The organism is Parasphingorhabdus sp., assembly GCF_039968395.1.
Classification (GTDB): Bacteria; Pseudomonadota; Alphaproteobacteria; order Sphingomonadales; family Sphingomonadaceae; genus Parasphingorhabdus.
In genome coordinates, this window is the sequence record NZ_JBDVPV010000001.1 from 285,194 (window position 1) to 342,864 (window position 57,671).

A 57,671-nucleotide genomic window follows, 5' to 3' on the forward strand; every position below is an offset into this window, starting at 1 on the left:
TTCATCAGATTGGCCATGATGACAATGGCTTTGGATTTGATTGCGAGGGGCCAAGGCATGAAGTTCTGCTGACCCCGTTCGAACTGGCTGACCGGCCAGCGACTAATGGCGAGTGGCTCGAATTTATCGAGGACGGAGGATATCGTGACCCGATGCACTGGCTTGCCGATGGCTGGGCCTGGGTGCAGGCAGAGAATATTGATGCGCCTCTTTACTGGAGCCAGTCAACGGACGCGATATGGTCTGAATTTGGACTTGCGGGCAATCAGCCTCTGGATATGTCGGCACCGGTGCAACATATCAGCCTGTATGAGGCCGATGCCTATGCCAGTTGGGCCGGCGCGCGCCTGCCAACCGAGATGGAATGGGAAGTAACCGCAAATCATGATTTGCCCTGCACCGGTCAGGTTTGGGAATGGACGGGCAGTGCTTATCGACCATATCCAGGTTTCAAGCCGGTGACAGGGGCGGTTGGTGAATATAATGGCAAATTCATGTCAGGGCAGTTTGTTTTGCGTGGCGGCAGCGTCGCTACGCCGCCCGGACATATGCGCAGCAGTTACCGAAATTTTTTCTATCCCCATCAACGCTGGCAGTTTACGGGCCTTCGTCTGGCACGGGATATCTAGCCCTTCACCCCCTAACCGCCAAGGACGGTCTTCTCCATGGATATGATGAAAAGCCCGGTTGATCCGGCATTCCGGAATGACGTCTTGAGCTGTTTTGCGGATCAGCAGCATGCAATTCCGGCACGGTGGTTATATGATCGTCGCGGTTCCGAGCTCTTCGAAGAGATTACCGAACTTCCCGAATATTACCCAACCCGGACAGAAACCCGTTTGCTTGAGCAACATTGTCCGGACATCGCAAAAATTGCCGGACCAGAACGGGCGGTGATCGAATTTGGGTCGGGCAGTTCGACCAAGACGCCGCATCTATTGCGCGCGCTTGATCCGGCAGGCTATGTCCCGATCGATATTTCCGGCGAATTTCTTGCGGCAAGCTCTCGTGAACTGCAGACTGTATTCCCGGATTTGCCGATCTATCCGCTGGAAGCCGATTTCATGCGGCATCTGCAATTGCCTGAAGAAGTGACTGATATGCCAAAGCTGGGCTTTTTCCCGGGCTCGACCATTGGCAACATGATAGCCCGGACGTCGGTTGATCTGTTACGTTTCATGCGTGACACGCTGGGCGAGGGCGCGCAGTTGCTGATTGGCTTTGACCGGATCAAGGACACAGATGTGCTGGTTGCAGCATATGATGACAGTGCGGGTGTTACCGCGCAGTTCTCCCTTAACCTGCTGCACCGAATCAACGGTGAACTGGACGGAGACATCCCGGTTGACCGGTTTGCGCATGTCGCAGTCTGGAATGATTTATATGCGCGGATTGAAATATATCTTGAAGCTCTGGCGGACGTTCGCTTCGCAATTGGCGGCGACAGTTATGCCATGCAGAAAGGGCAAAAAATTCACATAGAGAATAGTCACAAATATGGATTGCGGGATGCCCGGTTGATGTTGCGGGCGGGCGGCTGGTCACCGATCCGCGAATGGAGTGACAAGGATGACTATTTCTCGCTGATTTTGGCAGATGCCCGCCCGTTCAAAAACGCACCCTAGGCGTCAGTTTCTGATCAACCGCCAGTGGGTGTTTCGGGTTCTTTGGTCGGTTTGACATCACGATAAGACGCGCGCCATGTGGTAATCCATTCGTAAGCGCCGCGACATTCCGGCATGTTGCTCGCTTCGATCAAACGGAATTGGGCACCGTCCCAAACATAGTTTTCCGCGCTTCCGCAATCGCCAAGACCGCGACCTTTGGCATAGCTGCCCAGTGTCTGATCTGTTTCATCCCAAAATGCGTTGACCAGCAGTGGCAGACGTCCTTCGCCGCCCCAGGCCGGTTGAATATCAAATTTCGCAGGAGTGAACGTCCAGCTTGCGCCATCCGCTTCACTGCCGATAATTTCACCAATATACGCTGCACTTGAAAAATTATATGCGCCGGAACCGCAAGCCATGAGAATAAGCGCGCGATAGGTGCCGTCTTTCTGACCGATGGGATATACCTGATCTTCAACCACTCCGAAGCGGTCTTCCTTGCATTTCGAGTTCTCGACCAGATTGACTATTTCCGTGGTTGCAGGAATCCGTTCGGATTTTGTCCAGCGCGAAACCGGAACAACCGGGATTTCAACATGGACAGGCTTGAACGTCCGCCGTCCTTTGGCAACAAGCGCGGTCCGGGTGTAGGTGCGGTTTTGTTTTTGATCGATATAGCGAAGAGCGGCGGCGGAACCTGACAGGGATATTTTGGTCAGGATTTCATCGCCCGGCCCGGTAACCGTCAGCTGGCGCCCGCGTACTATCGCAGTGGCAACTTTCTTGGCATCTTCTCCAACGATCTCGATCGGATAGTCGCCTTTGACTATCGGCCCGGTGTCGACCAGTTTGCCATCGACGATCATTTGGTAACGATCAATCTCATTGACCTCGGTGAACATTACACGAACCCGTAATATCCCGTCCTGGCTTGCGGTCCGTACGATACTGACAGGACCGCCCCAGTCCTCAAAGCTACCGCTTTCCTTGCCGGTAAATGAAGTGGCGCGGCAATCGCCGCCATTGTCACAGCCTACCGCCCAGTCCTTGAACACTTCGATCTTGCCGGGAATCGGGTTTGTCGACGCGAGCCCGGTGCTTGCAGCTGAAGCAAATGCAAAGAGAGTCATGGCAGAAATAACAGGGGGCATATTTGTAATCTAGCCAGTTTGATCGACAATCGCTAGTGCCTTGTGGATATTGCTGAAATCAACAAGGAATGTGCTGTGAAATCGATCGGAATAATTGGATCAGGACAAATGGGTGCCGGTATTGCGCAAGTCGCAGCGCAGGCGGGTTATCACGTCTATCTGTCGGACATGAATCAAGAGATTGCCGAGAAAGGCAAGGCCGGTATCGCACGTCAGCTGGTCCGGCTTGTCGAGAAGGAAAAGATCGATCAGCAATCCGCTGAAACGGCACTCAATCGGATCGAAACTGTCGGTTCGCTGGACCCCATGGCAAGCGCTGACATGATCGTGGAAGCTGCGACCGAACGCGAAGAAATCAAGCGACAGATATTTGCGGCTGCTTCGGAAATTCTGGGACATCAGGCAATTCTCGCCTCTAATACCTCATCCATTTCCATCACCCGTCTCGCGCAGTCGGTAAAAGATCCCAGTCGGTTTGTCGGGGTACATTTTTTCAATCCGGTGCCTTTGATGGGGCTGGTGGAAATTATCCGCGGGCTGGCAACCAGCGATCAGTCCGTCGCGATTGCCAGTGACTTCGCAAAGGCGGTCGGCAAACAGGCCGTTCTGGCCAAGGATTCGCCTTGCTTTGTCGTGAACCGGATATTGTTGCCGATGCTCAACGAAGCCTTTTTTGCTTTGGGCGAAGGTACCGCATCGATGGAAGATATTGATCGCGGCGTGCAGCTCGGCCTGGGACATCCGATGGGACCGATAACGCTTGCGGACATGATCGGGCTGGATACTCTGCTCGAGATCTTGCGGGTTTTGCAGAGCGATTTTGGTGACCCGAAATACCGCCCGGCTCCGCTGCTCGTGAAATATGTCGAAGCCGGCTGGCTTGGCCGGAAAACCGGAAAAGGTTTTTACGACTATTCGGGTGAAGCGCCAGTTCCGACAATGTAAGCCGACTATTGATAAACTGGCTGCCGTGCCAGAATGTCACAGGAGATGAAGATGAGCGACGCGATCAGGGAATTTCAAATAGACATACCGTCGTCGGTTTTGGAAGATCTGGACGCCCGTCTGGCGATGACCCGCTATCCTGAGAAAGAACCGGTAGACGACTGGTCGCAGGGTATCCCGCTGGAATATGTTCAGGATATCGCTACCCACTGGCGATCTTCCTACGACTGGAAGGCTTGCGAAGCACGGCTCAATCAATATCCGCATCATATGACGGAGATTAGCGGTGTTGATATTCACTTCATGCATATTCGGTCTCCGGAACCAGATGCACGACCGCTGATCATGACACATGGCTGGCCGGGTTCGATCGTCGAGTTCCTGGATGTTATCGGCCCTCTGACCAATCCGGTTGCACATGGTGCAGATTCGAAAGATGCCTATCATCTGGTCATACCATCTTTGCCCGGATACGGCTTTTCCGGCAAACCGGCAGAAACTGGATGGAATGCCGAAAAGATCGCAGAGACCTGGAATGTCCTGATGAAACGCCTGGGATATGATCGCTATTTTGCGCAAGGAGGCGACTGGGGCGCATTGGTGACATCTGCAATCGGCGTGCAGAATCTGGGAGCTTGCGCCGGAATTCATATCAACCTGGTCGTCGTTGGCGCTCCGCCACCCGAAGTCATGCAAAGTCCGACGCCGGAAGAGCAAGCATCTCTCGTCCATTTTGCCGGTTATCAGACTGAAGGCTCCGGATATGCCGAGATTCAGAAAACCAAACCGCAAACGCTTGGCTATGGGCTGGCCGATTCTCCGGTCGGTCAGATGGCGTGGATCATGGAGAAGTTTCAGGGCTGGTCAGACGGGGCCCGATCGCCCGATGACAGTTTTGACCGCGACCGCTTGCTGGACAATGTGATGATCTATTGGCTCAACAATGCCGGGGCATCGTCTGCCAGGCTTTATCGAGAAAGCTTTGGGAATCCCAATGTCGACCCGGTCACCATGCCAGCAGGATGCAGCATATTCCCAAATGAAATCATGACCCCGTCGCGGCGCTGGGCCGAGCACCGGTTCAAGAATCTGCAATATTGGGGCGAACCTGATCGTGGCGGTCATTTTGCCGCCCTGGAAGTGCCTGAGCTGTTTTTGAGCGAAGTGCGATCCTGCTTCGGCCAGATGGAGCTGTAGCTTTCGATGCTGGCGCTGATTGCCCGGCGGCTGATGACAGCGGTTCCTACGCTGCTGGGGATCATATTGGTATCTTTCTTCCTGATGCGTCTGGCACCGGGCGGACCATTTGACGGCGAACGCCCCCTGGCACCGGAGACCCGGGAAGCTCTCCAGGCTGCTTATGGTCTCGACAAACCATTGGGGGAGCAGGCCTGGATATATCTCTCGCGTCTGGTGCAGGGCGATTTCGGGCCGTCGCTCGTATATCGGGACTTTACCGTAACCGAACTGGTGGCCCAGGGGTTGCCCATTTCTCTGATGCTTGGCGGGCTGGCCATCGTCGTTGCACTGATTGCGGGCGTTTCCCTGGGGTTGCTCGCTGCGATCCGTGCGGGCCGGGCCGCCGACAAGGCGATCATGATGATGGCCACTATTGCAACCGCGTTGCCGACATTCGTGACCGGACCGGCGCTGGCCCTTTTTCTGGGGCTCTGGCTGGGCCTGCTCCCGGTCTCGGGTCGAGGTGATGGTGCAGCTTGGCTGGTGATGCCGGTAGCGGCACTAGCTCTGCCAGTGGCAGGGGCCATCGCCAAATTGACGCGCGCAGGACTGGCCACTGTGCTGAAACAGGATCATATCAGGACGGCACGTGCCCGCGGATTGTCTGAAAGCCGGATCCTGTTCAAACACGGACTTCGCCCTTCACTTGTTCCGGTCGCCAGCTATTTGGGTCCGGCTGCAGCGGGTTTGCTCACCGGTGCTGTGGTTGTCGAGACTGTCTTCGGCTTGCCCGGGCTGGGGCGCTATTTTGTGCAGGGCGCGCTAAATCGCGACTATCCGCTGGTGCTGGGTGTTGTAACCATTTACGCCGCACTGATCATCCTGTTCAATCTGTTTGCCGATCTGATCTATGGCTGGCTCGATCCCCGGATGCGTGACGCATGAAGCGCTTTGTAATTTCCCGGCATTGGCCGCTTTGGGTGGTGATCGTTCTGGTTGCGCTGGTTCTCGTCCTGCCGTGGCTTCTGCCCTGGACATATGACCAGATCGACTGGAATGCTGTTCGGGCACCGGCATTCTCGGGTACGCATATTTTCGGAACGGATGATATCGGACGCGATCGTCTGGCCAGATTAGCAGCCGGAACCCGCATCACTTTGATGGTCGCTTTCGCCGCTGCATTGGTCTCGCTGGTCGTCGGAATCGCCTGGGGTGCTACCGCAGGATGGATAGGCGGACGGGTGGATGAAGCCATGATGCGGTTTGTCGATGCGCTCTATGCTTTGCCATTCATGTTCATCGTCATCCTGCTCATGGTTATATTCGGGCGCTCGATCCTGCTCGTATTCATCGGGATCGGACTGGTGGAATGGCTGACCATGGCACGGGTGGTACGAGGACAGGTCATGGCGCTCAAACAACGGCCCTTTATACTGGCGGCCGAAGCAGCAGGTGCTTCGCCTTTTACCATCATGGTCCGGCATATCCTGCCCAATGTGGCCGGTGTCGCCATGGCCTATCTGATGCTTACCGTGCCGCAGGTGGTTATGGTCGAGAGCTTCCTGTCGTTCCTTGGCCTGGGTGTTCAGGAACCGCTGACGTCGTTGGGTATCCTCGTCAAGGAAGGCGCGGATGATATGGATATGGCCCCGCTGGGCCTGTTCCTGCCTGGCGGCATGCTGGTTCTCATACTCGTCTGCCTGACGATAGAGGGCGAGCGGCTCCGGGACATATATTCATGAGCCTCTATTCCATCCGCAACATGGCTGTTGAAATCGACGGAAAGCGGTTGGTTGACGGTGTTGATCTGGACGTTGCAGCTGGAAAGTGCACGGCAATAATCGGGGCTTCGGGTTCGGGCAAGAGCCTGACCTGCCTGTCGCCATTTGGTCTGACACCGGGAAAGACGTTCGGAACCGCAATGCTTGACGGGGTTGCACTGGCCGATGCGGATGCGCAGCAGATGCGCAGGGCGCGCAGCCAGCTGACCGGCTTTGTCTTTCAACAGCCGCTGACCGCGTTGACGCCCCATCTATCCATCGGCGTCCAGTTGCAGGAAGCGTCTGCACAGGCCGGTGCACCGCGGTTATCCCGGCGTGATCTTGCGCAAAAACTCAAACGCGTGGGTCTGTCCCGTGCCGACGAACGGCTTGATCAGTTTCCGCACCGACTGTCTGGTGGAGAACGTCAGCGGGTGATGATCGCCGCTGCGATTGCGCACCGTCCCAAGCTTCTGATTGCGGATGAGCCGACCAGTGCTCTGGATGCTGCACTGCGCGGCGACATCATGGATTTGCTGGATGAGCTGAGGGAAGAACAAGGCCTGGGGATGTTGCTCGTCAGTCACGACCTTGCTTCGGTTTCGGGACACGCAGATGAGCTGGTGGTGATGGAAAAGGGCCGCGTGGTGGAACATGGTCCGACTGCCAAGATCCTTGCCGGTGCAAAGAAGCCCTATACAAAGCGCCTGATTGCCGCGACACCGCGCCTGGATGAACCCGCTCCAGATCTCCCGCCCGTTGGTGAGATTCAACTGGAGGCCAGGGACGTGACGGTGTTGTTCAAGCGCCCGGGATGGCGGCGCGGTATGGTCAGTGCGATCACAAATGCGGATCTCTCTGTCGGAGCAGGAGAAGCACTTGCCATTGTCGGCGGATCGGGTTCGGGAAAATCAACTTTGGGCAGAGCAATTGCAGGAATTGGACCGGTCACCTCGGGAGAAATCAGCTGGCTGTCCGAGCAGCTGCCCGAACGACGTCGGCGCAACCAAAAGATGCGTGCATTGATCCAGCCGGTTTTTCAGGACCCGGTTGCCAGCCTTGATCCGCAATGGACGGTGGGCGAAATTATTGCCGAACCGTTGCGCTATCTGAAACCAGAGATATTGGCGGACGAGCGACGGCAGCAGGTCATACGATCTCTGGAAGATGTTGGTTTGTCGGAAGAATTTCTCGACCGTGCCCCTTCCAGCCTTTCTGGTGGTCAGGCGCAACGGGTCGCAATTGCGCGTGCGCTGGCAGCATCTCCGCATATGTTGGTGCTCGACGAAGCGACATCTGCTTTGGACCCTCTGGCAGGATCGTCCATATTGGAGCTGCTGGCCCGGTTAAGATTGGAAAACCGCCTCAGTATCATTTTCATCACCCATGACATCGCCTCTGCGCGGCGCCTGTGTCACCGGATAATCGTGCTGGACGAAGGCCGGGTGATTGAGGCAGGTCCGATGGAGGCGGTTATCACAAACCCCCGGCAAGAGGTTACGCGGTCATTGATCGCGTCCAGCTAAGAAATGGGCCGCCCCGTTTCCAGAGCGGCCCGCTTTTGTGACGATTCTGTTTGTGAATTAAAACCCGAGCCGGATTAGAATGAAACGCCCAAAGTAAATACGAAGGCACTATCCGTGAAATTGTTGATCGCCGGTGCATCTGTGTCCGTATAGGCTAGGCTTGCGGTCAGATTTTCAGTGATCGCCCAGTCGGCGCCCAGCGTCCAGTCGACATAGCTGTTGGATCCAACAACCCCGGCTGGATTACCCAATGATCCCTCATTAACACCAATATTGGCGTTAAGCGTTACCGGCGTGTTCGGAATACCTGCGGAAAGACCCGTGTACAGATAGATGTTGTCCGCATTGCCGAGGCTGTTTTGTGACCAGGCATAGGCGAGACCGGTAGTCACTTCGACCGGACCGACAGTGGTTGAAACCGATGCATAAGGTTCAAAATAGTCGCTTGGACCCGCAACGCCATCTTCGCCATTGGGGTAGAAATAATAAAGCAGACCCACATCGACCGTCAGGCCGTCAGTGACATCGCCGGACCAGCCGCCGTAGAAATCAAGCTCGGTATGCCCAAAAGTTGCACTGTCCTCGATCGAGGAGCCCCAGGTGCCGATGTAGAAGCCGCTTTCGTGAGCAACATCTATGCCGCCCTGGATCGCGATATCGCCATCAGAAAAGGATAGGCCGCGGAAACGGTAGTCGGAAGTGACCGCGGCATTGCCGGAAATGGTGATCCCGGAGGACTCGTCTTCTTGAGCAAGAGCGGGAGTGACCGTCGAAGCCAGCAAAATTGCGGAAACCGCAGTGAAAGATTTTAAAGTGGACGTGCGCATGAAAATTCCCTTCTGGTTGATGCGTATCGCCCCTCCTGGAATTTGTTCTGGTTGTCTTTTTATTGCGTCAGCAAAGCCAACAGCGGACAATCTCAAAACATGCACATGAAAGCTGCCTTACTTTGCTGCGCTGCACAACAAAAAAATGTCAGCAAAGATGACATAAGTTGATTTTGTTGCAATATTGACACAGGTGTTATTTTCACTTGAAATCAGTGGTTTTCAGCGACTTCAACGGCCGCAGAGTGTGATTTCAACAATGTGCAATTGAATGCCATGAAAAATTGTTTGTCGGTTAGCGCTTAGTCTGCCGCTGCGGTACCGGAGCGATTTTCCGATTCGATGTTGAGAGATTTCATGCCGCTTTCAGGCATCATCCTGATATGCACATCCCGCTGCGGGAACGGAATTTCGATTTCGTGTTCCTTGAACAGGTCCCAGACCCGCTTGAGGACCGCTGCCTTAAAATTACCCACGCCAGATTGCGGATCGTTGATCCAGCAGCGTATTTCAAAATTGACGCTGTTATCTCCAAATTCCAGCATCCAGACGACCGGTTTGGGGTGGTTCAAAACGCGCGGCACATCGACACAGGCCTGCTTCATCAAGTCGATTGCCTGATCCATATCGGTATTATAGGACACGCCGACAGGAATACTGATCCGAACATTTTTGTTGGAATATGACCAGTTCTCCACTTCCTGCGTCATCAGATTTTCGTTTGGAATCAGGTGTTCCTTGCCCTCGCGGGTCAGCACGGAAACCGCCCGGACGCCGATCTTGTTGACCCAGCCAAAACTGTCACCGACCGCAATCACATCGCCCGGTTTGATAGAGCGATCCATCAGCAATATGATGCCCGCAATCAGGTTACCGATGGTTTTCTGCATCCCGAAACCAATGGCCAGACCAAAGGCACCGGAAAAGACGGCCAGAGCTGTCAGGTCAATTCCAAGCACATCCAGACCCAGAACAAAGGCCGCGCCCAAAATTGCAACAGTGGCCAGTTTCTGTCCCAGAACCTTTTGTGCGCCGTCCAGGTCACTATTGGAGATGACATGCGAAACCAGCTTCATCAACACGCGGGCAACGGCCAGCAATATGACCGCTGTCATGATTGTTGTGACGACGACGAGCAGTGATATGCGGTTCGTGCCGACGTCAATGCCAACCCGCGACATGGCGGTGGTAATGCGGTCGATATTGCCGACAAGGGCGAGCGCAACCGAGACAAAGACTGCCAGTCCCATGGTCGTTCCCAGCCAGTCCGGCATTCGTACACCGCGGATCAGGTCATTGGTGAACAGGCCCATGGTGGCCGCTATAGTGAGTGCAAAGACCACCTGTGCGATGAGGCCCCAGTCATATATCCCGATGAACAGACCGCACAATATGAAGGTTGTAGCGCGCCGTGTCATATCGCGAATGCGTCGACCGGCGAGCTCGCTTTCATACCCGGCGCGGGTCTCCCAGAGATGACGGAGTCTGGGACCGATATATTTGCTCAGTATCCAGCCCGCTGCCAGCGCAAGCACCACCAAAGCTGCTGCAACAGCGCCCTCGATCAACTGGATGTTGCGGGGCGTTTCTGGTGCCAATGATTCAAAGTAACCGAGAAATTCTTCCATCATGATTGTGCATCATGATAATGTTCAAAGGCGTTGGCAAGGTCCGCTATCAAGTCATCGGGATCTTCAAGTCCGATCTGAAGCCGGACGAGTTCGCCCTTGTGATCCCACTGCGTTGTTGTTCGATATTTTTGAGGATCTACTGGCAATGCAAGGCTTTCAAACCCGCCCCAGCTATACCCAATACCGAACAAGGCAAGCGCGTCTACAAATGCCGCACGCGAACTTTCATCCGCTTCGATCAGCTGGAACGAAAAAAGCCCGGAAGATCCCCTATAGTCACGCTTCCAGATTTCGTGTCCGGGACAATCGGCCAGCGCGGGATGCAGCACCAGACCGACTTCCGGTCGTGTCTTCAGCCAGTTCGCAATTTGCAAAGCACCGCTTTCATGCTGGCGCAGGCGGACTTCCAGTGTGCGCAAGCCTCTGGCCGTGAGATATGCATCATCCGGGGAAACTACCTGGCCGAGCTGTTGTGCGGTCCGACGCAGCTTGGTCCAGAAACCATCATGGGTCGTCACCGCCCCGATCATCACATCACTATGGCCAACAATATATTTGGTTGCTGCCACGATGGAAATATCGACGCCATGTTCAAGGGCCGGGAAAAATCTCGACGTCGCCCATGTGTTGTCGAGCAGCGTAACAATACCGGCTTCGTGTGCGACCTTGCAAATGGCCGGGACGTCCTGAACCTCGAACGTAAGGCTGCCCGGGCTTTCCATCAGCACGGCTTTGGTTTTGTTCGTGAACAGAGCGGCAATGTCTTTGCCGATCATGGGATCATAATAGCGCACGGTGATCCCCATGCGTTTCAGGAAAGCATCGGCGAAACTTCGGCTGGGGTCATAGCTGCTGTCCGTCAGCAATATTTCATCGCCCGGATTCAGTACTGCAAGCATCGCGCAGGCAATCGCGGCCACACCGGAAGGGTAGAGCATCGTTCCCACTGCTCCGGGTTCCATTTCCGTCAGTGCATCAGCCAGCGACCATTGTGTAGGAGATCCCCGTCGGCCATAGAAAAACTGCCCGTCTTCATTGCTTTTGACGCCTTGCCGCAGCTCGCCAACTGACTCGTATAGATGAGTGCTTGCGCGCCAGACCGGCGGATTTACAGCCGCACCCGTCCATGTTTTGCGTCGGCCGGCATTGGTCGCCTGGGTAGCTGGTTTGCCCGAAGAGCGCGAGCCATCGGTCAATGATCTGATCCGTTACCGACGCGCGCCTGGATCATGCTGTGGCTTTGGGAGTATCCGCGTCTGCGCCCCATTCGGACCAGCTGCCGTCATACAGTGCCAGCTTGTCCGCACCTGCAATTGCAGCCGCAAAGGAAACGGCTGCAGCCGTCATGCCTGAACCGCAAGTCGTCACAAGCGGCTTGCCGAGATCAACGCCTGCATCATCAAATATTGCCTTGATATCACCGGCGCTTTTCCACGTGCCATCAGTATTGAAAAACTGGCTGTGCGGAATGTTTACGGATCCGGGGATGTGTCCTGATTCAATGCCGGGACGAGGATCTTCGACTTCTCCGCTGAACCGGTCGGCCGGGCGCGCATCCACGACCTGCTCATCCTTGCTGTGCAGATTGGCAAGCATGTCGGCTTTGGTGCGAATATCCTTGTCGTCTTTCCAGACAGTAAAATGCCGATGGCGCAGTGCTTCTTTACCGGTTTCCAGCGGCCGCCCTTCCGCTTTCCATTTGGCGATACCGCCATCCAGTATGGCCACTTCATGTGCACCAAATATTGTCAGCATCCACCAGGCTCGTGTCGCACTGCGCAGTGGGCTGTCATCATATAAAACGATTCGGCTTCCGTCGCCGAGACCCAGAGATTGCATGCGGCTGGCAAATTTTTCTGGCGGGGGCAGCATGTTTTCAACAGCATTGCTGGTGTCAGTGAGGTCACCCAGATCCATGAACACGGCACCGGGAATATGACCTGCTTCATATTCTGCAGCGGGGTTACGACCAGCATCAGGCATGAATTTGGTCGCATCAACAATGCGCAAATCAGATGCGCCGAGTTCATTTGCAAGCCAGTCAGTTGTTACCAGCAATTCCATATCATGCTCCTTGTGCCAGTAGATCCGAGAGCGCCGGTGTGACGACTCTCAAGGCCACCGTGTAGTGATTCGCAGTTCAGCGGTTGAGGCTATATCGCATTGCGTGCAGAATCCACCGCCAATGTCATTTTTGAATAAATCATTGAAACAAGTTGTTTTCCGTCCACTATGCATTCCCCTATGTGTGCAGCGCGCGCTGGCCAATGGGGGCAAAACTGCGCGGGCCGAGATCCAGCCGAAATGGCGCCATTCTGGGGCGCGGCGGATCATATTCCCTACCGACGACAAAGGCGGCGACCTGACGATGCCGTTCATCATCATTATCCTGATATTCGACCGCGAAACGGGTCAATGGGATGAACAATGCCTGCGACTTGAATGCAATGGGGCGGATTGCGTTGAGTGGAAGCCGGAGTTCGCCTGTCAAGGTGATCGTTTCATTGCCATCCAGAACAGCAATCTCGTGTAGAACGTCTTCTGAAAAACCCAGATCGGACATAGCAAGGTCTTTTTCAGCCTGAGCCATTGCGCCGGATAATTTCAGATTGGTCAGACGGTCGCCGCTTTCGTTGGATAACGTCACAGTATAGTTCAGGACAGCATTGATTAGCGTTGACGATGCGGCATTGGCGGTAAACTCGATCCGGACATGCCCCCATCGTTGCGGTCGCGCAGATCCAAAATTCTGTACGCCCAGATCCGAATTGCGTCTGTTCCCGCCTGCATTGGAATGAACGAAACCTTCGGCTGGGGGAGATGGCTCTGTCGTTGCGGGCTCCGGAGATGTTGTCGGCGTTTCTGTGCTCGAACCGACCGTATCGACCTCCACAGGCTCAAGAGCGATTCTGGGTTCGAAACTCTCATCTTGCTCAATGGCCGCTTGAGTCATCGCTCTTTTTCTGCGCCACATCATTGCGGTAGCCACCGCGATGCCTGCCACACCGAGCGCCAAATACAGGTACCACGGGAATGAACCATCCGGTGCAACAGGAGTGGTCTCTGTGAGGTTGCTATTCGGGGATTCGGTCGGTTGATCTGATTCAAATGAAAAGCCGGGAGCTGGTCCTGTCGCTGGCATTGGCTGCTGGGCAGGTTGTCGAAACTCCGGAGGGGCGGCGGTTCTGGCTGCCGGGCCGGCGGTTGTCGTGTCAGGCAATGAATTGGCTGCCGGTTCCGGATCGGCGGGCACGGTCAGGATGGTATCGAAACCAGGGGAAGCCCCCTCATCCGCAGGTCGCGTTGCCGTCGGAGCAGGCGTGTTCGGTACCGGACTGTCTGGAGCGGGGCCCGCTGACGGCTCAATCGTTTCAGGCGGAAGCGCATTTTCCTCGACCGGTCCTTGCGCAGGATTATCGGTTACTGTGCTGTTGTCGCCCGGCGGCAGAGAATATTCGCTGACCGACGGCAGATCAGCTATTACCGGTTCAAGCGGTTCTGGCTGGGTGCTCTGCGCCTGCACAGTTTGCGCACCAACCATCAGCAGCAATCCCGTAACGGCGATCACTGGAACAGGCCAAAGCCTTTGGCTGGAACTAACTTGCGGAACTATTCTCATTACCCTCGTCGACCCTGTTCCGTGATTTGTGCCTGAAATCTCTGAACCATGTATGAATATCCGGCATGGGATGACATCAGCTGCCCCGTGGACTAGATGACCTGCATGACAGACAATGATTCACCCGATCCTGCACCTCGTTTTCTGGGTCAGGATAGCTTCCTGCCGGCATCGCCTGACGAAGCCGTGCTCGACTATGTCCCCAATCCGCGTGCGGGCGAGCTCTATCTGACGCGTTTCGCAGCTCCGGAATTCACATCGCTTTGCCCGGTCACCGCGCAACCTGATTTCGCGCATCTGGTGATCGACTATGCGCCGGACAAAACTATTGTTGAATCGAAATCACTCAAGCTGTTTTTGGGCTCTTTTCGCAATCATGCCGCGTTTCATGAAGACTGCACCGTGGGGATTGGCAAACGACTATTTACTGAAATGAGCCCCAAATGGCTGCGTATCGGCGGCTACTGGTACCCGCGCGGCGGGATTCCGATCGACGTGTTCTGGCAATCCGGGGAGCCGCCTCACGGGTTGTGGATCCCGGACCAGGGCGTTGCTCCCTATCGTGGAAGAGGTTGAATATGACACATAAATTATACGGTGCACCGCTTTCACTCTATTCTGGAAAGGCGCGCGCCTATCTGGACTGGAAGGGCGTGGACTACGAAGAAATTTTATCATCTGCCGACGTCTACCGGGATATTATCGTGCCCAAGGTTGGTCGCCCCATCATTCCGGTCATGGAAACCGCGGATGGCGAAATCGTGCAGGATACCACATGCATCATCGATCATTTTGAATCCGGGTCCGAAGGTCCGTCCGTCTATCCCGATACGCCGAAACAAAGGCTCATCGCCCTGTTACTGGAAGTCTTCGGCGACGAATGGCTGGTGATACCCGCGATGCATTATCGCTGGAACTATAACGAGGAATGGGTTTACGGCGAGTTTGGTGCCGCATCTGCTCCGGAGGCCAGCAAGCAAGAACAGCTGGCGATCGGGCGCGAACGCGGCGCGAACTTTAAGGGATTCTGCCCGATATTGGGAATCAATCCGCAGACAATCCCCGCGATTGAAGCCAGTTATGAAGCATTGCTGGCGGAGTTGAACATCCATTTCACGGCGCATGATTATCTGTTGGGATCGCGGCCATCGATAGGCGATCTTGGGCTGATCGGGCCGCTGTACGCGCATCTCTATCGCGACCCGGCTTCCGGCGAAATCATGAAACGGCTCGCCCCGCAAGTTGCGCGCTGGGTCGAGCGAATGGTGGATGTGAAAACTCCGTTGTCAGGGGAGTTTCTGGCCGACGACTATGTGCCGGAAACACTGATCCCGATTGTCGAGCGTATGATGAACGAACAAATGCCGTTTCTGCAGACCAGTGCCGGCATGTTGTCCCTATGGGCCGAAGCCAATCCTGATGCCGAAATTCCACGAGCGGTGGGCATGGCAGAATTTGAGATTGAAGGCGTCAGCGGGCAACGTATCACACCGCCATTCAGCTTGTGGATGCTGCAACGGCCCCTCGATTTCTATCGCGCTCTCACTGGAGAAAATCGGGTCGCGGTCGATGAAATGCTGAACTCGATCGCCCATTCCGATGGATTCCAGAATTTCAAGGATGGTCCCAGACTGCGGTTTGAAGAGTTTAAACTCACCTTGGCCTGAGTAAACGATTCAGAACTCAGGAAACCAGAGCCTGTTGCACCGTTCCACATATGCGGCGAAATTCTCATGGCTTTTTGCCGCTTCCAGCAAAGGGCCGGGTAACTTCTCAATCATGCAATTGAGAATGACGGGATAGGCGACTGCATCCAGGCTGGTCGGTGTGTCGCCGAACATATAAGATTTTTCGCCCAATTGCTGCGACAGGGCGGCGAGGTCTTCAGCGCCAAACTTGTAGATATCCTCGGCACGGTGCCTGCCAATGCCATGACCGTGCAAAGCGCTCTTCACCTGCTTCAGGGCGATCATCGGAACAAGATTCCGCACGATGACCGGCATGGATCCGAACCAGAAATCCTTGATGAGAAGCCAATTTCGATCATCCATCCAGCGACTGTATAACATGACCCAGTATAGCCGTTCTTCAACCATCCTGGCCATCGCATGTGAAACTGCCTTGTCGGTATCGGACAATCCGGAATCGAAATCGACAGCATAGTCCTGCTCCAGATGCCGGCGAATGAAGCTGGTATCAGCAATTTCTACGCCCTTGTCGGTGAGGAAGGGGAGCTTCCCTTTTGGCGCTTTGCGCGGGTCATCCAGAATGTTGGATTGATATTCCAGATTGGCCATTTTAAGCAGAATTTCCCCCTTCATGCAAAAGGGACTCAGGTTCGGAACGCCAAATCCCGACTGGAATTGCGTGTATGTGATCGACATGGAAATCTCCTCCCTGTCAGAGTTATCACATTTTCTTTCCAAACCGCGGCGAAAAATTGCAACGACCTGTCGCATTTTCGGTTTTTGGCCTGTTCATTGGCTTGCACTGACATTACTGTCAGCAGCATGAAAGCGCTCCCCCATCACCACAATATTGCGATTGATCCCGACGACATTGATTTCATGGGTCATGTCAATAACGCCAATTACCTGAACTGGGTTCAGGAAGCCGTGATTGCGCACTGGAATAATTTTGCACCGACAGAGGCTCTGGCAACCCATCTCTGGGTGGCGCTCAAGCACGAAATTACCTATCGCAAGCCGGCATTTCTCGACGATGATGTGATCGCCGAGGTGTTGCTGGAAAAGGTTCATGGCGCGCGGGCTTTTTACAGCACTGTTATCCGTCGCGGCGAAGATGTGTTGGCCGAAGTGCAATCGAGCTGGTGCTGCGTCGATGCGGATACGTTGCGACCCATGCGTATCGCCAAGGATATTGCTGCCAGATTCTGGGGCGGCGAGTGTTCAGCAGGCTAGCGATGCGATGGGCAAAGCCTGTCTCGGCTGTGCTTTCGCGATAAACTCTCATCTCGCATGATCGCTGATAATACCCCGGCAGGGATCGATCGGACTATTGCTCCGTCGCCATTTCCTTGACCAGCTTGTCGTACAAATCTTCCGACTGCGTGTCTCCCGCAGCAATGGCCTTTTCATACCAGATCTTGGCAGTGTTGAGATCTTTGAGCAGTCCGATACCTTCCTGATAATTGATACCAAGATAGCGCATTGCTTCTGCATTGCCCTGGTCTGCTGCCTGGCGGAATAGTTTCGTGGACCGGCCGCGATCCATTTCCACTCCGATTCCGTCTTCATAGGCAAGGCCCAGGCGGATCATGCCATAACTGCTGTCCTGGGCAATGGATTTGTCGAGCAGTTTTCTGCCCTTTTTGACGTCTTCTTTGACATGCTCTCCGGTGAGGTAAATCAGCCCCAGATTTGCCTGAGCATAATCATCGCCAGCCTCGGCGCCCTTTTCATACCAGGAAAGCGCGTCGGCAATATTCTTTTCCGTTCCCCGGCCATGTTCGAGAAAATTCGCAACATTGTTCATACCCGCAGCATTGCCTTTTTCGGCTGACAGCTTGTACCAGGCAAAGGCTGCGTCGTCATTTCGGGCAACACCTTCGCCGAATTCATACATCACACCCAGGGCAAAATAGGCGCTGACCTGTTGCTCTCCGGCGGCACGAGAATACCATAGCAGGGCTGCTCCCAGATCCTTTTCAGTGCCCCGTCCCTCTTCAAATGCCAGTCCCAGCTTGTGCATGGAATCGCCGCGTCCGGCCTCTGCAGCGCGCTGGAACCATTTAAATGCTTTGGTTTCATCCTTTTCAAAGCCAATGGCTTGTTCATAGTTGAGGCCGAGAAAGTGCATGGCACGTGCATCGCCCAATCCGGCGGCGCGCTCATAAAGTGAATTGGCCCTGGCCAGATCCTTTTTGGTTCCCTCGCCCTGTTCATAGATCAGACCGAGACTGGTCACCGAGCGCGGATAGTTGCGCGCTGCAGCCTTTTCGAACCACAAAAACGCTTTCGCCTTGTCTTTTTCAACCCCGTCGCCTTGGGCATAGGATATGCCGAGACCGTTCATGCCAAATGGATCACTTGCATCAGCGAGTTGCTGATAGACCTTGACGAGCTTGTCATAGTCTTCGGCCTCGATCAGTTCGTCAGCCTGCTCCCGCAAAGCTGTTATCTCCGAACTCGTATTCTCTTCGGCTTGCGCGAATGCGGGCGCGGTGATGGAGAGCAGGATGGTGGCAGCCATCATGGCAAGACATTTGCGGGGTAGGAACGACCGGAATGCGATCATCGCATTAAACCTCCGATCAAGTTACGCACAAAGCGCCCCGCTACGGGTCCTGCGAGATCCGTTGCGATCGAACCAGCCACCGATGTCACACCCGAACGCATCGGATTGGCCCGTGATTTCTTACCCAATATGGTGGACGCGGCGATGGCAGCTGCAGATCCAGCGGCGACCTTGGTTCCGCGACTTAGCGCTTTTTGCCAGATGCTCTTGCTCTTGCGAGGGCGCTTGCGGACTTCCTCTTCGCCCTGCTCCTCAACTTCTTTTGCGGTTTCAGCTGCGTCATTGGCCTTGGCGAGTAGCACTTCTTCGGCCGATTCCCGGTCTATTTCATCCTCATATTTGCCGTCATAAGGCGATATGGATTGCATGATTGCACGTTCTTTTGCTGTCACGGGTCCAAGACGGGAACGTGGCGGTTTGATCAGGGTCCGCTGAACAATCGAAGGCGCACCATCTTCCATCAGCGTGGAGACAAGGGCTTCACCGACGCGCAATTCCGTGATGGCCTGTTCAACATCGAGGTCGGGATTGATGCGGAATGTATCTGCAGCAGCCTTGATCGCTTTCTTGTCGCGCGGTGTAAACGCACGGAGCGCATGCTGGACGCGATTGCCCAGCTGGCCTGCAACGTCTTCCGGAATATCGATGGGATTCTGGGTCACAAAATAAACACCGACCCCTTTTGACCGGATCAGGCGGACGACCTGTTCAATCTTGTCCTCGAGAGCCTTGGGCGCATCTTCAAACAGCAAATGCGCTTCGTCGAAAAAGAAAACCAGCTTGGGCTTTTCCGGGTCGCCGACTTCAGGAAGTGTTTCAAACAATTCCGCCAGCAGCCAAAGCAGGAATGTTGCATAGAGTTTCGGACTGCGCATCAACTGGTCGGCAGCGAGCACATTGATATATCCACGCCCCTGGTCATCACACTGGATGAAATCATCAATCTCAAGCGCGGGTTCCCCGAAAAACTGACCGGCACCCTGACTGTCGAGCTGCAAAAGCTGGCGTTGAATGGCTCCGACGCTGGCCTTGGAAACATTGCCATATTTGGCGGAAAGCTCCTTCGCATTTTCCGCAGTATGGGCGAGCATGGATTGCAGATCATCGAGATTGAGCAGAAGCAGTCCTTGTTCATCGGCGAAGCGGAATACGATATTCAGCACGCCTTCCTGAGTGTCATTCAGGTCCATCAGCCGGGCGAGCAAAAGTGGCCCCATTTCACTGATCGTCGTGCGAATAGGGTGACCCTGTTTGCCATACAGGTCCCAGAAAATCGCGGGATTATCCGAATAGGCATAGTCATTCATACCGAGTTCTTTTGCGCGGCCTTCGAGCTTGTCTGCATGTTTGAACTGTGACGAACCGGCCATCGATATCCCGGCCAGATCCCCCTTTACGTCGGCCACAAATACTGGAACTCCGTTGGCGGAAAAGCTTTCGGCAAGTCCCTGCAGCGTTACGGTTTTCCCTGTGCCGGTGGCTCCCGCGATCAAACCGTGACGATTGGCTCTCGTCAGGTTCAGACTCTGTTTCTCCCCACCGCCAAGTCCAAGAAAAATCTCGCTTGCTGCCTGCCCAGAATCACTCATGCCGAATCCCCTATATTAACTGATTCATAGAGATATCGGCGGCGCAACAAAAAGGCCAGCGTGAAGCTGGCCTTTTCGATTGTCACAATGTTCTGCTGGGTAGTCTCGACTAGCCTTCGTTGAGACGAATGGCGATGAACTGGGCATCGCGTCCGCCGCGTTTGACCTGCAGCAAGACGGCTTCCCGGTTGGAGCGCTTGGCTGCGCCAATCGCCTTGTCGAGATCGGGAGCCGAATTCACGGCTCGGCGATTGACACTGGTGATCAGGAAGCCGCGGCGGATGCCTTTTTGTGCGGCATCGCTGTTGGGATCAACCGTAGAAACGACAACGCCTTTTTGCGTTGATGAAACGCCGATCTGGCGTGCAATCGCCGGGGTCAGGTCAACGACCGAAAGGCCGAGTGCATCGGCGGTTGCCTGCGCACTTGCACCATCTTCATCTTCACCCATGGCATCTTCCGCATCGGGGTCAAAATTGCTGGTCGCCAACTCTTCTTCCGATGGGCGCTTGCCCAGCTTGGCATTGACCTTGATGACTTTTCCATCGCGCATCAGTTCAAGCGGAACGTTGGTCCCGACCGGCAAGTTCGCAACCAGATAGGACAAGGTCTGATCCGGCGTTACTTCGCGGCCGTTAACCCGGGTGATAACATCGCCAGCCTGAATGCCGGCTTTGGATGCCGCTTCGCCAGCGACGACGCTCTGAATGAACTCACCGCGATTTTTCTCCAGGCCCAGCGAGTCTGCAAGGTCTTCGGTCAAGGGGCTGATCTGAACACCAAGATAACCGCGTTCGATCGATTCGCCTTTGCGCAATGTGTTGACGATGGGCACTGCCACTTCAGCGGGTATCGCGAAGCCGATGCCGACATTGCCTCCGGTTGGTGAAATGATGGCATTGTTGATGCCAATCACATTTCCGTTGAGGTCGAACATCGGGCCGCCGCTATTGCCGCGGTTGATCGATGCATCGGTCTGGAGGAAGCGATCATAAGCGCCGCCCTGTCCGGTATTCCGGTGGATGGCCGATAAAATTCCGGTGGTCACCGTGCCGCCAAGCCCAAAGGGATTGCCAATCGCGATCACCCAGTCTCCGACCCGTGCGCCTTCGCTGTCGCCAAATTCGACATAGGGCAAATCTTTGGGCGCATTGATTTTGAGAACAGCAATATCCGATGCCGGATCACGGCCGACCAGTGTCGCCTCATATTCCGTGCGATCAGGCATGATAACGGTGATTGATTCAATCGTCGCGTTGCGGTTGCCTGGTGCAACAACATGGTTGTTGGTTACAACATAGCCGTCCGCCGAAATGATAAAGCCGGACCCCAGTGACTGGGCCTGACGGGTCCGCGAACCGTTATTGTTGTTTCCGCCCCGGCGATTCCCGAACAATCCGCCAAACGGAGTGCCCGCGAACGGGTTGTTGCTCACTCTGACTCTTTGCGTAGTCGAAATGTTGACTACGGCAGGCTGCAGTTGTTCGGTCAGGTCAGCAAAGCTCATTGGAGCGCCTGCGCGCGGAGCGGCCGCTTTCATGACCCGGCTGTCATTCGCCGCTACCTGAGCACCGGCCGTGCCGACACCAGAAAGCGCGGCTGCGCCTCCTGCCAAAAGCAAAGCTGCTGAAATCCCGTAAGCGTAACGCACAATAATATTCCTCTCAATCTGTCAATATCGATCGCGAACGTCCGATATTCAATTCGTCCTACATCGCCCAATTCACTGGAGCGGAATTTATGAACCGAATTTGAATATTACCACAGTCAATCGTTAAGATCAGCTATAAGATGGCTGTTTTTGATCGGTCTGATCGGTATTTGGGTCCGGCAAGAGCCTTTCGCAAGGCGGTAATCGCAGATTCGTCGAAATTTATCGGCTATTTGACGAAAAACGACATTTGTAGTCGAAAGCTTTGCCGCGGCGAATAAATTTCCGGTTGTTTCCTGTTAAAAGACGAATTTTCCGTCTGTCGAGCAAGGAGACTTGCCTGAAAACGCGAGGGAATCATTCGCCAGTTCCGTGTCAAAAAACTCGTGCACCGAGGCAATCTTGCCATCACGGAACGTAAATATATGCACGTAGCGCTGATCATAGCGCTTGCCATTCCGCGCCATGCCTTCTGCCTCCATGATGGCGGCGATGCCTTCCGGCCCTTCGTTCATCACTTTCCAGCGTTTTGCGAACTGAAACTGCTCAAAGTCCAGCGCCTCGAAGATCAGAGGAAGGACTTTTTTCAGCGCCGCAAAGCTTTCATAGCGACCGGAGATGATCGTGTTGCCGGACACATTGTACACTACATCTGTATGATGTAGCGCCTCAAACGCATCAACGTTCAGCTCCGCCAAAGCGGTATAATAGCCATCGACAATTTCGCGGTTTGACAGCAACCTGTTTTATCTGCCGCGGAACTGGCGGAGATATTCATTATCGGGCGAAAGAACGAATGATGATGTCGCGTCGCCATCATTGCCTTTGCGGAATGTCGTTTCATAGCTGCGCATCGCGCGATAGAAATCATAAAATTCCGCGTCCTTGCCGAAGCTTTCAGCATAGGTTCGGGCTGCACTGGCATCCGCTTCTGCGCGAATGATTGCAGCCTGTTTGCGACCCTGTGCGAGAATGGTGCGTGCTTCCTGCTGGCGCGCCGTCCGCATCCGCTGATAGGCGCTGTCTAGTGGCGTGCCATCGGGCAGATCGGCGCGTTTGATCCGCACGTCGACAATTTCTGCACCATATTGGCGTGCCACGCGGTTCAGGCCGGTTCGGATATTATCCATCACCTGTCCGCGTTCCGGGCTCAGCAAAGCCGCAAAAGGACGTTTGCCCAATTCGTTCCGTAGGGCCGAACCCAGGATGGGTCGAAGTTCGTCGGCAACACGGATTTCGTTTCCGGCAGCGATGTACATCCGCAACGGATCCGTGATCCGAAAACGCGCAAAAGCGTCGACCTGTAGCCGCAGCTGATCGGTTGAAAGTACCTGCTGTTGCTCCATTTCGACGTCGAGGATGCGTTTGTCGATCCATTCAATCTGCTCTGCGAAGGGAATCTTGGCAATCAGTCCGGCACCGGTCTGTCCAAACTCCGCGCCATCCTGATAGCGGTTGATGATCCGCACCGGTTCACCAAAGCGCACGACGACGCCCTGACGTGTTTCCGGAACGATCACCATCGTGTTTAACAAGATGAACAATCCGCCAATTAAAACGGCGGCTATCGCGACGGGGTTCTGTGTGAGTCGTCCGATCATTGGCCGTCTCCTGCTGGTGCGGCCTGGGCGCGCTTTTTCAATTCCGGAAGGGCGAGATAGGGTGTGACACCGCTTGGTTCGACAATCGTCTTGTCGACTTCAGACAGCACCCTCTCCATAGTTTCATAATACATGCGCTGACGCGTGACACGCGGGGCAAGACGATATTCCTCGTAAACCTTGTCAAAGGCAGCCGATTCACCTTGCGCCTGAGCAGTTAGCTGCTGTGCGTAAGCGCGGGCTTCATTGAGAAATGTCTGCGCAGTCTGCTGCGAAGCCGACACCTCCTTAAACGCGTCGTTTACCGCTGCGGGCGGATCAGCTTTTTTGATGGCGATACCGCGAATGACAACACCGGCTCCATAACCATCGAGCAATGTCTGCATATTTTCTTCGACCTGTTGTTCGATCGCCGTTCTTTCGGAACCGATTGTGTCATCAAGAGTGAAATTGGCTACCGCAGCACGCATGGCAGCTTCCGCAACTTCCTTGATTGTCTCTTCGGGTTCGGCAATCTGGAAGAGGAACAATTCGGGCGCCTTGATGTTCCAGCGAACGGAATAGGCCAGATCGACAATATTCTGGTCACCGGTGAGAATCAGTTTTTCAGATTCGGCTGTTGGAATATCAATTGTCCGAATCTCTTCCACATCCAGCTTGCTCAGTTGTTCCAACGGTGTGGGCAGCGTGAAGTGCAGGCCCGGTTGCAAGGTTCGGGAATAGGAGCCGAAAAAGGTCACAACGCCGCGTTCTTGCGGACTGATCCGGTGGATACTGGTCAGCAAAACCCAAAGAATGATGAAGCCTATCACAAGCAGTGGCCACCAGGGTCGGCCGCCGGGTCGCTTTGGGATTCCGCCCTTGAATCCGCCACCGGTTCCTTTTTTGAAAAGTTCTTCCAACGAGCTGGCTCCACCTTTGCCGCTGCCGCCAGACGATCCGCCGGATTGGCCTCCCCAAGGGTTGCGTGGGCCGCCGCCACTGTCGCCGCCGTTGCCCCATGGGTTGCTCATGCCAAAGATAGTGCCTGCATTCGATTTTTGAGGCTTCCGCCCATCAATTTTTTTATCCATCTTTTCTTTATAGGTAGCGTGGTGCCAGAAAAACAGTGTCAATCCGAGAAAAGTGCAACTATGCGAAACAAATGACCGATATTTCTAAAATTGAGGCAGTTTTGGACGAAGTTGCCAGCGGCAGGTTCAGTGGACTGCGCTATGCCGATGGGCGTGTCTCTCTTGTTCTGAATGTGAGCGGCCTGGATGTTCGCGACCGCGGGCAGATTGAAATCGCCGTGAAGGGAAAATTGCTGGCACTCGATGGTGTCGATAAGGCTGACGTGGTGATGACTGCCGAAAAGATTGAGCGCAGACTCATTGCTGTCGGCAGCGGAAAAGGCGGAGTGGGGAAGTCCACGCTCTCGACCAATCTCGCCATTGCGATGAGTGCCATGGGGCGCAAAGTCGGCATGGTAGACGCAGATATCTACGGTCCGTCCCAGCCGCGGCTGCTGAACTGCGAAGGGCAAAGGCCCGAGGCAGAGGGCAAGCAGCTTATTCCGGTTCCAAATGAATTTGGGGTTCCGGTTCTGTCGATGGGACATCTGGCCAAGCCGGGGCAAGCCATTGCCTGGCGCGGGCCGATGGCCGGAAAGGCGCTGGAACAACTGATTGATGCCCATTGGGGTGAAACGGAAGAGCTGATCGTCGACATGCCTCCGGGGACCGGGGACGTGCAATTGTCGATGATGCAAAACCACAAGCCAGTAGGCGCGATCATTGTTTCAACACCACAGGATCTTGCCTTGATGGATGCGGTTCGCGCCGTTGATCTTTTTGAACAGGCCAAGATTCCGATCATCGGAATGGTAGAGAATATGGCGGGCTATGCATGTCCGCATTGCGGCGAGGTCAGTGACCCGTTCGGTGCGGGCGGGGCAGAGGCTGCTGCCAAAACCATGGGGATGGCGTTCCTGGGACGTATTCCTCTGGATATGGAAATCCGAAAATCCAGCGATGGCGGAACCCCGCCTGCCATTTCCGACAATGGTCAGGGCAAAGCGTTCCATGATATTGCCAAAAGCGTTGCAACGTGGTTGGATAATCAGAAGCCGGCAGCTTAGCGACAAGGAAGCGATCCATGCCATTGGAAACCGATCAGGAAATTGCGGCGCTGCTGACAGGCACCCGGCGGATTGCACTGGTTGGAGCATCCGCGAAGCCAGAACGGGCGAGCAACCGCATTCTCAAATTTCTGATCGATCAAGACTATGAAGTGATTCCCGTCAATCCAGGTCTGGCAGGACAACAGCTTCACGGCACCGAGGTGGTCGAATCGCTGGCGGCAATTGAAGGTCCAGTCGATATGGTTGACATTTTTCGCAATTCGGCTGCTGCCGGGCAAGTGGTGGATGAAGCCATCGCGATCCACGCCAAATCCGTCTGGTTGCAGCTGGGTGTGATTAATCGCCCGGCCGCAGAGCGCGCAGAAGCAGCGGGTTTACAAGTGGTCATGGACAAATGTCCAAAGATCGAGATTCCCCGGCTTGGCCTGTTGAAAGAAGCACATGACAGTTGATCCCGCGTCTCCCGAAAAAGAGGATGAACGTGAGGGCAATCCGCTTTCGAGGATGGTGAAGAATGTCAGTCGACGTCAGCTTCTTGTTGGCGGCGGCGCTGCTGCCGGCCTTGTGGTTGCCTGGGCGATCTGGCCCCGGACATATCAACCGAATTTAACGGCGTCCGACAATGAAGAAATTTTCGGCGCCTATCTCAAAATATCCAGAGACGGGCTTTTGACCATTGCAGTTCCGCAATCTGAAATGGGACAGGGCGTTTACACGGTGTTGCCGCAGATTCTTGCAGGCGAATTGGGGGCGGACTGGCGCACGGTCGCGGTTGAGCCTGCCCCGATGAACCCTCTTTACGCGAACAAGATTCTGGCCCGGGAGTGGGCGGAAACCCTGCTGCCTGCAGGCAGTGAGAACCTGTCTGAAAATGAAGCGGCAGAATGGCTGGCGGGAAATATCGCCATGCGCAATGCGTTTATCGTAACTGCGGATTCAACGTCTGTTGCAGCCTATGGCGACAGCTTCCGCGAAGCCGGAGCAGCAGCGCGTGTGCTGCTGTGCAAGGCTGCAGCGGCCAGATGGGACATCGCGTGGGAGGCCTGCACCGTTGAAAGCGGGTTGATCCAGCATGAGGACAAAACCCTGCGGTTCGGAGAGCTTGTCGAAGATGCTGCGATGCAAACACTTCCCGACCCCGTTCCGTTGCGCTCGAGTCCGGTCAACAATCTCGTGGGACAGGATGTCCCGCGCCTCGATCTGCCCGCGAAGCTGGACGGATCCGCAAATTATGCCGGGGATATCCGGCTTCCGGACATGGTTTATGCATCGATCCGGCAAGGGCCGGTGGGCGATACACGTTTGAAATCCTTTCATCGGGAAGCGGCCAGTAAATTGATTGGCCTGGTCGATGTGGTCGAAAATGAAAGATGGATTGCTGCTGTGGCAACCAATTGGTGGGCTGCAAATCAGGCCCTCGACAATATGAGCCCGATTTTCGAAACGACAGGCCTTCTTCCGGATAGCGCCAAGATGAACGTTGCGCTGGAAGAAGCGCTGAATGAAGGCCCCGGAGTCCGGTTTGTTTCCCGAGGTGAAACAAAGTCCGTTTTCGAAGAATATGTCAGCAAACGTGCGGTTTATGAAGCGCATGCAGGACTGCATGCTCCGATTGAAACACAGACTGCCACAGCAGAATTCAGGGATGGCAAATTGCAGCTGTGGCTTGCGACCCAGGCACCGGTCGCGGCGATGAGGGCGGCAGCCGAGGCTTTGGGCATCGGAGAGGATGATGTTACGATTTATCCGATGCTTTCTGGTGGGTCATTCGGGCGCAATCTCGATACAACAATTGCCGCACAGATTGCAGTGATTGTTCGGGAGATTGGCCGGCCGGTGCAACTGATCTGGTCCCGGGCAGAGGATATCATGCACGGTCATTACCGCGCTCCGGCTCAAGCCCGGCTCGACGCGGCAATGGACAAGGCCGGCCGCATTCAGGCCCTGCAGGTCAAGATCGCGGCGCCTGCCGCAGCCCGGGAGCAAAGTAAAAGACTGTTCAAGGGCCAAAGCCTGATTGAAGCCACGCAGCGATCAATCGGAGAAGCAGACGCAAAGGCCGTCGAGGGCGCGGATACGCCCTACACAATTCCCAATGTCACTGTGGATCATCACCCGGCTTATGTGGGAATTCCGTCCGGGAACTGGCGCAGCAACGCGCACAGCAGCAATGCGTTTTTCATTGAGTCTTTTATCGATGAACTTGCATCGCGCGCGCAGGTGGAGCCGCTATCCTATCGCATGCAAATGCTGTCCGGTCAGGCACGATTGGCGCGTTGTCTCACGGGTGTGGCAGCCATGGCTGGCTGGGACGGCGGTCTGGACGGGAGCGGGCAGGGCATTGCCTGCCATACCATGAGCGGGGCCTATATTGCCGTGATTGCAAGCGCCAGCCGCGGCGAAGGCGGGTTGAGCGTCAGCCGGATATCCGCCACGGTGGATGCAGGACGGATCATCCATCCGGATATTGCCCGCCAGCAGATCGAAGGCGGAATTGTGTTTGGACTGGCGATGGCGATGGGCGCCTCCAGTCAGTTTGAGGATGGACTGCCCACTGCAAAACGACTGCGTGATCTGTCCTTGCCTCGTCTGGCCGAAATCCCGCCGATACAGGTTGAATTTATCAAGAGTGAGGAAGAGCCCGCCGGCGTGGATGAGATTGGCGTACCGGCTGTCGCTCCGGCCATTGCCAATGCCCTGTTCTCTGCTACGGGTGTGCGCTTGCGGCAATTGCCGCTCTTTTCCGAGGCTGGCTGAAGCATGAATAGCAAATCAATAGAGCGGGACACTCTGCCTGATGACCACCCGCAAGTCAGTTGGGGCAAAATCGGATTGCTTCTGGTCAATCTGGGAACACCGGACGCACCTGACAGAGTATCGGTCAAACGTTACTTGAAAGAGTTTTTGTCCGACCGGCGGGTTGTGGAAATCCCCTCGATCATCTGGCAGCCAATCCTGCGCGGCATCATCCTCAATACCCGGCCACAAAAATCTGCTGAAGCTTATGCGAAGGTATGGACCGAAGCGGGGTCACCGCTCGCGGTGTACACGCGGCGTCAGGCCGATGCTTTGGGCAAGGCCATGGGAGACGGCGTCATTGTCGAATGGGCGATGCGCTATGGCCAGCCGTCGGTGCAAAGCCGGTTGCAGCGCTTGCAAGAGGCCGGGTGCGACAAAATTCTCGTTGCTCCTCTCTATCCGCAATATAGCGGGGCAACCACCGCAAGCGTACATGATGCGGTGTTTGATGCCGTTCGGGAAATGCGCTGGCAGCCCGCCCTGCGCATCCTGCCGCCCTATCATGATGATCCGGCCTATATTTCAACACTGAAAGACAGTGTTGAATCAGGGATTGCGGGGCTCGATTTCAAACCCGATGCCATTATCGCCAGTTTTCACGGCATGCCGGTGCGTACGCTGGAACTCGGCGATCCCTATCACTGCCATTGTCAGAAAACGGCCCGACTGCTCTCCGAAGCCATGGGGCGGGAGCTGGTCTTGTCATTTCAATCCCGGTTTGGACGGGCCAAATGGCTGGAACCTGCGACAGATGCCACGCTCGAGGCATTGCCCGGTCAGGGCAAGAAAAAAATCGCGATATTCGCACCCGGCTTCTCCAGCGACTGTCTGGAAACTTGCGAAGAACTGGCGATTACCGGGAAAGAGCAGTTTATGAATGCAGGTGGTGAGAAATTTGCATATCTGCCGTGCCTCAATGACAGTGACATCGGCATCTCCATGCTGGAAACATTGCTGCGCCGGGAATTGTCGGGGTGGATTTAGAAAGCGCAGATATTTTCCACCCGCCGATCAAGCGCAGTATCACAATCGCCGGGCATCAAACTTCCATCACGCTGGAGCCACTTTTCTGGAAATTGCTGAAGCAAGCGTCTGAAACAAGAGCGCTTCCGTTGAACGCGCTGGTTGCCCAAATCGACATGCAACGACTGGAATCCGATGAACCGCCCGGACTGGCCACCGCGATCCGGCTGTGGCTGACTTATGATCTGCTTGGAAAATCAGGCAAGTCCGACTAAGGCTGGCGGCGATGAACGCAACCCTTCTCGTTATGGCCGGTGGCGCCCTTGGCGCCGGGGCCCGCTATAATCTTGGCCGACTGGTTTTCCACTGGGTGGGACCGGGATTTCCTTTTGGTACGCTGGCTGCAAATTTGCTGGGCGGATTTCTGATGGGCATTCTTGTCGGCTTGCTGGCGCTTTCAGATTCTGTCGATGAACCCTGGCGGCTTTTTCTTGGGGTTGGCCTGCTGGGTGGTTTCACGACATTTTCAGCGTTTAGCCTGGAGGTTCTGAACATGATCGAGCGCGGGAGTTGGGGCATCGCCGCTGGCTATGCATTGCTCTCGGTCATTGGTTCCGTGGTCGCTCTGTTTATCGGTCTTTTCGCAATGAGGGCAGTGGCATGAGTAAATTTGATCCCACCGCTGACAGCGGATCCGAAGCGGAAAAGCCACAGGGCACGTTGAAAGAACAGAAGCAGGCCTTGAAAATTCTTGATGTCAGGCAATTCACCATTTCACCCGATGATGACGATATCCGTGTGGATCGCTGGTTCAAGCGGCATATGGCTGATGTCCCTTTCAATGTGGTTTCGCGCTGGGCCAGAACCGGACAGCTCCGACTGGATGGCAAACGGGTCTCACCGGGGGACCGGATCAACGCAGGACAGGTGCTGCGTGTGCCTCCCGCTGAAATTGAGCGACCGGGGCGGGTTGCAAAACCGCGCACTGAACTCTCCAAAGACCAAATCGACTTTGCGCAGGAGCTTGTCATCCATAAGGACAAGGCGGCGATTGTGGTCAACAAGCCTCCAGGTCTCGCGACCCAGGGTGGCAGCAAAACCAATACGCATCTCGATGGCTTGCTGGACGCGCTGACCTATGATGCGGGCACGCGGCCGCGATTGGTTCATCGGCTCGACAAGGATACCAGCGGGGCCATTTTGCTGGCCCGATCTCCGGGATCGGCGGCTTTTTTCTCGAAGCGCTTTTCCGGCCGGACGGCCCGCAAGGTCTATTGGGCGATCGTCATGGGTGTGCCCGAAATTGCGGATGGCATGATCGATCTGCCCTTGTCGAAGCAACCCGGTTCGGGCGGCGAAAAAATGCATGTCGACGAAGAAAATGGGCAACCCTCAAAATCCCGCTACCGGATTATCGAACGGGCCGGCAATCGGGCTTGCTGGGTTGAACTGCAACCGTTTACCGGAAGAACCCACCAACTGCGCGTTCATATGGCGGCCATCGGTCACCCGATACTGGGTGACGGAAAATATGGTGGCAAGGATGCCTTCCTGACCGGTGCGATCAGTCGAAAAATGCATCTTCACGCCCGGCGATTGCGGATTGAACATCCGGATGGGCACAAGCTGGACGTCAAGGCTGATTTGCCAGAACATTTTGCGGAAACGATGGAGGGTCTTGGGCTTGATCTGACTCTTGGTGATTTGCCTCTCGACGAGAAAAAGCCGGGTGGGAAAGCTGTGCGCAAGCAGCAAAGCCGTGCGCATGCAAAACAGATCCGCAAGGACAAGCGCGGCGAACGTCGCGCTCGCGGTGAGAATGAAGGGAAACCCGTAAAGGCGGGAAAGCCGTCCAAAAGACCGCGACCTTCAGCTGGCAAGGCCACCCATAAAAAGGCAATGCCGCACAGAGCAAAGCAGAAGAAAAAATAATGCATCCCAATCCAGCTTTTCGATGGCCCAAAAACGCACATGACCAAAATGATGCTGACGAACGCGCAGCGCTGGAAGCGATGATTGCGAATATCGGATTTGGAATGATATTTGGAACCACGGCTGACGGGCCGCGAGTGGCGCATGTTCCGATTTTTTCAACGGGTGACGGCGTGCTCCAGTTTCATCTGTCCAAAGGCAATGCGCTGACCAAGGCGCTTCCGGGGCTGCAGGCACTTTGCGTGGTCAACGGGCCGGAAGCCTATATCAGTCCGGACTGGTATGGCATGGATGACCAGGTTCCGACCTGGAATTACGTTTCTCTGGAAATGGAGGGGCCGGTCCGAAAAATGGAGCGGGAAGGTCTGATCGCATTGCTGGATGATGTGACTGCGGTCAATGAGGCACGCCTCGCTCCGAAAACGTCGTGGCACCGGGACAAGATGGAAATCTCGAAATTTGAAAAAATGGTCGATTCCATCGTCGGATTTGAGATGGAAATTCTGGCATGGCGGCCGACGATGAAGCTGAGCCAGAACAAGCCCGCTGTTGCCATTGACAATGCCGCCGATGCGCTCGATGCATCGGGTCGCCGCGCGATGGCACACATGATGCGGGAATTTGCACCGAAATGAACAAGTTGGCTCTATTTGATTGTGATGGAACGCTCGTCGATAGTCAGGCCAATATCTGCATGTCGATGGACCGGGCTTTTGAAAAACATGCGCTGACGCCGCCCGATCATCATCTGACTCGCCGGATAGTGGGACTGAGCTTGCAGGAAGCTGTCCGTCAGCTTCTGCCCGATGGCGATGACGCGCTTATCGAAGCATTGACCCAGACCTACAAAGACGGGTTTTTTGAGTTGCGCCAGGAAGGCGGGGTGCACGAGCCGCTCTACGAAGGCATCGCCCAGTTGCTGGACAAACTGGACAGTGCAGGATGGGTGCTCGGTGTGGCGACCGGAAAATCTGATCGCGGCCTCAATCATGTCCTCGAACTGCATGGGCTGACCGACAGATTTGTCACCTTGCAAACAGCGGACCGTCATCCTTCAAAACCGCATCCTGCAATGGTTGAACTAGCGATGTCCGAGGCCGGAGCGACGCAAGAAACAACCGTGATGATTGGTGATACCAGCTTCGATATGGAAATGGGTGTCAATGCCGGTGTCCGGCCTCTCGGAGTCGATTGGGGCTACCACAATGCGGATGAACTGGTGGCCGCAGGGGCCGAACTTGTAGCCTTGACCATGAACGAACTTCAGGAGGCATTGCTCGCATGACCAACACCCGTGATCCGTCTGATCCGCCCGTCTATGTCCCTGATCCGGAGAAGGAAAAGCAGGCAAAGGCACTTCACTTCACGATCAGTATTATCCGGTTGCTGGGTGTGGCACTGCTGATGCTCGGCATTGCAATTGCCCTTGATCGGCTGCCTCCCGTCCCGGCTCCGGCTGGCTATGTCCTGATCCTGATCGGGCTTTTTCAGATGATGGCTATCCCGCTGATCATGGTGAGAATGTACGTGAAAGCGCGGGTTGCAGAAGAAGCTGCGCAATTGGATGCCGAGACGGCGGCGCCGCCGGATGAAAGGTCTGAATGATGAACAGTCCGCGAGCTCGAAAAAATGATCAGCAGCAACAGGCTGTTCAGCAAAAAATGTTGCTGCTGGTGCGGCTGTCGGGATTGATTTTCCTGATTGGTGGTCTTGCGATCATATTTGGTGTGATCGGTTCTATGGATATAGCGATTGGCTATGTTCTGGCCGTTGTTGGTCTGGTTGATCTGTTGATCGTGCCCATGGTTATCGGCAAGATGTTCACCAGAAGGCGGGATAAATTCCTCGAAGGCAATCGCCCGGACAACCGACCGGGCCGATGAAGCGGTTTTACAAACAGGTGGATGCTGTCGCGGTCGATGACGGATTCGCAATTCGGCTGGATGGGCGCTCCGTGAAAACGCCAGATCGAAATGACCTTGTTCTCCCGGCCAAGGCGCTGGCTGAGGCGGTTAAAGCAGAATGGGCCGGACAGGGGGAAGAGATTGATCCCGCCACGATGCCGTTTACCGCATTGGCACAGGGTGCACTGGATCAGATAGGTCATGATCGTCCGCGCATCGTGGCTCGCATTGCGGCTTTTGCCGACAGTGACATGCTCTATTTTCGCGGGGATGCGCATCAGCAGGCTCTGGCTGATCATCAGACAGAGCAATGGGACCCGCTGCTCGACTGGGCCCGGACGCGCTATGATGTCAGCTTTGTTCTTGTCCGCGGGATCATGCATCAATCGCAGTCGCCGCAAACTTTGAAGCGTCTTGCAGAAGCGGTGGAAGCACAGGATGATTTTACGCTTGCGGCGATGCTTTCGCTGGTCGGGTTGGCGGGATCACTGGTTGCGGTGCTGGGACTTGTTGAAAATGCCTTCGATGCGGATGAACTCTGGCGGCTCGTCAATCTGGAGGAGCTCTGGCAGGAACAGCAATGGGGCGCGGACGATTTGGCGGTTGAAACACGCGCATTAAAGCAGGTAGAATATCTGGGCGCGGCCCGGTTTCTGGAACTGGTGCGCATATAGTTTTTCCCTTTTGAGCGTTTTTCCGGTACAGACCTTTAACTGTAAACGGAGACTGCATGACATCTGAACAATCCCGCCAATCCCTGGCGCTATGCGACAGCCCCGAAGAGGCTGTTGCTCTTCTCGAAAAACTCTACCATCAACAAATCAATCTGATCACCGAGCGCTTTGGCCGCTACACCGAAGGGGATCTCGAATCTTCGGACACCGTGCAAGGTGTCTATCCGATGGTTTCGGTCGAAATCCCGGCAGACCAGGCCACAGAAACCAGCCATCTCGCATCCGGCCGGATCTCCGGCATCAACTGTTACAGCACAACGATCAGTCAACCCGCTCTTTACCGGCAATATCTGACCAACCAGCTAGCCCGTATCAATCGCATCTTTACAGCCAGCATAAGAGTAGGCCTGTCGGAAACGCCAATACCACTTGCCTTCGCGATCGAGAATGCCGGCGGTGGTCTTGAACGTGACCGCAAGGATGCACTGCCTAATCATTTTCACACGCCCAATCTGATCGCGACCAATGACGAGATTGTGGATGGCGGACAGATTTTTGCTGATGGCTCGGACTCCGCATTATCGTTGTTTACGGCTGAGCGTGTCGATTATTCGCTGCACCGGATCCGCCATTATTGCGCCACCGACCCAGAATATTTCCAGCCTTTCATCCTGTTCACCAACTATCAGCGCTATGTTGACGAGTTTATCGAACACGGGCTCGCAGAAGTCGCAACAGGTGATGCGGAAATTCTGGTCGAACCCGGCAACCGGATTACCGGGAATGACGGCAAACCATCTTGTCCGCCGATTGCCAAGCCGCCGCAAATGCCTGCCTATCATCTGGTGCGCAAGGACGGGCGTCCCGGCGTGACTTTGGTCAACATGGGCGTGGGACCATCCAATGCCAAAACGATCACGGACCACCTGGCGGTACTGCGTCCGCATGTCTGGTTGATGATTGGCCATTGCGGCGCTCTGCGGCGGACCCAGCGTTTGGGAGATTATGTTCTGGCGCATGCTTATCTGCGCGATGACAATGTGCTGGATGATGTTCTGCCTCCCTCCATCCCGCTACCCACCATCGCGGAAGTGCAACTGGCGCTGACCAAAGCGGTGCAGGATGAAACCGGCATCGACCATTCACAACTCAAACAGCATTTGCGCACCGGTACGGTTGTGACGACCGGCGATCGCAACTGGGAACTGCGCTTTGAACAGATTGCCAAACGCCTGAACCAGTCTCGCGCCATTGCCATTGATATGGAATCCGCAACCGTGGCTGCCAATGGCTATCGTTACCGCGTTCCCTATGGGACATTGCTGTGCGCTTCGGATAAACCGCTGCATGGCGAGATCAAACTGCCGGGCATGGCCGACGCTTTTTATCAGGAGCGCGTCGGGCAGCATCTGGCCATTGGCTTGCGGACGATTGATTTGCTGGCAAAGGAGGCAGATGCAGGGACATTGCACAGCCGAAAATTACGCAGCTTTGGGGAGCCGCTTTTCCGCTGATCACTCCTGAAAACCGCGAATGTTGATCCATGTCAACGCGATTGTTGCGCTGCATCAATGAATGGGAATCATTGCCCTTCTAGTTACGATTCGAAAGTAACAAGAAAGGGGTTTTCCCATGCGTATTATGACAGGAATTTTGGCAGCAGCTACGGTATTGGCAACAGCTTTACCGGCTGTTCCGGCGATGGCCAAACAGGGCGACGTACTCGTGCGTGTCCGCGCCATCAATGTCATGCCAAATGAAAGCAGCGGTTCTGTCTTGCCCGGTTTTCCAGGTGAAGAAGTCGGTGTCGATAATAGTCCGGCACCAGAAATTGATATTACCTACATGGCGACGGACAATATCGGGTTTGAACTGATCGCCGCGACGACCAAGCACAGCGCGTCGGGTGTTTCCGGTACCACTGGCAGCATCGGACGGCTGGCATCCACCTGGGTGTTGCCGCCAACCCTCACCGCGCAATATCATTTTGCTCCAGAAGGTGCGATCAGGCCCTATGTCGGCGCTGGCATCAACTACACGATATTCTGGAACGAAGATGCCACGGACGAGCTGGAAACGGCAGTGGGAACAACATTAGTGCGGATGAGCGACAGCTTCGGCTGGGCGTTGCAGGCTGGTGTCGACATTCCGATCAATGAACGCATGTTTCTCAATCTTGATGTCAAATATATCGATATCAACACCACCGCGACACTGACCACAACGGCAGCGAGAACGCAGACCGTGGATATCGATCTGGATCCGCTGGTTGTCGGCATCGGTATCGGAATGAAATTCTAGTTTGCTTGGAGAGACCCGGCGAAATTTAGGTAAGCCGGGTCCGCATGGAAAGAGCACCCTGATCTGCGGGATTGGGCAGGGTGCTCTTTTTATGGGAATTCGTTCCATTGTCGAAACTGCGATGTCGCCAAGGCGGACATTGGCAGACTAACTAATTCCGTTTCGATTGGAGTTAAGTTCTCCAATTTACAGGACAATTGGATCAAACTTTTGCGATCGATTTCGGTGTTTCCGGAGCGCTACTGTTGATCGATTTTGCCTTGAATGTCGCATTGGAGGCTAACCACAACAGTTTGCAAATTTCAGGGGTCAAAGCACCACTCGGTAGCCGTGCGAGAGGGTACCATTTATGGAAGATCGACCGACCGTGATCCAGCTCAGTATACGTGCGCGCTCTGACGGAATGGGAAGAGTCTTTGGCGCTTGAGCCGGTCGTTCAGCCATTTCTGCCGAGCTTCGGCAAAGCGCAATCGAGGAATCATAGTTCTTCTTGGTGAGAGCCGTCTAGCATTTATCATGAGCCATAGTCACATTCCCATAGCGCGCTATCCCTTTTCCATCTTGGGCAAAAGCAGATGTAGTGCAAAGAGTGACTATAAAACCGATTGACAGAAACATATTCCACTCTCTATCTAAGAATGAGAATCATTCGCATTAGCAAATAGATTTTGAGGGAATAACTTTATGTCAGTATTTATGCGCTTTCGCGCAGGGTTTATTGTGTCCAGTTTGTCGGCATTGGCAGTTTCTAGTGCGGCCTGTGCCGCAGAAGCGGACGCAGCATTGGACGATGCCAATGTTATCACGGTCACCGGAACCCGTGCTCCAGTTGATGTCGAGGATGCGCCAGCAACTGTGACGGTGATTGATCAGGAACGCCTTGCCGACGAACTCGCGACGGATGTGCGGGACATTGTGCGGTTTGAACCCGGCGTTACGGTAAGACGGGCTCCAGCGCGATTTGGTGCGGCATTGGGCACAACTGGCCGTGCAGGTAACGAAGACTTCAATATTCGCGGCATTGGTGGCAATCGGGTCCTTATTCAAGTGGATGGTATTCGCTCCCCCCAAGGGTTTAGCTTTGGGGCACAAAATGCTGGTCGTGGAAATGCCGCTGATGTGGGATTGATTAAATCGGTTGAGATTTTGCGCGGTCCGGCGTCGGCGCTCTACGGCAGTGACGGTTTATCAGGCGCGGTTAGCTTTATAACCTCTGATCCGGTTGATTTCATCAATGACGGAAACAGTTTGGGCGGTTTCGCTCGAGCCCAATATAGCTCCGCCGATCAGGAATTTTCGGAGACGATCGCCTTGGCCGGACAAACAGGTAGTTTTTCTGCCATGCTGGCCTTTTCGCGCCGTGATTTTAAAGAGTTGGACAACAAAGGCACAATTGACACTGCAGATGCCACTCGCACCACTCCCAATCCGCAGGATGGCGAATCCAATGCTCTCCTCGGTAAACTTGTCTGGGAAGATGGTTCACATAAAATTCGGCTAACAGGCGAATATTTGGAGCGAGAGATTTTTTCCGACATTTTATCGGGACGCGGGCCTGTTTTTCTTTTCGGCCCGGTTCCAAGCTGGATTGTTGATAATCTGACCGCACAAGATGAAACGAAACGCACGCGTGCGTCGTTGGATTACACTTATGATGCCGGCGAACAAGGAAATGGTCTTATCGACTATGCCCACGTCGCTGCCTATTGGCAGGATAGCCAGGATCGTCAATTTGCTGACGAAGACCGCTCTCCAACTGGAGCTACTCCGCGCCCGGATCGAGAACGGCTCAATACGTTCAATACCGCAGTATTTGGCGCAGTCGCTGATTTTCGATCAACCTTCAAGACTGGCTCGGTCAAGCACACACTGACGTTTGGCGGAGACATCAGCAAGACTCAACAAGACGGTCTGCGCGACGGCGTGGTACCTCCTTTTGGCGAGTTTTTTCCTTCCCGTGCATTCCCGGTAACTGATTTTACCCTTGGCGGATTTTATCTCGGCGACGCGATTGAACTTGGTGATGGTATTGTAACCCTATACCCCGCGCTGCGTTACGACTTTTACGATCTGGATCCAGTGGTCAACGATCCCCTGTTACCGGGATTTACGCCAAGCGGTCAGAGCGGGTCGAAACTATCTCCAAAAATTGGTGCTGTGGTGAAGTTGGGCGATGTTCGCTTGTTCGGAAATTATGCGCAAGGATTTCGCGCTCCAACCCCCGGCCAGGTCAATAATTTCTTCGAGAACTTGGCCTTTGGATATACATCCGCTCCCAATCCCAACCTGACACCCGAAACCAGTTCTAGTTTTGAGGCTGGTATAAGATATGCAGCAGATGGCATTAGTCTTGGGCTTACCGGATTTTACGCGGACTATGACGATTTTATTAGTCAGGAACAGGTCGGCGGTTCGTTCCGCCCCGGCGATCCGGCAGTTTTCCAGTTTGTGAACATTGCCGATGTCAAAGTGAAAGGTTTTGAAGTCAAAGCTAGCTACGAGGCTGACAATGGTTTCCGTACCCGCTTTGCATTGGCTTTCGCTGACGGCAATACCGGTCGTCCCGGACAGCCCGATCAATCTCTTTCGACAATTGATCCACTGAATCTGATATTTGGTGTCGGATACCGGGAACCCAGCGGTGCGTTCGGCGGTGAAATTATCGCGAGTTACAATGCCCGAAAAGAAGCCAACGAAACAGTCGGCGTCTGCAACGCAGCTTGTTTCCGGCCTGGTGAGTCTGTGATTTTCGATGCGACCGCATTCTTTCGAATTGCCGAGAATTTCAAAATCCGCGCGGGTGTTTTCAACATCACAGACAGGAAATATTCGTTCTGGTCCAATGTGCGCGGATTGGCGGCAACATCCAATATCACGGACGCGTTTACCCAGCCAGGACGTAACGCGAGCATTTCACTGAGCGCATCATTCTAGATATTTTGGGAGAACAGAAATGAAGATCAAGACGACATCCAAACTCGGAGCTGCACTTTTTGCAATGGCTCTGATCACTTCACCGGCGATGGCGGACGATCGTCACAGTCAGATGACAGCAACTGAGTCAAAAGCGTCATTCGAACAGGATCGTGCCGATATATTAGCGATGGCCGGCGACTATAAAGTCAAATTCGACATGGCAGAGACTACGTCCTGGCGGAATGACTATGTCCCCATCAAGGCGAAAATCTCTGGCGGCCATGAGAGTGTTCGCGTTATCAAAGACACCGGCAAAGAGATTGTCCTGCAGCACCTTCTGGTCGCGGAACATGAAGGTAAGACTTTTGTCATCAAGCACTGGCGGCAAGACTGGGTTTATGAACCTGCAAATGTCCTAGTCTATACAGGTGCCGGTGAATGGACGAACGAGGCTGTTCCTCAAACTGAACGCAAAGGCCAATGGTCACAGACGGTTTGGCAGGTTGACGATAGTCCCCGTTACGGCGCTGTGGGTGAGTGGAAAACCATTAACGGTGTCCGCAGCTGGACCAGCAACAGGACGGCAAGGCCGCTGGCACGGCGCGATGCGGTGCGCAACCCGGAATATGATCATTACCAAGCGATAAACCGCCACCAACCCATGCCCGGCGGCTGGGTTCACTGGCAGGACAATACAAAAATGAAAACCGTCGATGGCAAGGCTTTGCCTTATGTCCAGGAATCGGTGCTCAACACGTACAAAAAATTTAATGGCTACTCGGTCGCCGCAGCGGACAACTATTGGACCAAAACAAAAGACTATTGGCAGGAAGTCAGAGATGAGTGGGACGCTGTTATCGCGAAAAATGGTGGTGTAACGGTCGAAGAAGAAGCGGCGACGGGTACAGTCATCAGTGCACGCTTGTTGGAAATGGGCACGGATATTTCTGAAGGAAAAATGACAAAATCTGTAGCGGTGACGGAAGCGCGATCACTTATTCAGGGCGCCACCAGCAGGCGACTAGTCAAAACCGCAGCGAAGAATAATTCTGTGTCGGCGGATTATTAGTCGCATCGCGCGTCGGATTTCTCGGGAAAATGTCTGTGAATAAAGTCAAAACCAGAAACTTGCTCATATTGATGCACCTGTTTCTCGCCGCTTTTCTGGCACCTTTTTTTCTGATGGTAGCAGTCACCGGTGCACTTGATCAGGCTGGCATCGAGCCTTCAATTGAAGATATTGATCTTGAACTGCCTGCTGGCACCGAACTTGATCCGGAAAGCGCAACACTGAAAGAAGATATCCGAAAAATACTGGCTGTTCAAAACATCGTACTGGATATTGAAAGTGTCCGCAGCCGTGGTGGCAAAATGACAACTCGGCCCACTTCACGCACTTTCGCAAGGTTCGAACAGACGCAGGATCGTCTCAGTGCATCGCTGCACAAGCCCGGCCTGCAATATTCCTTGATGGAACTGCACAAGGGGCATGGACCAGCGATTTTCAAAACCTATCAAATGATCGCAGGATTTGCACTGTTTCTGGTTATCATTGGAGGTTTGATTGTGGGGGTATTGACCAAAACCTATCGGAATAAGACGGTCAGCGCTGCCATATTGGGAACGATCGGATTTGTTGCGTTGGCGTTTTTCTAGTTTCGCAATGCTCGCTTCCACGCCCAAATTGGCCATTGAAAACGTTAGCTACCAACACCCAAAGCCATGCCGGCTTCCCGGATCCGCTTTGCTTCTGCGCCATCATTTTTGAACGCAGCCAGTCCGCGATCGAGGGCCTGTTTGGCCTGGACTGTCTGACCCAGTTGCATGCGGCTGCGCATCAGCATGATCCAGCCATTCGCATCATCGGGATTTCTTTGCAGACGCTTGTCGAGGCCGTCGACCATGTCGGCGATCATCGCCTCCTGCTGACCTGGGGGCAGCGAGGCTGCCTCTTGCATCTGGGACTGGCTGGGGCCGGGAATGGCGGCGGTCGCGACTTGTGGGCCATCGGTGGAGATGCCGCCGGTTGGTGCGGCAGGGGTGACTTTGGCCAAGCGGGCCGCGACGTCGATATTTTCCTTTTCCGCAACCTGGGAGATGACGCGGCGAATATCGGCTGCATAAGGCGCGTCGGCTGGCGTCTCCTGCAGCAAGGCAAACCAGTCATTTATGGCGCCGCGATGGTCACCGGCAATATCTTTGCGGACCGCCAGAAAATACCGGGCACGGGGGTCGTCGGCATCGAGGGCCAAAGCCTTGTTGAAGGCGGCGGCGGCGTCGGCGGGAACCTGCGTCCCGTCGCTCGCCATGACCAGTGCTTCGCCCAGCATCGACCAATATTCAGGGTTTTGGGGATTCAGTGTGGTGGCGCGTTTCATCGCCGTGGCTGATTCGGCAAATTTTTGGGTTTCAAAATAGCTCCACCCCAGCATCCGCCAACTTTCGGCATCTTCCGGATCATCCTGGAGCTTTTTCTCCAGACCCGCGATGACTTCCCCTACGCTTGGTGCCTGTTCCGATTCGGCAGGGGTCGTTGCAGTTTCTGTTGCACCGTCTGTTTCAAAACTGCGATAGACCTGAATCCCGACAGCGCCAATTGCCAGCAATGCCGCGAATATCAGGGCTATTCGCCCGACGGGCCATTTGTCGTCCTTCGATTTGTCGGTTGTGCTCATGGTAACAGATTCTCCTGACGGCGCAGATATGGACAAGCCAGGTCATTGTCGTGAAGATCACGGTTTTGACAAGAGCTTTGTTGATCAATTGCTGTCGAACAAGTGTCAGGAATATGCTGTGCGATTTAGCACTGGCATTGAAAAGACTTTTTGGTAAGATGATGGTTAATCAGGTCTTTTAGGGTCGCGCTATAGCCAGAAAGATTGCTGAACTTGGTCGTAGAAGCGCATGAGGGAGCGCGGACCGGGAAGAGCAAGGGGGGGGGATTGCGAGCGCGTGTCTGACACTTATCGAGTTGCCATAGTCGGATCCGGACCTGCGGGCATGAGCGCCGCTGGACGCGCTGCGCAACTGAAACTCAAGCACATATTGCTCGAAAAAACGGATCACCTGTCCGACACGATCTACAAATATCAAAAGGGCAAACATGTCATGGCGACGCCCAGCCAGCTGGTCTTGCGCTCCGACATGGATTTTGATGCGGGCAAGCGCGAAGCCATTCTCGGCACATGGGATGAGCAGACTGCGGCTTGCGAAGTCAATGTGCAGTATAATGCCGAGCCGGTGAAAATAGAGGGCGAAGAAGGCAATTTTACCATCACCTTGAAAAATGGAGATACGGTCAAGGCGGAAACCATCGTCATGGCTATCGGAACCCAAGGCAACCCCAATCTGATGCGCTGTCCGGGCGGTGACAACAAGCTGGTTCAATATCAACTGGATGATCCCGGCGAATATTATGACGAGCACATAACGGTGATTGGCTCCGGTGATGCGGGTATCGAAAACGCGCTGGGTCTGGCTGCCGATGCCGCACAAAATAACATCGTGACTATCCTCAACCGTTCGGCTGAGTTTGCCCGCGCCAAAAAAGCCAATGTCAAACTGCTGATGGAAGCAGGAGAGCAGGGCAAAGTAATGGTCCGCAACGAAACCACTCCGGCAGAAGTCAAGGATGGTGAACTGGTTCTGGAAACACGCGACGGGCAGGAAACGATCAAATGCGACCGGATTATCGCCCGCATGGGATCCGCCCCTCCTCGCAAGTTCGTTGAAGAATGCGGGATCGAATTTACCAGCGAAGACCGCGAGGCCTATCCCAAGCTCACCCCCGCTTTTGAGAGCACCAAGAAGGGGATTTATGTCATTGGCGCGCTGGCCGGTTATCCTCTGATCAAGCACTGCATGAATCAGGGCTATGATGTGATCGAGTTTATCAACGGCAACAAGGATCTCAAGCCCGCCGATGAACCGATATTGGAAAAGAAATTTGCCGGATTGCCGGGCGGGAAATCCGTCGATGAGTGGCTTGAGTTTTTCCGTGAGCGCGTGTCTATCCTCAACGAACTGTCTCCTTTGCAGATGCGCGAATTCATGCTCGACAGTGAAGCACTGCGCTTTCGCAAAGGCGAGCAGGTGTTTGAACGCAACGCACCGGGCTCTTCGCTATTTGCAATTGCTGACGGATCGGTTGCAGTTGAAATTGATCCGCATGACAGCTCAAAGACAGTGGGCATTGAAGAAGGATCGATCTTTGGTGAAGTCGGCCTGATTTCCGGGCGACGTCGCGGAGCGACGATCAATGCGGCACAGGACCTGATCGTGATTGAGGTGTCGCGCACAGCAGCGTTGAAATTGATGGCATCGGTTCCTGCGGCCAAGCGCGCTGTGACGCGGATATCAACCGAACGGCAGCTGTTGCAGATGTTCGGCTCTGGCCTGACCAAGGAAGATATTGGCGAAGTCGTCGAGACCAGCGAGATCATGAATGTCCATGCGGGCGAAACGATTATCAACGAAGGCGAGGATGGCAACGATATCTACGTCATTCGCGTCGGTTCGATGGTGGTGGAAAAGGAAATTGGCGGCAAACCGGTGTTTATGTCGTATCTGCCCGCGGGTTCTTATGTCGGTGAAATGGCCCTGATTGCTGGCGGATTACGCACGGCAACGGTGCGGGCGGCGATCAAGTCGGAAGTGATCAAAATTCAGGGCGATGCTTTCAAGGCAGTGCTCGACAAGCATCCGGATCTCTTGCGCCGGGCGAAGAAGGACATGGCCGCGCGCCAGGATGTCAACGCGTTTGTCGAGGCCAAGAAGGACAGCTTTTCCGGTGTTGTGGACATGTATAGCGGTGTTGCCAATTTCCTCGTCGATAACGGGATTGGCGAAGCAACCGATGTGCTGCTGATTGACGAAAATCTGTGTGTGGGTTGTGATAATTGCGAGAAAGCCTGTGCTGACAGCCATGAAGGGCTGAGCCGGCTGGATCGGGAAGCGGGACGGACCTATGCGCATCTGCATGTCCCGACCAGCTGCCGGCACTGCGAGCATCCGCACTGCATGTCCGATTGTCCGCCCGATGCCATTCATCGCGGTCCGGATGGGGAAGTATTTATCGATGACACCTGCATCGGTTGCGGCAATTGCCAGCGCTATTGCCCTTATGGCGTGATCCGCATGGACAAGGTGCCGCCCAAAAAGCCAGGCATATTAAACTGGTTGCTGTTCGGCTTTGGCCCCGGGCCCGGTGAACCGGACAAACAATGGACTGCTGAGAACAGCGATCCTGATGTCGAGAAGCCCAAAAAGGCAATTAAATGCGACATGTGTGCCGGGATTCACGGCGGACCGGCCTGCGTTCGGGCCTGTCCTACCGGTGCAGCCATCCGTGTAGCTCCGGAAGAATTTCTGACCGTCGCCAAGCTTGAGCAGGAAGACGCATAATGGCTTCTGTTCCAGCTCCAGGCAGTGGCGGCCGCAAAAAAGTCGCGATGCACGACGGCTTTTTAAAGCATGCCGGTTATCGCTGGTTGAAAATCGCTTCTGCAATCATGTTGATTGCGATTGTCATCTATCTCTTCATCGACGTTTCTCCGCGGCACAATGGCGGCAGCTGGTATGGCTATACGCTTGGCACAATTGGCGCGCTCCAGATCCTTTGGCTGACGTTGCTCGGTGTGCGCAAACGCGCCATGACGCCGGGTAGCTGGTCGCTCAAGGCGTGGACGTCGGCACATATCTATCTCGGGCTCAGCCTGATCGTGATCGGGACGCTGCATACGGGTTTCCAGTTTGGCTGGAACATCCATACAGCGGCTTATGCATTCATGATGATCGTCATCATCTCTGGCATATTCGGGATCTGGTTTTACGCCACCATCCCGCAGGCACTGTCTGACAATCGCGATGAAATGACCGAAACGCAGATGCTGGAAAGCCTCCGTTCGCTGGACCGGCAGTTGCATGAAGCCGCGCAGCCTTTGTCCGCAGAGCACGCGTCTCTGGTGCTCCAGTCTCTCGAGCAAGACCCTTTTGGTGGCGGATTTTTTCGCCGGATATCAGGCAAATACCCGAATTGCGCTACCCGCCGTGCGCAGGCTGATCTGAGGCACGAACGTGCCTATCAGCCTCGCATGGGGGGAGATGATCCGCTCGACAAGGTCGATGCCCTGCTGCAGAAAAAAGAGGCGACACTTGCCCGCGTGCGCCGCCACCTCCGACTGAAAGCCTTGTTACAGGTGTGGCTATTCATCCACGTTCCAACGACATTCGCCCTGATCGCAACTCTTTCGGCGCATATCATCAGCGTCTTTTTCTACTGGTAGGCGGGAGATAATAACATGACCTTTATCGTCCGCCAGATTGCCGTCACTGCCGATGGCCGCGAGATAATTCGCGCCAATCCTTTTGCTGATCCGCAGATCGGCGTCGGTCGTAACGCTGAAAACGCCATTCACTTGCCGGATCTTGCGGTTAATCCGGAACATGCTGTCATCCGGCGGCTCGACGACGGCCAGATCGAGATTGAAAGCATTTCGGGTCAGAAATTCTCGATTGATGGCCGGGACAAGATGTCCGCGACGGTCGAACCCGCGAAGGGTGCAGAGCTTGGCTTTGGCGGCCATGTGATTACGGTCAGTCAGGATAGCGAGGACGTTATTCTGACCGTAAAACGCGTCGAAGCCCTCTCAGATTCCGCAGAGGACCGCGAAGAGGGTGCTCTGTATACATTGAAAGGCCTGCTCCCCGGCAAACGGATCAGTGCCTGGAGTTTTGTCGGCTTGGCGCTTGCAGCTTTTCTGATCTGGCCGATCTATACCTGGGCGACCTATCGCGGTGTTGAGGAGCGGCCGGATCAATTCCACGCCGACACCATGTGGTCATCCGGCGCGCTCAGCGATGCCCATCACAGTCTGGAGGGGGATTGTCAGGCGTGTCATGTCGATGCGTTCGTAACCGTGACTGACAAAACCTGCCTCAACTGTCATGAAGATGATGCGCACGATCATGCCAAACCGGACCGGTTGCTCACCGCGATGGGTGATCCTGAGGGGCTGGAACGGGTTAGCGCGGCGTTCGCGGCGGCCTTTAACAAGCCGCGTGGCAGGTGTGTCGAATGTCACACCGAGCATGAAGGCGAGGGTGCTATGCAACCAACTGCGCAAAAATTTTGTGCGGATTGTCATGATGGACTGGATGAACGTTTGATCGATACGAAGCTTGAAAATGCGTCCGATTTTGGCATTGCACATCCCCAGTTCCGTCCTGCGATTTTGCTCAAACCCGGCGGCAAGGCACCGCCCCGCAAGCGAATTTCGCTGGATGACAAGCCTACCGAATATAATGGTCTCAAATTTCCGCATGATGTCCATTTGTCCAAGACCGGCGGTGTCGCGCAAATGGGCCGGCGATTGTCGAGCAAGTTCGGGTTCGGGCCATCGATGGTGTGTGCCGATTGCCACACGCCCGATGCCGATGGCGTGCGTTTCAAACCGGTCGATATGAAAGAGGATTGCAGCATGTGCCACAGCCTCGCCTTTGACGAGATTGGCGGGACAGTCCGGACGTTGCGACATGGCGAACCGGCGATGGTGAGGGCGGATCTGCGCGCCTATTATCGCTCGACAGGGCCAACCAGGCCGATTAATCTTGGCGGCATGAAGCGCCGGCGCCCCGGCGACAATAACGAAGTACGGGTTGCCAGCGACTATGCCCGCGCCGTGCAATTCCGCCCCAGCCGCGCCAATCTGGCAATCAGTGAGGTTTTCTCGCGTGGCGGGGCGTGTTTTGATTGTCATGGAGTCACGCCGCCCACTTCACGCAGCGCGGTAGACTATGGGATCAAGCCGGTCACGCAGACTGATCGTTACATGCACAAGGGCTGGTTCAGCCATGACGCGCATAATGATGAAGATTGCACATCATGTCACAATGCTGAATCATCAAATGATGCCCGTGATTTGCTGTTACCTGGCATCAAGACATGCCGCGAATGTCATGGCGGTGAATTTCAGACGACTTCGGACGTTCCGTCCAGTTGTGCGATGTGCCATGATTATCATGCAGACGATGGTGCGCCCTGGCTGAGCAAGGAGCTGCGCAAGGATAAACAGAAGAAGCCGGACAAGAATATTGCTGGCCAGTAACGAACGAATATTGCCCGTCGCCTTATGCGGCCAAATCGAGGAGGTGCGCCTATGTTGATGGCGCAGATAACAGATATCCATTTGGGTTTCGATCCGGACAATCCGGCGGAATTTAATCGCAAACGCCTCGATCAGGCGCTGCAACAGATTTGTGCGATGACGCCGCAGCCCGACGTCTTGCTGGCCACCGGCGATCTCGTTGATCGCGGTGACCAGGATAGCTATAAACGCCTCGAAAATGCGCTGTCTGTAATTCCTTTCCCGGTCTACATGTGTCTCGGCAATCATGATCTGCGCGGACCGTTTCAAACTCAGTTTCCCGAAGTCCCGTCCGTCGACGGTTTCGTGCAATATGAAGTTGATGACGGACCGTTGCGCTTGCTGTTCCTTGATACACTGGAAGAAGGCCGTCACGGCGGAGCATTTTGCGATGTGCGGGCAAGCTGGCTGAAAGAGCGACTGGCGGAAAAGCAGGACAAGCCGACAGTGCTGGTATTTCATCATCCTCCGGTTGAGTCCGGCATTGCATGGATGAACACACATCCCGATGAACCATGGGTTGGAAAACTGAGGGATACCATCGCCGGACATGATCAGATCAAAGCGATGATAACGGGGCATTTGCACCGCAATATATCGACATTCTTCGAAGGGGCGAGCCTCTCTGTCTGCGCCTCAACCGCGCCGCAGGTAGCCTTCGATCTCGCGCCGATTGATCCGGAAAATCCCGACGGACGGAACATGATTGTCGCGGATCCCCCTGCCATTGCCATTCACTGGTGGAATGGTCAGCAGCTGGTCAGTCATTTTGAAACAGCAGAAGAGCATGTCATGCTCGCGCGCTATGACGAGAATCTGCAGCCGCTGGTGCGCGCCCTGCTGGCCGAACGACCGGAATAGCGTTCCGCATTCTATTGGCTGTGGTTATTTTTCGATAGTGAAGGAGTCCGTACCGGCAGGTTCAGGCCCGATCTTTTGGAACAGGCTCTCCATATGTTTGAGCCCCTTATTGGTCAGAACTACCAAAGTCCGATCACCATCCTGTTCAGTCACAAATCCGTCACTGGCAAGCATTTTGACATAGCGTGTCACAAGCCTGCGCGAAACCTGCGAGTTCCGACCAAGGATATCGAATTTCAGTTTGTCGCCGCGTCCATGAGCCTGATAAAGTTCCAGCAGCACGTCCCACGCGTTGTAGGAAAAATATTCTCTCGGAAACAGGGCATCCCTCTCCCTGCGGGAATCCAGAATGACTTTATTCAAATCAAGATTGGTCGGATTTTCCGAACGACTGCCCGCCTCCAACTGGTTGAGACGCATTTCGATTCTTTCGAGCGTGGGTTGAATGTCATTCTCGTGTTTAGCCACTATGCGTTCCGATCAACAACAACTCCTACAATCGATATGACGGCCAAATAAGCGGCCGATGCCCTGGATAGGCTTCCCGAAATATTGTTATTTGATTGTTGCGGAGGTTCATACTGAAACGGTAGCTTGTTACAGTTTCATTTTCGCATTGATACTGTAACAATGAACTGGCAAAAGCGTTAAAAATCAGGGGCTATCGCGACAATCCCCTTTTCGTCACAAGTGTGCAACAGACCCGGAATTTGCTTCGAAAATCATGACCTTCACCCGAACAGAAATTGAGGCGCAGGCGGAGCGTATTCTGCAGCATTCGATGTTTCGGGGAGCGAAAAGAATTTCGAGTCTGTTCAGCTACATTATAGCCCAAAACCTCAAAGGTAAGGATCAGGCGCTTAATGGAATTACCATTGCGCAAGATGTCTTTGACAAGAACGAAGATTTCGATCCGGCCAATGATGCGAGTGTACGCGTCAGCGTTGCTCGATTGCGCAAAACGCTGGACGAATATTACAGAACTGCGGGCGCGAATGACCCGTTGATCATATCTATCCCCAAAGGCAGCTATGCGGCCGCCTTCCAATTTGGGCACGCAGGTTCAGAAATTGAAACAGGATCGCGACACCCGAATGGAATCTCTCACACTCGCCATCAGTGGCTAAACTGGGCTGTTGTTCTGTTGCTGGCCGGGATTATTCTTGCCCCTCTCTATTCCGGGCTGGGCGGTTATTTTCGGGAAGCAGATGAGGCTTCGGTTGAAGATCCGGTAAATCTTGCCGGCATCAGCCGATATCCAATTGTGGCTGTACTGCCGTTTGATAATCTCACAAACAATCCGAAATACGACAATTTGCAGGTCGGTTTTCAACGGCAATTGTCGCAGGACCTCTATCGCTTCCGGGTGATTAAAGTGGTGCAGATTGACGATGAGAATTCTCCCGCTAGTCAGACAGCAAACTACAAGATTTCCGGAACAATCAGGAGCTTTGAGCCAGAAATAGATCTGGTCATCAGGTTGACCGACACGCAAACCGATCAGTTGATATTCGAAAAACAGGTCCGCCGCGGTGTCGAAGGCCCGCAATATGTTGACGCGCTTGTCGACATATCATCGGAAATCAGTGGCAGACTGGCAGGCACTCAGGGTGCAATACTCGAAAGCCAGATGGCAAAGATAAAACAGCGGCTGGGCGATGAAGAATTTCTGCTCAATCAGCCCAGTGCCTTTGTATGCTTCTCCCAATATGAGGATTATGCTTCAAATATCACTGTCGAAGGGCATCAGGCGACGGCCAAATGTCTCAAAGAGGAGCTGGAAAGAAATCCTGACGATTCGACACTGCTGGCGGCGCAAGGCCGCTTTTTTACCCTGCTGGGCTATATGAACGCCAACCCGGAACTAAAGAGCCGTCATCCTGTTTTCCAGCATATCGAAATCGATCCCGGCATCACCGAAGCCGATGGTGTAGCAATGGCCAAAAAAGCCACAAAACTCGATCCGGCAAACGACATTGCGCTCGGCTATCTGGCCGATATCCAGATGGGTGTCGGAGATACTTCCGGCGCATATTTGACTTTGAAACAGGCGATGGCTGCCAATCGGGGCAATCCAAACCATATCGCAAATTATGCGATGATCCTGAGCTATATGGGGGAATGGGACGAAGCGCTCAACAGCGCCAACGAGGCGATATTGCGAGACCCCCATCCCAGATTTTACTACTACATGCCTCATTTCTATCGAGCCATTATTGATCAGGATGGAGAGCAGGCCACCATACAACTCGCGAATATCAAGGGCACGTTTTATAACGCCAGTGGTCTGTTTTTGAGTGACATATTGACGTTCCTCACCGCTTGCGTGAACAAGGATCACGCTGTGCTCAATGAACTCAGGCCCAAGATACAGGAACAATTGTCGAAAACACCTGGCGATCCATTCAGCATTTTCAAATTATATGGCGGATCGGAAGAGATTTTTGACGCGTTCGAGCGTGAAGTGAAGCTTGCGGGGATAGTTTTGGAGCAACCCGACACCTGATCCGGGCGGTTGTTGCGATACCGCGTGCGGCAAGTTAAATCATCGCTAGCTAAGCTGGTCGGATTCCGTTCGGGGTTCGGATGGTTCCAGCATCTCGATGGTTTCGACAATTTTGATGGCCGGGGCATGCATGTTAAACTCATCCAGTTTTTCAAGTACCTGGTAGAGCGTCTGGACGACCTCAGAGAGCTCCGCATCTTTACCCATTCACTCTTTTTCCTTCCTGCGATCGTCAATCGCAACAAACAGATGCTCGAGTCTGAGAACTCGCGAAAACCGCACCGCATCTCAATGTCCAAAGCTATAGCATTTTCAGGGAGTTGGGCAAGCTGACAGGGTTGTCGGCGGTTGAGCTTATGACTGGATATCTGCCCGACTTGACGAGAACAACCAGAATGGGATGAACCGGGCCATTCCTGGCCCGGTTCATCCGCTATGTCAGGACCGCAATTCCGCTTTTCGAGCTTGTGGTCGAGGTTTTTTCCCAAAGCGTGGCATCAGCATGGGAACCCGTTTGCGGTAACTGCGATAGTCATCACCGATGGCATCGACCAGATCCCGCTCCTCCAGTCGAATGGCGATTAGGATATAGGCGGTTGTCATCAGGCAAAAGAGCAAATGCGCCATGGTCATCACCGGGGTTGCCCAGAATATCATCAACCAGCCCACATAGATCGGGTGGCGGACATGGCTGTAAAGGCCGGGTTCACGGAACTCAAGCCGCGTATAGGGCTTGCGCTGGAAATGCAGCCAGACCTGACGCAGTCCGAAAAGATCGAAATGGTTGATCAGACAAGTTGCGTAGAACAAGATGCCCCATCCTACGAAATATGTCGCCATGATGATGGCGTTCCAAGGTTCATCGGAAACTTCCCAAATCATTCCGCCCATCGGCCGCCACAACGCGAACAATGCGATCATTGCCAGATTGGAGAACAGAACATAGGTTGCTCTTTCCGCTGGTTCGGGCACGATTTTTGTCCACATTTTCTTGAATGCAGGCCGCGCCATTACACTGTGCTGTACGGCAAACAGGCCGAGCAATCCGACATTGATGGCAAGCGCAGTCCAGACGGAACTGGTTGGCTCTGCATCTATGGAATTGGGAACGAAGATGTTTCCAAGAAACCCGATGGCGTAAAGAAAGACACCGAGGAAAGTGGCATAGCTGAATATGCCATAGGCGAGAATAAGTATGCGTGACATGTTTATCTCCTTTTCGTGAGAAGGTTTGGAATCCGGGATTGAGTTTGACTCTGGGTACAACCGGCTCTGGAGCCAGCTATGGAAGCCACCACATTTTGGTGAATGCTGATTGCCAGGGTCGGGAAGAATGGGTGCGACTGGCCTGCCAGTACGCGTCCAGTTGCTCCCGCTGGCTGTTGTCATTCGCAGGTGCGACCGTTGGAAGGACCGCAGTATCGTGACTGTGAGCCATGTCATATCCGGGCCCGGCAAAGCCGGTTTCCGGTTTCGTGGTCAGTTCCCGGCGTTTGGCGAGATTGTGATTGGTATTTGACATGAGCTTTCTCCTTGATCCAGCCTCCCCACCCCTCTGCACCCAGGATATGGGGCAAGGGTTTGGGAAGGCTGGTTTGCCGGGAATTACTGAACCAGTGTTGCCAGTTGTGATTTGCCGGAGACCTGTTCCATGGCCAGGTGGACCGCATCGGAAATGCAACGTTTTTCACGACGCGCATTGGCGATACCCGCCAGGCCACCGGTCACGCACATCTCGCGCGCTGCGATTTTTATGCGATGTTTCAGTCGTACTTTGTCCTTCGGCCGCGCCAGATTCAGGTCGCCGATACGAACCTGTCGGGAAACGGTTTCAACTTTCGGATTAGAGGTTTCAGCAGCCATTGCCTGACTTGGGAATAATGTACCAACGCTGGCAAAAAGCGTGGCTGTTGCCAGTGAAGCAATGATCCAGTGACGCTGGCTCTTCAATGAAAAGCGTTTGTCTGAGTTCGATACGGTTTGTGTGTTCAACATGATTATTTCCTTTGATTTGTTCATTAATAAATATTTGCGTTCCGAGACTGCACCCGAGGCTGGGCATCGATTGATGTGCGATCTCGTTGACAAGGTTTATGGGGGAGGGAATTCTGTAAGTCCTGTGGCGGAGCTGATTTGATTCTGAATTCTCGAATTTTCGTTCATCAAAATTATGATGAATTATAGTACAATTATATCAGTTACTTAATGATCGATTTGACGATTGCGGCATCGCTGTATATTCTGAGGGAATTCTGAGCCGGGCGTATATGGGGCAAAAACTGCAACATTTTTGTGGTCAGTAATTGACTGCGATCGAGCCAGTTTCGAGCCCCTTCAGTTGGGGGGCTGGGAAAGCGATTTTTGATGGCTGAACGTTATTTGCAAGCTGGCTCCATTCGACTTGATCGCAATGATGAGCGTCTGTGGAAGGATGGGGCTCCAGTCTCGCTCGGTCAAAAGTCTTTTGCGATCATCAAGGTCCTGATGGAAAATCCGCAAACACTGATTACCAAGGATGAGCTGTTCGAACGCGTCTGGCCTGATCTTGCGGTATCGGATGCCGTACTGACAACTGCGATCAAGGAACTCCGCCAGGCTCTTGGGGACAATGCCAGGGCTCCATCCATCGTCGAAACGGTCTATGGCCGAGGTTACAGGTTTCTGTTGGCCGTGGAACAGCATAGTGCTGATCCAGCTGACCCTGTCACCGGGCAGCAGACACCCAGCAGCGAAAATATCGCACAATCTGACAAACCAAAACCGAGAGCATATGGCGTTATTAACCGCTGGTCGGTTCTGGCGTTGGCGCTGGCACTGATTGTATCAACCATTTGGTTCGGGCAAAATTCATCAGTACAGTCGGCAGGATCCGCAGCCGACAAGTTGAACCCGAAATCGATTGCGGTCATGCCCTTTGCCGACTTTTCAGCGGACAGGGACCAGCAATGGTTCGCGGATGGACTGACGGAAGAAATATTGACGGGACTTGCGAGAACACCCGACTTGCGAGTTGCATCACGTACCGCAACAACCCGGCTGCGCGACAGCAATCTGGATGTCAGGGAAGCAGCAAAATCCTTGAATGTTGCTAATATTCTGGATGGTTCGGTCCGCCGTTCCGGAGATCATTTCAGAGTGACGGTGGCTTTGATGCGTGCATCGGACGGCGTGGAACTATGGTCGCGAAATTACGATCGCACCGAGCATGACATTATCTCGATGCAGGAGAATATCGCTTATGACATCGCAGTTGCGCTGAAAACGGTAATGGATCCCGCAAAACTGCGCGCGATGGTCAATCGCGGTACAAAATCCGTGGAGGCCTATGAGGCCTATTTGCGCGGAGTTGCCTTTGAACAGCAAAGCTCGGTCGACGGAAATTTCGACTCCGTTATTGATGCAGCCGAATCCTTTGAAGAAGCACGCAAGCTGGATCCGAATTTTGCTGAAGCCCATTGGCGTTCCGCGCAATATTGGTTTGGCAAGGCCACACGCGTCAACACCTCCGCGGTCTGGGATGCCAAGCATAATGAAGCCGACCGGCTCGAACAATATTTCATTCGTGTGGATGATGCCATTGCTGCCAGCAAGGACGCAACGGAGCGACTGAAATATGAAGCCAATCGTGCTTTGATGCAGTTGAAGTTTGAGGAATCCTTTGCCCTAATGACACGTTATCTGAAAGCCCGACCCCGTGATATCGATGCCTGGGAAGATATCGGTGAAATCTCGGCTTATGCAGGCAAGAGAGACTGGGTTCGGCGCGCAGCAGAGCGGGTGCAAACCCTGTCTATCGAAGAGGGAGCGCCGCGATCACGTGCTATTACGATGACAACGCTCTCCCTGGATTTCGAACATGCGGCTCCACGCGCGAAGGAACAGTTGAAACTGCGGCGAGGTCACGCGATGACCGAATATCAGGCTCACAGGGCGCTGATTTGGTCAGGACAACCTGCTGAAGCCCGCAAAATTCTGGATCGCCTGACCCAGTCAAAACTGCCAGAGATCAACATGACACTGGCGAGAATGCGGCAGGCCTGTGCCGAGAAGAATATCAATGAGGCGCGAAAACTGGCGGATCAGGTTTATGCCTCCCCGGATACAACAGGAAAGTGGCAGGTCGCACAGATGATGGGAGACAGCGATCGTGCGAAAGCTATCCTGCAACCTCTGGATCATCCTGAACGGCTGCCAACACTGGTGCAATACATGACCTACCCGAGTTTCGATGCGAATGTTTATCCGGTCCTGAGGGATACGCTCGCACGAGATGGCACCAACCGCCCAGAGGCAATCTCGATGCCCTATGCCTGCAAGTCGACCTGAGCTTGAAATGGCGGATATCGTCCAAGTTGTCGTTCATCGACACGTGAGTGCTGTTCGTCTAAAAGATAATATCAAACGCAACCTTTATTGCCTCTGGCGCGCTGTTTTTGTCTAGTGCCATGCTGTATGCAGACTCGAGCGATTTCGAGTTAAAACCATGCGCCTGACAGGGGGCACAGAATTTTTGGAGAGACGTACAATGCGATTTTCACTGACCAGCCGCAAATTTTTCCTTGGCGTATCGACCGCTGTATTACTCGGTGTCGGAGCCAGTCCGGCAATGGCGGATAATCACGGGAAAAAGATGACAACCGCGGATCTGAACCGGATGAGCGCCAATGGAAATAGCGGAATGAAAAAGACATCAAACGACGTGGCCGAAAACTCAGTCCTGCAGACGTGGACCGGGCCCTATGATGGTGTGCCGCCCTGGGATGAAGTCAAGGTTTCCGATTTCCCCTATGCATTTGAAAAGGCCATGGCTGATACCAAGGCAGAATTTGTCGCTGTCCGTGACAATCCCGAACCGGCAACTTTTGAAAATACTACACTCAAGCTGGAATTGGCCGGCAACGGAATGAACGAGCTTTTCTCGATTTGGGGTGTGCATTCCAGCAATCTGTCCAACGATGAAGTCAGGAAAATCCAGGGTGAATGGCTACCCAAGGTCTCCGCCTTCTTCAATGAGCTGACCCTCGATCCGAAAATTTTGCAACGCTACAAGGCGGTCTATGACAGCCGAATGGAGGCTGGCCTGAATGCCGAGCAACTGCGTCTTGTCGAGCGGGACTATGAAGGTTTGGTGCGCAATGGCGCATTGCTGGAAGGCGATGCGAAAAAGGAACTGATCCGTCTAAACACCGAGATAGCGAAAGCCTTTAACGAATTTTCGAATAAAGTGCTCGCTGACGAAGAAACATATATCTACCTGGTCGATGAGTCAGAAATTGTCGGACTGCCAGACAGTTTTGTTGCGTCAATCCGCGCAGCGGCGGTAGCTCAGAACAAAAGAGGCTGGGCCCTTAAGAATACGCGTTCGGTGATGCAGCCGTTTCTGCAGAATTCGACGCGCCGCGATCTGCGTGAAAAGGTCTATAACGCCTATATAAACCGTGGCGATAATGGTGATGCGAACGACACCAACGCAACCATCGCGAAAATCCTGAAGATACGAGCCGAACGCGCCGCTGTACTGGGTTTCAAAACCCATGCCCATTATCGCATGGATGACACCATGGCGAAAACCCCGGAAGCGGCGATGGACCTGATGATGAAAGTCTGGCCGGCGGCTGTCGCGCGGGTAAAAGAAGAAGTGGCTGACATGCAGGAAGTCGCTGATGCCGAAGGCGCTGGCATCACCATCGCGCCGTGGGATTATCGTTTTTACGCAGAAAAGGTTCGCAAAGCGAAATATGATCTCGATGAAGCCGAGATCAAACCTTATTTCAAACTCGACAACATGGTCGATGCGATGTTTGATGCTGCCGACAAACTATATGGCATGACCTTCACCGACAATACCGGCAGTGTGCCCGTGTTTGATCCTGAAGTGCGGACGTTCGAAGTGAAGCGTGGCGACAAGCTGGTTGGCTTGTTCTATCTCGACAATTTTGCCCGTGAAGGCAAGCGGTCAGGCGCGTGGATGACCACGTATCGCAGTCAATATGATCTCGGCGGCAAGAACAAATATGTATTGGCATCGAACAACAACAACTTTGTCAAAGGTGGTGAAGGACAACCGACTTTGATCAGTCTCGACGATGCTTCGACTTTGTTCCACGAATTTGGTCATGCGCTACATTATCTCAACTATGACATTACCTATCCCGGCCTCGGCGGCACACCGCGTGACTTTGTTGAATATCCGAGTCAGGTAAACGAGAACTGGTTGCTGACACGTTACGTGCTCGACAACTATGCCAAGCATGCCGAAACCGGCGAGCCGATGCCGCAGGCTCTGGTCGACAAGATCAACAAATCGAAAACGTTCAACGAGGGCTTCGCTACTGTTGAATATCTCTCATCTGCCATTGTTGACATGATGCTGCACAACCGGACGGAAGCTGTCACTGATCCTGACGCATTTGAGCGGGAAACGCTGGCGAAAATCGGCATGCCGGACGAGATTGTGATGCGGCACCGTCTGCCACAGTTCAACCACCTCTTCTCGTCTGATGCCTATTCGGCCGGTTACTACAGCTATCTCTGGTCAGAAACGATGGATGCGGATACTTGGGCAGCGTTTGAAGAGACCGGTAACCCGTGGGACGAGGAAACCGCCGAACGTTTCCGTTCCATCATTCTCTCGACCGCCAATGAAACGGATCGGAAGGAAGCCTATCGCAAGTTCCGTGGCCGTGATCCCGAGGTAAAATATATTCTCAAGAAGCGCGGTTTTCCGGTACCGGGTGAGACCGCCAGTGCAGGAAGCGGCGAGACCAGCGGCAACGACTAGAAGATATCTGCCAAAAAAACGCGCTGGCCCTCGCGGGTTGGCGCGTTTTTTTGTGAGAGGTGCCTATTCAATTAGCGGATAGCAGCTGAGGTCGTCTGCAAATTCGACTGGACCATCAAAATTTTCCCGGATTGCTGCGATGACTGCATCTCCGTCATCAAGAGCACGCTGCATGTGATGGGTCAGGACAAGCTTTTTCGCTCCGGCAATGGCGGCGGCATTGCCGATCGAAAGGCCATCGCGATGTAGCCCGCGCGGCTGTCCGTCTGCCATCGAAATGGCGTTGTGCATCACCATGATATCCGGCAGGCCGTTGCGCGTGGCATTTTCAAACTCTTCGCTGAGAAAGCTTTGATCTCCGGCGAACAGGAGCCGTTTGCCCTTGCTGCGAACAACAAAGGCCAGCGCGGGCACTTCGAGATGCT

General features: G+C 54.2%; 54 protein-coding genes (2 of these 54 running past the window's edge). 34 read left to right on the forward strand and 20 right to left on the reverse strand.

Translation table 11 applies throughout. The features are described 5' to 3' along the window. A protein-coding gene (egtB, locus tag ABJI30_RS01415; RefSeq protein WP_348015224.1) for an ergothioneine biosynthesis protein EgtB crosses the window boundary here: on the forward strand, positions 1–629 show its 3' portion. Its footprint begins 535 nt before the window's first position; only the last 629 of its 1,164 coding nucleotides appear in the window; the start codon falls outside the window, past its left edge; it ends in the stop codon at positions 627–629. 36 nt (positions 630–665) lie between these two features. Continuing rightward, positions 666–1,625: an L-histidine N(alpha)-methyltransferase gene (gene egtD / locus ABJI30_RS01420; protein ID WP_348015108.1), complete on the forward strand. Its 960-nt coding sequence runs from the start codon at positions 666–668 to the stop codon at positions 1,623–1,625. A 14-nt stretch (positions 1,626–1,639) separates the two neighbouring features. Here egtD and ABJI30_RS01425 read toward each other — a convergent pair whose 3' ends face one another. Beyond that, a complete protein-coding gene (locus ABJI30_RS01425) occupies positions 1,640–2,758 on the reverse strand; it encodes a DUF1176 domain-containing protein (RefSeq protein WP_348033092.1) in 1,119 nt (372 codons plus the stop codon). A gap of 75 nt (positions 2,759–2,833) precedes the next feature. Between ABJI30_RS01425 and ABJI30_RS01430 the strand changes: the two genes are divergently transcribed. From ABJI30_RS01430 to ABJI30_RS01450, 5 genes are read left to right on the forward strand one after another with little or no spacing between them, the layout of a single operon-like run. Then, the gene (locus ABJI30_RS01430) at positions 2,834–3,703 is read left to right on the forward strand and encodes a 3-hydroxyacyl-CoA dehydrogenase NAD-binding domain-containing protein (RefSeq protein WP_348015110.1); all 870 of its coding nucleotides are present in this window, start codon (positions 2,834–2,836) and stop codon (positions 3,701–3,703) included. Between the two features lie 51 nt (positions 3,704–3,754). Then, positions 3,755–4,900: an epoxide hydrolase family protein gene (locus tag ABJI30_RS01435; protein WP_348015111.1), complete on the forward strand. Its 1,146-nt coding sequence runs from the start codon at positions 3,755–3,757 to the stop codon at positions 4,898–4,900. 6 nt (positions 4,901–4,906) lie between these two features. Continuing rightward, entirely contained in the window at positions 4,907–5,827 is a 921-nt protein-coding gene (locus ABJI30_RS01440; protein WP_348015112.1) for an ABC transporter permease, read from the forward strand. After that, the gene (locus ABJI30_RS01445; RefSeq protein ID WP_348015113.1) at positions 5,824–6,624 is read left to right on the forward strand and encodes an ABC transporter permease subunit; all 801 of its coding nucleotides are present in this window, start codon (positions 5,824–5,826) and stop codon (positions 6,622–6,624) included. Before ABJI30_RS01440 ends, ABJI30_RS01445 begins: the two co-directional genes overlap by 4 nt. Next, positions 6,621–8,168 (forward strand): ABC transporter ATP-binding protein, encoded by a 1,548-nt coding sequence (locus ABJI30_RS01450; RefSeq protein ID WP_348015114.1) that lies wholly within the window; start codon positions 6,621–6,623, stop codon positions 8,166–8,168. The genes ABJI30_RS01445 and ABJI30_RS01450 overlap by 4 nt, the downstream gene beginning before the upstream one ends. 74 nt (positions 8,169–8,242) lie before the next feature. Here the strand turns inward: ABJI30_RS01450 and ABJI30_RS01455 are convergent, their stop codons facing one another. From ABJI30_RS01455 to ABJI30_RS01475, 5 genes are all read right to left on the reverse strand, one after another. Beyond that, complete coding sequence (locus tag ABJI30_RS01455; protein ID WP_348015115.1) at positions 8,243–8,995, reverse strand: TorF family putative porin; 753 nt, start codon at positions 8,993–8,995, stop codon at positions 8,243–8,245. Between the two features lie 302 nt (positions 8,996–9,297). Further along, positions 9,298–10,626, reverse strand: coding sequence for a mechanosensitive ion channel domain-containing protein (locus ABJI30_RS01460; RefSeq protein ID WP_348015116.1), 1,329 nt, complete (start codon positions 10,624–10,626; stop codon positions 9,298–9,300). After that, positions 10,623–11,822 (reverse strand): cystathionine beta-lyase, encoded by a 1,200-nt coding sequence (metC, locus tag ABJI30_RS01465; RefSeq protein ID WP_348015117.1) that lies wholly within the window; start codon positions 11,820–11,822, stop codon positions 10,623–10,625. Before metC ends, ABJI30_RS01460 begins: the two co-directional genes overlap by 4 nt. A gap of 31 nt (positions 11,823–11,853) precedes the next feature. After that, complete coding sequence (gene sseA / locus ABJI30_RS01470; RefSeq protein ID WP_348015118.1) at positions 11,854–12,690, reverse strand: 3-mercaptopyruvate sulfurtransferase; 837 nt, start codon at positions 12,688–12,690, stop codon at positions 11,854–11,856. A 178-nt stretch (positions 12,691–12,868) separates the two neighbouring features. Further along, positions 12,869–14,194 (reverse strand): hypothetical protein, encoded by a 1,326-nt coding sequence (locus tag ABJI30_RS01475; protein ID WP_348015119.1) that lies wholly within the window; start codon positions 14,192–14,194, stop codon positions 12,869–12,871. 156 nt (positions 14,195–14,350) lie between these two features. Here ABJI30_RS01475 and queF point away from each other — a divergent pair, with 156 nt between their 5' ends. After that, positions 14,351–14,821 carry a preQ(1) synthase gene (gene queF, locus ABJI30_RS01480; protein ID WP_348015120.1) on the forward strand — a complete coding sequence of 157 codons (471 nt, stop codon included), beginning with the start codon at positions 14,351–14,353 and terminating at the stop codon, positions 14,819–14,821. A gap of 2 nt (positions 14,822–14,823) precedes the next feature. After that, complete coding sequence (locus ABJI30_RS01485; protein WP_348015121.1) at positions 14,824–15,912, forward strand: glutathione S-transferase; 1,089 nt, start codon at positions 14,824–14,826, stop codon at positions 15,910–15,912. A gap of 9 nt (positions 15,913–15,921) precedes the next feature. Here the strand turns inward: ABJI30_RS01485 and ABJI30_RS01490 are convergent, their stop codons facing one another. Then, a complete protein-coding gene (locus ABJI30_RS01490) occupies positions 15,922–16,629 on the reverse strand; it encodes a glutathione S-transferase family protein (protein ID WP_348015122.1) in 708 nt (235 codons plus the stop codon). 126 nt (positions 16,630–16,755) lie between these two features. On the opposite strand from ABJI30_RS01490, the gene ABJI30_RS01495 reads away from it, so the two are divergent. Next, positions 16,756–17,166: a thioesterase family protein gene (locus tag ABJI30_RS01495; protein ID WP_348015123.1), complete on the forward strand. Its 411-nt coding sequence runs from the start codon at positions 16,756–16,758 to the stop codon at positions 17,164–17,166. Positions 17,167–17,260: 94 nt separating this feature from the next. Here the strand turns inward: ABJI30_RS01495 and ABJI30_RS01500 are convergent, their stop codons facing one another. The 6 genes from ABJI30_RS01500 to ABJI30_RS01525 all read right to left on the reverse strand — a co-directional run bounded on the left by ABJI30_RS01500 (position 17,261) and on the right by ABJI30_RS01525 (position 24,356). Continuing rightward, positions 17,261–18,502 carry an SEL1-like repeat protein gene (locus ABJI30_RS01500; RefSeq protein ID WP_348025351.1) on the reverse strand — a complete coding sequence of 414 codons (1,242 nt, stop codon included), beginning with the start codon at positions 18,500–18,502 and terminating at the stop codon, positions 17,261–17,263. Next, positions 18,499–20,091, reverse strand: coding sequence for a helicase HerA-like domain-containing protein (locus ABJI30_RS01505; RefSeq protein ID WP_348015125.1), 1,593 nt, complete (start codon positions 20,089–20,091; stop codon positions 18,499–18,501). Before ABJI30_RS01505 ends, ABJI30_RS01500 begins: the two co-directional genes overlap by 4 nt. A gap of 109 nt (positions 20,092–20,200) precedes the next feature. Beyond that, positions 20,201–21,742: a Do family serine endopeptidase gene (locus ABJI30_RS01510; protein ID WP_348015126.1), complete on the reverse strand. Its 1,542-nt coding sequence runs from the start codon at positions 21,740–21,742 to the stop codon at positions 20,201–20,203. Positions 21,743–22,041: 299 nt separating this feature from the next. Continuing rightward, positions 22,042–22,482 carry a nuclear transport factor 2 family protein gene (locus ABJI30_RS01515; protein WP_348015127.1) on the reverse strand — a complete coding sequence of 147 codons (441 nt, stop codon included), beginning with the start codon at positions 22,480–22,482 and terminating at the stop codon, positions 22,042–22,044. Positions 22,483–22,488: 6 nt separating this feature from the next. Beyond that, on the reverse strand, positions 22,489–23,343 hold the full coding sequence (locus tag ABJI30_RS01520) for a protease modulator HflC (RefSeq protein ID WP_348015128.1): 855 nt from the start codon (positions 23,341–23,343) through the stop codon (positions 22,489–22,491). Beyond that, positions 23,340–24,356, reverse strand: coding sequence for a protease modulator HflK (locus tag ABJI30_RS01525; RefSeq protein ID WP_348015129.1), 1,017 nt, complete (start codon positions 24,354–24,356; stop codon positions 23,340–23,342). The genes ABJI30_RS01520 and ABJI30_RS01525 overlap by 4 nt, the downstream gene beginning before the upstream one ends. Before the next feature lie 131 nt (positions 24,357–24,487). Between ABJI30_RS01525 and ABJI30_RS01530 the strand changes: the two genes are divergently transcribed. The 17 genes from ABJI30_RS01530 to ABJI30_RS01610 all read left to right on the forward strand — a co-directional run bounded on the left by ABJI30_RS01530 (position 24,488) and on the right by ABJI30_RS01610 (position 40,610). After that, complete coding sequence (locus ABJI30_RS01530; RefSeq protein ID WP_348015130.1) at positions 24,488–25,462, forward strand: Mrp/NBP35 family ATP-binding protein; 975 nt, start codon at positions 24,488–24,490, stop codon at positions 25,460–25,462. A 17-nt stretch (positions 25,463–25,479) separates the two neighbouring features. Further along, entirely contained in the window at positions 25,480–25,917 is a 438-nt protein-coding gene (locus ABJI30_RS01535; RefSeq protein WP_348015131.1) for a CoA-binding protein, read from the forward strand. Continuing rightward, the gene (locus ABJI30_RS01540; protein WP_348015132.1) at positions 25,907–28,222 is read left to right on the forward strand and encodes a molybdopterin cofactor-binding domain-containing protein; all 2,316 of its coding nucleotides are present in this window, start codon (positions 25,907–25,909) and stop codon (positions 28,220–28,222) included. Before ABJI30_RS01535 ends, ABJI30_RS01540 begins: the two co-directional genes overlap by 11 nt. Positions 28,223–28,225: 3 nt before the next feature. Further along, complete coding sequence (gene hemH / locus ABJI30_RS01545) at positions 28,226–29,248, forward strand: ferrochelatase (RefSeq protein WP_348015133.1); 1,023 nt, start codon at positions 28,226–28,228, stop codon at positions 29,246–29,248. Continuing rightward, positions 29,239–29,502, forward strand: a complete 264-nt coding sequence (locus ABJI30_RS01550; protein WP_348015134.1) for a ribbon-helix-helix domain-containing protein — start codon at positions 29,239–29,241, stop codon at positions 29,500–29,502. The genes hemH and ABJI30_RS01550 overlap by 10 nt, the downstream gene beginning before the upstream one ends. 11 nt (positions 29,503–29,513) lie before the next feature. Further along, positions 29,514–29,891: a fluoride efflux transporter CrcB gene (gene crcB, locus ABJI30_RS01555; RefSeq protein WP_348015135.1), complete on the forward strand. Its 378-nt coding sequence runs from the start codon at positions 29,514–29,516 to the stop codon at positions 29,889–29,891. Then, positions 29,888–31,159, forward strand: a complete 1,272-nt coding sequence (locus ABJI30_RS01560) for an RluA family pseudouridine synthase (RefSeq protein WP_348015136.1) — start codon at positions 29,888–29,890, stop codon at positions 31,157–31,159. The genes crcB and ABJI30_RS01560 overlap by 4 nt, the downstream gene beginning before the upstream one ends. Further along, positions 31,159–31,794, forward strand: coding sequence for an FMN-binding negative transcriptional regulator (locus ABJI30_RS01565; RefSeq protein ID WP_348015137.1), 636 nt, complete (start codon positions 31,159–31,161; stop codon positions 31,792–31,794). Before ABJI30_RS01560 ends, ABJI30_RS01565 begins: the two co-directional genes overlap by 1 nt. Beyond that, positions 31,791–32,444 (forward strand): HAD-IA family hydrolase, encoded by a 654-nt coding sequence (locus ABJI30_RS01570; protein WP_348015138.1) that lies wholly within the window; start codon positions 31,791–31,793, stop codon positions 32,442–32,444. Before ABJI30_RS01565 ends, ABJI30_RS01570 begins: the two co-directional genes overlap by 4 nt. After that, the gene (locus tag ABJI30_RS01575) at positions 32,441–32,764 is read left to right on the forward strand and encodes a hypothetical protein (protein ID WP_348015139.1); all 324 of its coding nucleotides are present in this window, start codon (positions 32,441–32,443) and stop codon (positions 32,762–32,764) included. The genes ABJI30_RS01570 and ABJI30_RS01575 overlap by 4 nt, the downstream gene beginning before the upstream one ends. Then, a complete protein-coding gene (locus ABJI30_RS01580) occupies positions 32,761–33,042 on the forward strand; it encodes a hypothetical protein (RefSeq protein WP_348015140.1) in 282 nt (93 codons plus the stop codon). Before ABJI30_RS01575 ends, ABJI30_RS01580 begins: the two co-directional genes overlap by 4 nt. Continuing rightward, positions 33,039–33,737 carry an ATP12 family protein gene (locus ABJI30_RS01585; RefSeq protein ID WP_348015141.1) on the forward strand — a complete coding sequence of 233 codons (699 nt, stop codon included), beginning with the start codon at positions 33,039–33,041 and terminating at the stop codon, positions 33,735–33,737. Before ABJI30_RS01580 ends, ABJI30_RS01585 begins: the two co-directional genes overlap by 4 nt. A 56-nt stretch (positions 33,738–33,793) precedes the next feature. After that, positions 33,794–35,251 carry an AMP nucleosidase gene (locus ABJI30_RS01590; RefSeq protein ID WP_348015142.1) on the forward strand — a complete coding sequence of 486 codons (1,458 nt, stop codon included), beginning with the start codon at positions 33,794–33,796 and terminating at the stop codon, positions 35,249–35,251. Positions 35,252–35,369: 118 nt separating this feature from the next. Then, positions 35,370–36,038: an OmpW family outer membrane protein gene (locus ABJI30_RS01595; protein WP_348015143.1), complete on the forward strand. Its 669-nt coding sequence runs from the start codon at positions 35,370–35,372 to the stop codon at positions 36,036–36,038. Between the two features lie 684 nt (positions 36,039–36,722). Next, entirely contained in the window at positions 36,723–38,972 is a 2,250-nt protein-coding gene (locus tag ABJI30_RS01600; RefSeq protein ID WP_348015144.1) for a TonB-dependent hemoglobin/transferrin/lactoferrin family receptor, read from the forward strand. Between the two features lie 19 nt (positions 38,973–38,991). Next, positions 38,992–40,023 carry a DUF6607 family protein gene (locus tag ABJI30_RS01605; protein WP_348015145.1) on the forward strand — a complete coding sequence of 344 codons (1,032 nt, stop codon included), beginning with the start codon at positions 38,992–38,994 and terminating at the stop codon, positions 40,021–40,023. Positions 40,024–40,058: 35 nt separating this feature from the next. Next, on the forward strand, positions 40,059–40,610 hold the full coding sequence (locus ABJI30_RS01610; protein WP_348015146.1) for a hypothetical protein: 552 nt from the start codon (positions 40,059–40,061) through the stop codon (positions 40,608–40,610). A gap of 44 nt (positions 40,611–40,654) precedes the next feature. Here the strand turns inward: ABJI30_RS01610 and ABJI30_RS01615 are convergent, their stop codons facing one another. Then, positions 40,655–41,629 carry a tetratricopeptide repeat protein gene (locus tag ABJI30_RS01615; protein WP_348015147.1) on the reverse strand — a complete coding sequence of 325 codons (975 nt, stop codon included), beginning with the start codon at positions 41,627–41,629 and terminating at the stop codon, positions 40,655–40,657. A 277-nt stretch (positions 41,630–41,906) separates the two neighbouring features. On the opposite strand from ABJI30_RS01615, the gene ABJI30_RS01620 reads away from it, so the two are divergent. From ABJI30_RS01620 to ABJI30_RS01635, 4 genes are read left to right on the forward strand one after another with little or no spacing between them, the layout of a single operon-like run. Beyond that, complete coding sequence (locus ABJI30_RS01620) at positions 41,907–44,357, forward strand: NAD(P)-binding domain-containing protein (RefSeq protein WP_348015148.1); 2,451 nt, start codon at positions 41,907–41,909, stop codon at positions 44,355–44,357. Next, the gene (locus ABJI30_RS01625; RefSeq protein ID WP_348015149.1) at positions 44,357–45,238 is read left to right on the forward strand and encodes a hypothetical protein; all 882 of its coding nucleotides are present in this window, start codon (positions 44,357–44,359) and stop codon (positions 45,236–45,238) included. Before ABJI30_RS01620 ends, ABJI30_RS01625 begins: the two co-directional genes overlap by 1 nt. A 15-nt stretch (positions 45,239–45,253) precedes the next feature. Beyond that, a complete protein-coding gene (locus ABJI30_RS01630) occupies positions 45,254–47,059 on the forward strand; it encodes a cytochrome c3 family protein (protein WP_348015150.1) in 1,806 nt (601 codons plus the stop codon). Between the two features lie 51 nt (positions 47,060–47,110). Continuing rightward, entirely contained in the window at positions 47,111–47,959 is an 849-nt protein-coding gene (locus ABJI30_RS01635; RefSeq protein ID WP_348015151.1) for a phosphodiesterase, read from the forward strand. A 24-nt stretch (positions 47,960–47,983) separates the two neighbouring features. Here the strand turns inward: ABJI30_RS01635 and ABJI30_RS01640 are convergent, their stop codons facing one another. Then, on the reverse strand, positions 47,984–48,427 hold the full coding sequence (locus tag ABJI30_RS01640) for a hypothetical protein (protein ID WP_348015152.1): 444 nt from the start codon (positions 48,425–48,427) through the stop codon (positions 47,984–47,986). Between the two features lie 256 nt (positions 48,428–48,683). Between ABJI30_RS01640 and ABJI30_RS01645 the strand changes: the two genes are divergently transcribed. Further along, a complete protein-coding gene (locus ABJI30_RS01645) occupies positions 48,684–50,465 on the forward strand; it encodes a hypothetical protein (protein WP_348015153.1) in 1,782 nt (593 codons plus the stop codon). Positions 50,466–50,510: 45 nt separating this feature from the next. Here ABJI30_RS01645 and ABJI30_RS01650 read toward each other — a convergent pair whose 3' ends face one another. The 4 genes from ABJI30_RS01650 to ABJI30_RS01665 form a co-directional block, all read right to left on the reverse strand. After that, positions 50,511–50,672, reverse strand: coding sequence for a hypothetical protein (locus tag ABJI30_RS01650; protein ID WP_348015154.1), 162 nt, complete (start codon positions 50,670–50,672; stop codon positions 50,511–50,513). A gap of 231 nt (positions 50,673–50,903) precedes the next feature. Further along, on the reverse strand, positions 50,904–51,671 hold the full coding sequence (gene mddA / locus ABJI30_RS01655; protein ID WP_348015155.1) for a methanethiol S-methyltransferase: 768 nt from the start codon (positions 51,669–51,671) through the stop codon (positions 50,904–50,906). 76 nt (positions 51,672–51,747) lie between these two features. After that, on the reverse strand, positions 51,748–51,987 hold the full coding sequence (locus ABJI30_RS01660) for a hypothetical protein (protein ID WP_348015156.1): 240 nt from the start codon (positions 51,985–51,987) through the stop codon (positions 51,748–51,750). An 83-nt stretch (positions 51,988–52,070) separates the two neighbouring features. Further along, complete coding sequence (locus ABJI30_RS01665) at positions 52,071–52,460, reverse strand: UrcA family protein (RefSeq protein WP_348015157.1); 390 nt, start codon at positions 52,458–52,460, stop codon at positions 52,071–52,073. Positions 52,461–52,829: 369 nt separating this feature from the next. Between ABJI30_RS01665 and ABJI30_RS01670 the strand changes: the two genes are divergently transcribed. Next, a complete protein-coding gene (locus tag ABJI30_RS01670) occupies positions 52,830–54,791 on the forward strand; it encodes a winged helix-turn-helix domain-containing protein (RefSeq protein ID WP_348015158.1) in 1,962 nt (653 codons plus the stop codon). Positions 54,792–54,990: 199 nt separating this feature from the next. Next, positions 54,991–57,246, forward strand: coding sequence for a M3 family metallopeptidase (locus tag ABJI30_RS01675; RefSeq protein WP_348015159.1), 2,256 nt, complete (start codon positions 54,991–54,993; stop codon positions 57,244–57,246). Between the two features lie 63 nt (positions 57,247–57,309). Here the strand turns inward: ABJI30_RS01675 and ABJI30_RS01680 are convergent, their stop codons facing one another. After that, positions 57,310–57,671: the 3' end of an MBL fold metallo-hydrolase gene (locus tag ABJI30_RS01680; protein WP_348015160.1), read on the reverse strand. 592 nt of this gene lie beyond the right edge of the window; only the last 362 of its 954 coding nucleotides appear in the window; its start codon lies off the right edge, out of view; it ends in the stop codon at positions 57,310–57,312.

What these genes read in the sequence shown, in the direction of transcription:
- egtD (WP_348015108.1), top strand. Translation starts at nt 666, where the DNA reads ATGGATATGATGAAAAGCCCGGTTGATCCGGCATTCCGGAATGACGTC.
- ABJI30_RS01425 (WP_348033092.1), bottom strand. Translation starts at nt 2,758, where the DNA reads ATGCCCCCTGTTATTTCTGCCATGACTCTCTTTGCATTTGCTTCAGCT.
- ABJI30_RS01435 (WP_348015111.1), top strand. Translation starts at nt 3,755, where the DNA reads ATGAGCGACGCGATCAGGGAATTTCAAATAGACATACCGTCGTCGGTT.
- ABJI30_RS01440 (WP_348015112.1), top strand. Translation starts at nt 4,907, where the DNA reads ATGCTGGCGCTGATTGCCCGGCGGCTGATGACAGCGGTTCCTACGCTG.
- ABJI30_RS01445 (WP_348015113.1), top strand. Translation starts at nt 5,824, where the DNA reads ATGAAGCGCTTTGTAATTTCCCGGCATTGGCCGCTTTGGGTGGTGATC.
- ABJI30_RS01450 (WP_348015114.1), top strand. Translation starts at nt 6,621, where the DNA reads ATGAGCCTCTATTCCATCCGCAACATGGCTGTTGAAATCGACGGAAAG.
- ABJI30_RS01455 (WP_348015115.1), bottom strand. Translation starts at nt 8,995, where the DNA reads ATGCGCACGTCCACTTTAAAATCTTTCACTGCGGTTTCCGCAATTTTG.
- ABJI30_RS01460 (WP_348015116.1), bottom strand. Translation starts at nt 10,626, where the DNA reads ATGATGGAAGAATTTCTCGGTTACTTTGAATCATTGGCACCAGAAACG.
- sseA (WP_348015118.1), bottom strand. Translation starts at nt 12,690, where the DNA reads ATGGAATTGCTGGTAACAACTGACTGGCTTGCAAATGAACTCGGCGCA.
- queF (WP_348015120.1), top strand. Translation starts at nt 14,351, where the DNA reads ATGACAGACAATGATTCACCCGATCCTGCACCTCGTTTTCTGGGTCAG.
- ABJI30_RS01485 (WP_348015121.1), top strand. Translation starts at nt 14,824, where the DNA reads ATGACACATAAATTATACGGTGCACCGCTTTCACTCTATTCTGGAAAG.
- ABJI30_RS01490 (WP_348015122.1), bottom strand. Translation starts at nt 16,629, where the DNA reads ATGTCGATCACATACACGCAATTCCAGTCGGGATTTGGCGTTCCGAAC.
- ABJI30_RS01495 (WP_348015123.1), top strand. Translation starts at nt 16,756, where the DNA reads ATGAAAGCGCTCCCCCATCACCACAATATTGCGATTGATCCCGACGAC.
- ABJI30_RS01500 (WP_348025351.1), bottom strand. Translation starts at nt 18,502, where the DNA reads ATGATCGCATTCCGGTCGTTCCTACCCCGCAAATGTCTTGCCATGATG.
- ABJI30_RS01505 (WP_348015125.1), bottom strand. Translation starts at nt 20,091, where the DNA reads ATGAGTGATTCTGGGCAGGCAGCAAGCGAGATTTTTCTTGGACTTGGC.
- ABJI30_RS01520 (WP_348015128.1), bottom strand. Translation starts at nt 23,343, where the DNA reads ATGATCGGACGACTCACACAGAACCCCGTCGCGATAGCCGCCGTTTTA.
- ABJI30_RS01525 (WP_348015129.1), bottom strand. Translation starts at nt 24,356, where the DNA reads ATGAGCAACCCATGGGGCAACGGCGGCGACAGTGGCGGCGGCCCACGC.
- ABJI30_RS01530 (WP_348015130.1), top strand. Translation starts at nt 24,488, where the DNA reads ATGACCGATATTTCTAAAATTGAGGCAGTTTTGGACGAAGTTGCCAGC.
- ABJI30_RS01535 (WP_348015131.1), top strand. Translation starts at nt 25,480, where the DNA reads ATGCCATTGGAAACCGATCAGGAAATTGCGGCGCTGCTGACAGGCACC.
- ABJI30_RS01540 (WP_348015132.1), top strand. Translation starts at nt 25,907, where the DNA reads ATGACAGTTGATCCCGCGTCTCCCGAAAAAGAGGATGAACGTGAGGGC.
- hemH (WP_348015133.1), top strand. Translation starts at nt 28,226, where the DNA reads ATGAATAGCAAATCAATAGAGCGGGACACTCTGCCTGATGACCACCCG.
- crcB (WP_348015135.1), top strand. Translation starts at nt 29,514, where the DNA reads ATGAACGCAACCCTTCTCGTTATGGCCGGTGGCGCCCTTGGCGCCGGG.
- ABJI30_RS01560 (WP_348015136.1), top strand. Translation starts at nt 29,888, where the DNA reads ATGAGTAAATTTGATCCCACCGCTGACAGCGGATCCGAAGCGGAAAAG.
- ABJI30_RS01565 (WP_348015137.1), top strand. Translation starts at nt 31,159, where the DNA reads ATGCATCCCAATCCAGCTTTTCGATGGCCCAAAAACGCACATGACCAA.
- ABJI30_RS01570 (WP_348015138.1), top strand. Translation starts at nt 31,791, where the DNA reads ATGAACAAGTTGGCTCTATTTGATTGTGATGGAACGCTCGTCGATAGT.
- ABJI30_RS01575 (WP_348015139.1), top strand. Translation starts at nt 32,441, where the DNA reads ATGACCAACACCCGTGATCCGTCTGATCCGCCCGTCTATGTCCCTGAT.
- ABJI30_RS01580 (WP_348015140.1), top strand. Translation starts at nt 32,761, where the DNA reads ATGATGAACAGTCCGCGAGCTCGAAAAAATGATCAGCAGCAACAGGCT.
- ABJI30_RS01585 (WP_348015141.1), top strand. Translation starts at nt 33,039, where the DNA reads ATGAAGCGGTTTTACAAACAGGTGGATGCTGTCGCGGTCGATGACGGA.
- ABJI30_RS01590 (WP_348015142.1), top strand. Translation starts at nt 33,794, where the DNA reads ATGACATCTGAACAATCCCGCCAATCCCTGGCGCTATGCGACAGCCCC.
- ABJI30_RS01595 (WP_348015143.1), top strand. Translation starts at nt 35,370, where the DNA reads ATGCGTATTATGACAGGAATTTTGGCAGCAGCTACGGTATTGGCAACA.
- ABJI30_RS01600 (WP_348015144.1), top strand. Translation starts at nt 36,723, where the DNA reads ATGTCAGTATTTATGCGCTTTCGCGCAGGGTTTATTGTGTCCAGTTTG.
- ABJI30_RS01605 (WP_348015145.1), top strand. Translation starts at nt 38,992, where the DNA reads ATGAAGATCAAGACGACATCCAAACTCGGAGCTGCACTTTTTGCAATG.
- ABJI30_RS01615 (WP_348015147.1), bottom strand. Translation starts at nt 41,629, where the DNA reads ATGAGCACAACCGACAAATCGAAGGACGACAAATGGCCCGTCGGGCGA.
- ABJI30_RS01625 (WP_348015149.1), top strand. Translation starts at nt 44,357, where the DNA reads ATGGCTTCTGTTCCAGCTCCAGGCAGTGGCGGCCGCAAAAAAGTCGCG.
- ABJI30_RS01630 (WP_348015150.1), top strand. Translation starts at nt 45,254, where the DNA reads ATGACCTTTATCGTCCGCCAGATTGCCGTCACTGCCGATGGCCGCGAG.
- ABJI30_RS01635 (WP_348015151.1), top strand. Translation starts at nt 47,111, where the DNA reads ATGTTGATGGCGCAGATAACAGATATCCATTTGGGTTTCGATCCGGAC.
- ABJI30_RS01645 (WP_348015153.1), top strand. Translation starts at nt 48,684, where the DNA reads ATGACCTTCACCCGAACAGAAATTGAGGCGCAGGCGGAGCGTATTCTG.
- ABJI30_RS01650 (WP_348015154.1), bottom strand. Translation starts at nt 50,672, where the DNA reads ATGGGTAAAGATGCGGAGCTCTCTGAGGTCGTCCAGACGCTCTACCAG.
- mddA (WP_348015155.1), bottom strand. Translation starts at nt 51,671, where the DNA reads ATGTCACGCATACTTATTCTCGCCTATGGCATATTCAGCTATGCCACT.
- ABJI30_RS01660 (WP_348015156.1), bottom strand. Translation starts at nt 51,987, where the DNA reads ATGTCAAATACCAATCACAATCTCGCCAAACGCCGGGAACTGACCACG.
- ABJI30_RS01665 (WP_348015157.1), bottom strand. Translation starts at nt 52,460, where the DNA reads ATGTTGAACACACAAACCGTATCGAACTCAGACAAACGCTTTTCATTG.
- ABJI30_RS01670 (WP_348015158.1), top strand. Translation starts at nt 52,830, where the DNA reads ATGGCTGAACGTTATTTGCAAGCTGGCTCCATTCGACTTGATCGCAAT.
- ABJI30_RS01675 (WP_348015159.1), top strand. Translation starts at nt 54,991, where the DNA reads ATGCGATTTTCACTGACCAGCCGCAAATTTTTCCTTGGCGTATCGACC.